At 71.7% G+C, this 57,516-nt stretch carries 45 protein-coding genes (1 of these 45 only partly in view); 17 read left to right on the top strand and 28 right to left on the bottom strand.

Annotation, left to right across the window (positions count from 1 at the left end):
- Positions 1–206, bottom strand: the beginning of a protein-coding gene (locus tag CLV63_RS29975; protein WP_106586607.1) for an ABC transporter permease. Its footprint begins 673 nt before the window's first position; the window shows 206 of its 879 coding nt (coding positions 1–206); its start codon is at positions 204–206; the stop codon falls past the left edge of the window.
- Positions 203–3,139 (bottom strand): alpha/beta fold hydrolase, encoded by a 2,937-nt coding sequence (locus tag CLV63_RS29970; protein ID WP_211301550.1) that lies wholly within the window; start codon positions 3,137–3,139, stop codon positions 203–205. The genes CLV63_RS29975 and CLV63_RS29970 overlap by 4 nt, the downstream gene beginning before the upstream one ends.
- Positions 3,140–3,362: 223 nt before the next feature.
- Here CLV63_RS29970 and CLV63_RS29965 point away from each other — a divergent pair, with 223 nt between their 5' ends.
- Positions 3,363–4,751 (top strand): class II fumarate hydratase, encoded by a 1,389-nt coding sequence (locus tag CLV63_RS29965; protein ID WP_106586606.1) that lies wholly within the window; start codon positions 3,363–3,365, stop codon positions 4,749–4,751.
- Positions 4,752–4,893: 142 nt separating this feature from the next.
- On the opposite strand, the gene CLV63_RS29960 is transcribed toward CLV63_RS29965, so the two are convergent.
- Positions 4,894–5,559, bottom strand: a complete 666-nt coding sequence (locus CLV63_RS29960) for an aggregation-promoting factor C-terminal-like domain-containing protein (protein WP_106586618.1) — start codon at positions 5,557–5,559, stop codon at positions 4,894–4,896.
- 532 nt (positions 5,560–6,091) lie between these two features.
- On the opposite strand from CLV63_RS29960, the gene CLV63_RS29955 reads away from it, so the two are divergent.
- On the top strand, positions 6,092–10,792 hold the full coding sequence (locus tag CLV63_RS29955; RefSeq protein ID WP_106586605.1) for an SCO7613 C-terminal domain-containing membrane protein: 4,701 nt from the start codon (positions 6,092–6,094) through the stop codon (positions 10,790–10,792).
- Positions 10,793–10,832: 40 nt separating this feature from the next.
- Here CLV63_RS29955 and CLV63_RS29950 read toward each other — a convergent pair whose 3' ends face one another.
- From CLV63_RS29950 to CLV63_RS29935, 4 genes are all read right to left on the bottom strand, one after another.
- Entirely contained in the window at positions 10,833–12,377 is a 1,545-nt protein-coding gene (locus CLV63_RS29950) for an alkaline phosphatase D family protein (protein ID WP_106586604.1), read from the bottom strand.
- Between the two features lie 161 nt (positions 12,378–12,538).
- Positions 12,539–13,831 carry a PhoH family protein gene (locus CLV63_RS29945; RefSeq protein WP_106586603.1) on the bottom strand — a complete coding sequence of 431 codons (1,293 nt, stop codon included), beginning with the start codon at positions 13,829–13,831 and terminating at the stop codon, positions 12,539–12,541.
- Positions 13,832–14,171: 340 nt separating this feature from the next.
- Entirely contained in the window at positions 14,172–14,933 is a 762-nt protein-coding gene (locus CLV63_RS29940; RefSeq protein ID WP_106586602.1) for an isoprenyl transferase, read from the bottom strand.
- Between the two features lie 147 nt (positions 14,934–15,080).
- Positions 15,081–15,614, bottom strand: a complete 534-nt coding sequence (locus CLV63_RS29935) for an RNA polymerase sigma factor (protein WP_106586617.1) — start codon at positions 15,612–15,614, stop codon at positions 15,081–15,083.
- Positions 15,615–15,904: 290 nt separating this feature from the next.
- On the opposite strand from CLV63_RS29935, the gene CLV63_RS29930 reads away from it, so the two are divergent.
- Entirely contained in the window at positions 15,905–17,287 is a 1,383-nt protein-coding gene (locus CLV63_RS29930) for a serine/threonine-protein kinase (RefSeq protein ID WP_106586601.1), read from the top strand.
- Here the strand turns inward: CLV63_RS29930 and CLV63_RS29925 are convergent.
- Both CLV63_RS29925 and CLV63_RS29920 read right to left on the bottom strand, forming a co-directional pair.
- Complete coding sequence (locus CLV63_RS29925; RefSeq protein WP_106586600.1) at positions 17,278–17,904, bottom strand: hypothetical protein; 627 nt, start codon at positions 17,902–17,904, stop codon at positions 17,278–17,280. The genes CLV63_RS29930 and CLV63_RS29925 overlap by 10 nt on opposite strands.
- A gap of 341 nt (positions 17,905–18,245) precedes the next feature.
- Positions 18,246–20,303, bottom strand: a complete 2,058-nt coding sequence (locus CLV63_RS29920; RefSeq protein WP_106586599.1) for a thioredoxin domain-containing protein — start codon at positions 20,301–20,303, stop codon at positions 18,246–18,248.
- 204 nt (positions 20,304–20,507) lie between these two features.
- On the opposite strand from CLV63_RS29920, the gene CLV63_RS29915 reads away from it, so the two are divergent.
- A complete protein-coding gene (locus CLV63_RS29915; protein ID WP_170134379.1) occupies positions 20,508–22,241 on the top strand; it encodes an HAL/PAL/TAL family ammonia-lyase in 1,734 nt (577 codons plus the stop codon).
- Between the two features lie 41 nt (positions 22,242–22,282).
- Here CLV63_RS29915 and CLV63_RS29910 read toward each other — a convergent pair whose 3' ends face one another.
- Positions 22,283–22,510 carry a hypothetical protein gene (locus tag CLV63_RS29910; protein ID WP_211301549.1) on the bottom strand — a complete coding sequence of 76 codons (228 nt, stop codon included), beginning with the start codon at positions 22,508–22,510 and terminating at the stop codon, positions 22,283–22,285.
- The gene (gene mca / locus CLV63_RS29905) at positions 22,507–23,394 is read right to left on the bottom strand and encodes a mycothiol conjugate amidase Mca (RefSeq protein ID WP_211301548.1); all 888 of its coding nucleotides are present in this window, start codon (positions 23,392–23,394) and stop codon (positions 22,507–22,509) included. Before mca ends, CLV63_RS29910 begins: the two co-directional genes overlap by 4 nt.
- 174 nt (positions 23,395–23,568) lie before the next feature.
- Here mca and CLV63_RS29900 point away from each other — a divergent pair, with 174 nt between their 5' ends.
- The 4 genes from CLV63_RS29900 (at position 23,569) to CLV63_RS29885 (ending at position 26,256) form a co-directional block, all read left to right on the top strand.
- Positions 23,569–23,988 (top strand): DUF4307 domain-containing protein, encoded by a 420-nt coding sequence (locus CLV63_RS29900; RefSeq protein ID WP_106586595.1) that lies wholly within the window; start codon positions 23,569–23,571, stop codon positions 23,986–23,988.
- 264 nt (positions 23,989–24,252) lie between these two features.
- Positions 24,253–24,753, top strand: a complete 501-nt coding sequence (gene greA, locus CLV63_RS29895; RefSeq protein WP_106586594.1) for a transcription elongation factor GreA — start codon at positions 24,253–24,255, stop codon at positions 24,751–24,753.
- Positions 24,754–24,953: 200 nt separating this feature from the next.
- The gene (locus CLV63_RS29890) at positions 24,954–25,610 is read left to right on the top strand and encodes an RDD family protein (RefSeq protein ID WP_211301547.1); all 657 of its coding nucleotides are present in this window, start codon (positions 24,954–24,956) and stop codon (positions 25,608–25,610) included.
- A gap of 58 nt (positions 25,611–25,668) precedes the next feature.
- Positions 25,669–26,256 carry an RDD family protein gene (locus tag CLV63_RS29885; protein WP_106586592.1) on the top strand — a complete coding sequence of 196 codons (588 nt, stop codon included), beginning with the start codon at positions 25,669–25,671 and terminating at the stop codon, positions 26,254–26,256.
- On the opposite strand, the gene CLV63_RS29880 is transcribed toward CLV63_RS29885, so the two are convergent.
- The gene (locus tag CLV63_RS29880; RefSeq protein ID WP_211301546.1) at positions 26,253–27,617 is read right to left on the bottom strand and encodes a hypothetical protein; all 1,365 of its coding nucleotides are present in this window, start codon (positions 27,615–27,617) and stop codon (positions 26,253–26,255) included. The two genes, CLV63_RS29885 and CLV63_RS29880, sit on opposite strands and share 4 nt — an antisense overlap.
- Positions 27,618–27,837: 220 nt before the next feature.
- Here CLV63_RS29880 and CLV63_RS29875 point away from each other — a divergent pair, with 220 nt between their 5' ends.
- Positions 27,838–28,800: an ABC transporter substrate-binding protein gene (locus CLV63_RS29875; protein ID WP_106586591.1), complete on the top strand. Its 963-nt coding sequence runs from the start codon at positions 27,838–27,840 to the stop codon at positions 28,798–28,800.
- Positions 28,801–28,948: 148 nt separating this feature from the next.
- The gene (locus CLV63_RS29870) at positions 28,949–30,169 is read left to right on the top strand and encodes a GNAT family N-acetyltransferase (protein ID WP_106586590.1); all 1,221 of its coding nucleotides are present in this window, start codon (positions 28,949–28,951) and stop codon (positions 30,167–30,169) included.
- 27 nt (positions 30,170–30,196) lie between these two features.
- Here the strand turns inward: CLV63_RS29870 and CLV63_RS29865 are convergent, their stop codons facing one another.
- The 3 genes from CLV63_RS29865 to CLV63_RS29855 form a co-directional block, all read right to left on the bottom strand.
- A complete protein-coding gene (locus CLV63_RS29865; protein WP_245929194.1) occupies positions 30,197–30,784 on the bottom strand; it encodes a TetR/AcrR family transcriptional regulator in 588 nt (195 codons plus the stop codon).
- On the bottom strand, positions 30,762–32,354 hold the full coding sequence (locus tag CLV63_RS29860) for an MFS transporter (RefSeq protein ID WP_106586588.1): 1,593 nt from the start codon (positions 32,352–32,354) through the stop codon (positions 30,762–30,764). Before CLV63_RS29860 ends, CLV63_RS29865 begins: the two co-directional genes overlap by 23 nt.
- A 529-nt stretch (positions 32,355–32,883) precedes the next feature.
- Entirely contained in the window at positions 32,884–34,101 is a 1,218-nt protein-coding gene (locus CLV63_RS29855; protein ID WP_106586587.1) for an FIST signal transduction protein, read from the bottom strand.
- Between the two features lie 208 nt (positions 34,102–34,309).
- Between CLV63_RS29855 and CLV63_RS29850 the strand changes: the two genes are divergently transcribed.
- The gene (locus CLV63_RS29850; RefSeq protein WP_106586586.1) at positions 34,310–35,734 is read left to right on the top strand and encodes a sigma 54-interacting transcriptional regulator; all 1,425 of its coding nucleotides are present in this window, start codon (positions 34,310–34,312) and stop codon (positions 35,732–35,734) included.
- Here CLV63_RS29850 and CLV63_RS33345 read toward each other — a convergent pair.
- The 7 genes from CLV63_RS33345 to CLV63_RS29820 form a co-directional block, all read right to left on the bottom strand.
- Positions 35,722–36,237, bottom strand: coding sequence for a hypothetical protein (locus CLV63_RS33345; protein ID WP_146165706.1), 516 nt, complete (start codon positions 36,235–36,237; stop codon positions 35,722–35,724). The two genes, CLV63_RS29850 and CLV63_RS33345, sit on opposite strands and share 13 nt — an antisense overlap.
- A 14-nt stretch (positions 36,238–36,251) precedes the next feature.
- Positions 36,252–38,015 (bottom strand): Hint domain-containing protein, encoded by a 1,764-nt coding sequence (locus CLV63_RS29845; protein ID WP_106586585.1) that lies wholly within the window; start codon positions 38,013–38,015, stop codon positions 36,252–36,254.
- A gap of 109 nt (positions 38,016–38,124) precedes the next feature.
- Complete coding sequence (locus CLV63_RS29840; RefSeq protein WP_146165705.1) at positions 38,125–38,496, bottom strand: hypothetical protein; 372 nt, start codon at positions 38,494–38,496, stop codon at positions 38,125–38,127.
- Positions 38,497–38,949: 453 nt separating this feature from the next.
- Positions 38,950–39,357: a barstar family protein gene (locus CLV63_RS29835; RefSeq protein ID WP_170134378.1), complete on the bottom strand. Its 408-nt coding sequence runs from the start codon at positions 39,355–39,357 to the stop codon at positions 38,950–38,952.
- A 51-nt stretch (positions 39,358–39,408) separates the two neighbouring features.
- The gene (locus CLV63_RS29830; RefSeq protein ID WP_146165704.1) at positions 39,409–41,367 is read right to left on the bottom strand and encodes a polymorphic toxin-type HINT domain-containing protein; all 1,959 of its coding nucleotides are present in this window, start codon (positions 41,365–41,367) and stop codon (positions 39,409–39,411) included.
- A gap of 102 nt (positions 41,368–41,469) precedes the next feature.
- Positions 41,470–41,838: a hypothetical protein gene (locus CLV63_RS29825; protein WP_106586581.1), complete on the bottom strand. Its 369-nt coding sequence runs from the start codon at positions 41,836–41,838 to the stop codon at positions 41,470–41,472.
- A 310-nt stretch (positions 41,839–42,148) separates the two neighbouring features.
- Positions 42,149–42,715, bottom strand: a complete 567-nt coding sequence (locus tag CLV63_RS29820) for a GNAT family N-acetyltransferase (protein WP_106586580.1) — start codon at positions 42,713–42,715, stop codon at positions 42,149–42,151.
- Between the two features lie 122 nt (positions 42,716–42,837).
- Between CLV63_RS29820 and CLV63_RS29815 the strand changes: the two genes are divergently transcribed.
- A complete protein-coding gene (locus tag CLV63_RS29815) occupies positions 42,838–44,931 on the top strand; it encodes a VWA domain-containing protein (protein ID WP_106586579.1) in 2,094 nt (697 codons plus the stop codon).
- 362 nt (positions 44,932–45,293) lie between these two features.
- Here the strand turns inward: CLV63_RS29815 and CLV63_RS29810 are convergent, their stop codons facing one another.
- Positions 45,294–46,115: a GntR family transcriptional regulator gene (locus CLV63_RS29810; protein WP_106586616.1), complete on the bottom strand. Its 822-nt coding sequence runs from the start codon at positions 46,113–46,115 to the stop codon at positions 45,294–45,296.
- A 64-nt stretch (positions 46,116–46,179) separates the two neighbouring features.
- Positions 46,180–46,950 (bottom strand): GntR family transcriptional regulator, encoded by a 771-nt coding sequence (locus CLV63_RS29805; RefSeq protein WP_106586578.1) that lies wholly within the window; start codon positions 46,948–46,950, stop codon positions 46,180–46,182.
- Between the two features lie 245 nt (positions 46,951–47,195).
- Between CLV63_RS29805 and CLV63_RS29800 the strand changes: the two genes are divergently transcribed.
- Positions 47,196–47,468, top strand: coding sequence for a hypothetical protein (locus tag CLV63_RS29800; RefSeq protein ID WP_245929192.1), 273 nt, complete (start codon positions 47,196–47,198; stop codon positions 47,466–47,468).
- 366 nt (positions 47,469–47,834) lie between these two features.
- Here the strand turns inward: CLV63_RS29800 and CLV63_RS29795 are convergent, their stop codons facing one another.
- The 3 genes from CLV63_RS29795 to CLV63_RS29785 form a co-directional block, all read right to left on the bottom strand.
- The gene (locus tag CLV63_RS29795; protein WP_106586577.1) at positions 47,835–48,980 is read right to left on the bottom strand and encodes a cystathionine gamma-synthase; all 1,146 of its coding nucleotides are present in this window, start codon (positions 48,978–48,980) and stop codon (positions 47,835–47,837) included.
- Between the two features lie 59 nt (positions 48,981–49,039).
- Positions 49,040–49,726: an acyltransferase gene (locus CLV63_RS29790; protein ID WP_170134377.1), complete on the bottom strand. Its 687-nt coding sequence runs from the start codon at positions 49,724–49,726 to the stop codon at positions 49,040–49,042.
- Between the two features lie 312 nt (positions 49,727–50,038).
- Complete coding sequence (locus tag CLV63_RS29785; RefSeq protein ID WP_106586575.1) at positions 50,039–51,406, bottom strand: cystathionine beta-synthase; 1,368 nt, start codon at positions 51,404–51,406, stop codon at positions 50,039–50,041.
- A 165-nt stretch (positions 51,407–51,571) separates the two neighbouring features.
- On the opposite strand from CLV63_RS29785, the gene CLV63_RS29780 reads away from it, so the two are divergent.
- Entirely contained in the window at positions 51,572–52,624 is a 1,053-nt protein-coding gene (locus CLV63_RS29780) for an SGNH/GDSL hydrolase family protein (protein WP_106586574.1), read from the top strand.
- 174 nt (positions 52,625–52,798) lie between these two features.
- Here the strand turns inward: CLV63_RS29780 and CLV63_RS29775 are convergent, their stop codons facing one another.
- Entirely contained in the window at positions 52,799–53,395 is a 597-nt protein-coding gene (locus CLV63_RS29775) for a TetR/AcrR family transcriptional regulator (protein WP_106586573.1), read from the bottom strand.
- Between the two features lie 107 nt (positions 53,396–53,502).
- Between CLV63_RS29775 and CLV63_RS29770 the strand changes: the two genes are divergently transcribed.
- From CLV63_RS29770 to CLV63_RS29760, 3 genes are all read left to right on the top strand, one after another.
- The gene (locus tag CLV63_RS29770; protein ID WP_106586572.1) at positions 53,503–54,786 is read left to right on the top strand and encodes an erythromycin esterase family protein; all 1,284 of its coding nucleotides are present in this window, start codon (positions 53,503–53,505) and stop codon (positions 54,784–54,786) included.
- A gap of 329 nt (positions 54,787–55,115) precedes the next feature.
- Positions 55,116–56,588: a Hint domain-containing protein gene (locus CLV63_RS29765; RefSeq protein WP_106586571.1), complete on the top strand. Its 1,473-nt coding sequence runs from the start codon at positions 55,116–55,118 to the stop codon at positions 56,586–56,588.
- Positions 56,585–56,923, top strand: coding sequence for a hypothetical protein (locus CLV63_RS29760; RefSeq protein WP_106586570.1), 339 nt, complete (start codon positions 56,585–56,587; stop codon positions 56,921–56,923). The genes CLV63_RS29765 and CLV63_RS29760 overlap by 4 nt, the downstream gene beginning before the upstream one ends.
- Positions 56,924–57,516: the final 593 nt, after the last annotated feature.

Here is a 57,516-nt window from a genome sequence, read left to right as displayed (position 1 = left end):
CCGCCCGGGCCGGGGCCCGAGCCGCCGGTGTCGATGGTGAACGCCAGCACCAGGACCCACGGCATGAGCAGCAGGAACGCGAATGCGAGCAGGGTGCGGCGGCGCTTGAGCTGGCGCGTGAGCTCGACGGTGAACGGCAGGGTGCGCCGGGGGCGGTAGCCCGCCGCGGGCGGGGCCTCGGACGGGCCGGTGCCGGAGGCGCTCATGCTGGATCCCTTTCCGCTCCGCCGCCGATGAGCGACAGGAAGGCGTCCTCAAGGCGGCGCAGCGGCACCGCGCGGTCGACCTGGACGCCGAGGCCGACGAGTTGGGCGACGAGGGCGCCGCTGCCGAGGCCGTCGAGCTGCACCCGCACGCCGTCGGTGTCGGCCACCGCGGCGGCGACGCCGTCGATGCCCGCGGCGAGCTCGGCGGTGGCCTCGGGGTCGGGGGTGCCGATGAGCACGGCCGAACCGTCGCCGACGAGCTCGCCGACCCGCCCCTCGGCGACCTTGCGGCCGCGGTCCATGACAACGACGTGCGTGCAGGTCTGCTCGACCTCGGCGAGCAGGTGGCTGGAGACCACGACGGTGCGCCCCTCGGCGGCGTAGGCCACCAGGACGTCGCGCATGGCGCGGATCTGCGGCGGGTCGAGGCCGTTGGTGGGTTCGTCCAGGACGAGGAGGTCGGGCAGGCCCAGCATCGCCTGGGCGATGGCGAGGCGCTGGCGCATGCCCTGCGAGTAGGTGCGCACCGGGCGGTCGAGCGCCGCGCCGAGGTCGGCGATGCGCACGGCGTCGTCGATGCGGGCCTCGGCCGCGGGGCGGCCGGTGGCCTGCCAGTAGAGGTCGAGGTTCGCGCGGCCCGAGAGGTGCGGCAGCGCGCCGGGGCCCTCGACGAAGGAGCCGAGCCGCGCCAGCGCCGGGGTGCCGGGGACCACGCGGCGGCCGAAGATGCGGATCTGGCCGGAATCGGGCCGGACGAGGCCCATGAGCATGCGCAGCGTGGTGGTCTTCCCGGCGCCGTTGGGGCCGAGCAGGCCGAGGACCTGGCCGTGCCGCACCTCGAACGCGAGGTCGTCGACTGCGAGGTGGCCGTTGGGGTAGCGCTTGGTGAGGCCGTCGATGCGCAGGGGCGGGGGGTCGGACTCCGGGTCGCCGCCCGGCGACGGCGCCGGGTCGCCGCGCCCGGCCCGGGGCCGCCCCACCAGCAGCAGCGCGGCGGCGACGATGACCGAGGCGAGCGGCAGCCCCCACGTCCACTCGGGCACCGCACCGCCGGGAGCGTCCAGTTCGGGCCGCATCGGCAGCGCCACGCCCTGGTCGCCCGCCAGCGCGATGTTGAAGGTGGCGGTTTCGTCGGGGGTGGCGTACGACATGTCGCTGGTGCTGATGGCCAGGCGCAGGGTGTGGCCTTCCTCGACCCGGTAGTCGATCGGCGGCAGGACGACCTTCGCGGTGGTGCCGGCGTCGGTGGCGTCGATGCGCAGGGGGGCGACCAGCTGCTGCGGCAGGGTGGCCTGGCCGCTGCGGTCGACGTCGTAGAGCTTGGCGAACAGCACGGCCTCGCCCTCGCCCACGACGGTGACCTCGGCGGTGGGCGACCCGGTGATCTGGGTGGGCTCGGCGAGCGGGGCCGACTCGTAGGTGGCCAACTGGCCGGGCATGTCGACGGCGAAGCCGCCGCCGTCGAGCTCGGCGAGGCCGGTGAGCCGGCCCAGCCCGGGCAGGGACGACACCGACGCCGGCGAGCCGCCGGGCGGCGCGGTGACGGGTTGCAGGCCGCCGGAGAGCTTGATGTCGCGCTGCGTGGTGCCGGTGAGGCCGGTGTACCGCTCGGCGGTGGCCTTGACGGGCGCCTCGTCGCTGCGCGCGGCGCTGCCGCGCGGGCCGTCGGGCCGGGACACCGTGAACCCGGGTTCGCCGTCGGGCGGTTCGTCCTTGAGCCAGGTGTCGAACCAGGAGGTGAGGCGTTCGCGGATGTAGCCGCTCTCGTACTGGCCGCCGTCGTGCCCGCCCTCGAGCCACAGGACGTCGACGGGGACGTCGTTCTGTTGCAGGCCGCGGATGTTGGCGTCGGCCTGGTCGAGGGTGAACAGGGAGTCGCGCTTGCCGTGGACCAGCATGGTGGGGGCGCTGACGCGGTCGAGGACGGACGCGGGGCTGTTGCGGTGCAGCAGTTCGACGATGTCGTCGGTCGGCGCCTGGTTCTCGGCGACCCGCTCGTACAGCCCGCAGATCTCCTCGCGGTAGAAGCCGCAGCGGATGCGCTTGCCGAGGGCGTCGGGGTCGTCGGCGAGGTCGTCGGGGTCGACGCCGAGCTTGTCGGCGAGCTCGGCGAGCTGCTGCTGCGAGGGGGTGAGCGGCGCGCCCTCGGCGGGGTCCTGGTCGGAGCCCTGTTGCTCGCCGGGGGCGTTCTCGGCGCCCTGCTCACCGCCCGGCTCCGGTGTCTCGCCGGCCTCTTCGTCGGGCGCCTGCGCGCCGGGCTCGGCCAGCCCGCTGAAGTCGCCGAAGCCGCCCCAGGTGAACATGAGGCTGGTCCACATCTGCTTGAACACGCCGTTTGCGGCGCCGGCGCCGGTGGCCTCGGGGAAGAAGGCGTCGCCGAGGTCGTTGTAGGTGTTCTGCGGGGCGATGGCGTCGATGCGGTCGTCGTAGCCGGCCGAGAGCAGGGTGACCGCCCCGCCGTAGGAGGAGCCGGTGACGCCGACGCGGGGGTCGCCCTTGCGGTCCTGGGCGACCTCGGGGCGCTCGGCCAGCCAGTCGATGAGCCGGGAGACGTCGGCGACCTCGCGGTCGGGGTCGTTGAGCGCGATCTGGCCCTTGGACTCGCCGAAGCCGCGCGCCGACCAGGTGAGGACCGCGTAGCCCTCCTGGGCCAGCGCCTCGGCCTGGCGTGCGGTCTTGGCCTTGTTGCCGCCGAACCCGTGCGCGATGAGCACCGCCGGCATGGGGCCGTCGTCGGCGGCGGGCAGGAAGAAGGAGGTGTCGATGCCGATGGTGGTGTCGCTGCCGGGGCTCTCGGGGACGGCCAGCATGGCCTCGCTCACGCGGAACCCGGCGGCCGGGCCCGCGCGCAGCACGGTCACACCGAGCGCGGCGACGAGCACCAGGCACGCGAGGACCGCGGCGGGCGCGGCCCAGCGGGGTCGGGTTCTCAACCAGGACTTCACGGACACGAGCGTACGCAAGCCGGGGCGGTGCTGTCGCAAGCGGCGCGGCGCCCTGTGGACGGCGGGCCGGCGCCCGGCGCCCGGCGCTCCGGGGGTCCGGGGGCGCGGGGGTCTGGGGGCGCGGTCCGCACGGGTGCTCTGGCGGAGCGGCCGGCGGGGGCGTCTGGCAATCTTGGGGCAGAGATCCGACCTGGAGAGGTGTCAGTCAACGATGAGTGGATACCGCATCGAGCACGACTCGATGGGCGAGGTCGAAGTCCCCGCCGATGCCAAGTGGCGGGCGCAGACCCAGCGGGCGGTGCAGAACTTCCCCATTTCGGGCCAGGGCCTGGAGCACTCGCACATCGCGGCGCTCGGCCACATCAAGGCCGCCGCGGCGACCGTCAACGCCGAACTGGGCGTCATCAAGGCCGAGCAGGCCGCGGCGATCCGGGCGGCGGCGCTGGAGGTCGCCGAGGGCGCGTGGAACGACGAGTTCCCGATCGACGTCTTCCAGACCGGTTCGGGCACGTCCAGCAACATGAACACCAATGAGGTCGTCGCCACTCTCGCGAGCGCCGCGCTCGGCGAGCCGGTGCACCCCAACGACCATGTGAACGCGTCGCAGTCGTCCAACGACGTGTTCCCCTCGTCGATCCACATCGCGGCGACCGCAGCCGTCATCGAGGACCTCGTCCCCGCGCTGCGGCACCTGAGCGCGGCGCTCGACGCCAAGGCCGCCGAGTTCGCGACCGTCGTCAAGAGCGGGCGCACGCACCTCATGGACGCCACGCCCGTCACCCTGGGCCAGGAGTTCGCCGGCTTCGCCGCGCAGGTCCGCTACGGGGTGGAGCGCGTGGAGTCGGCACTGCCGCGGGTGGCGGAGCTGCCCTTGGGCGGTACCGCCGTGGGCACCGGCATCAACACCCCCGAGGGGTTCGCCGGCCGGGTCATCGCCGAGATCGCCCGGACCACCGGCCTGCCCCTGACCGAGGCGCGCGACCACTTCGAGGCGCAGGGCGCCCGCGACGGCCTGGTGGAGCTGTCCGGGCAGCTGCGGACCATCGCGGTGGGCTTCGTCAAGATCGCCAACGACATCCGCTGGATGGGGTCGGGGCCGCGTACCGGGCTCACCGAGATCTACCTGCCGGACCTGCAACCCGGGTCGTCGATCATGCCGGGCAAGGTCAACCCGGTGCTGTGCGAGGCGATGCTCCAGGTGTCCTCGCAGGTCGTCGGCAACGACGCAGCGGTGGCGTTCGGCGGGTCGAGCGGCAACTTCGAGTTGAACGTGCAGCTCCCCCTGATCGCCCGCAACGTGCTGGAGTCGATCCGGCTGCTCGCGAACGTGTCGCGGGTGTTCGCCGACCGCTGTGTGGCCGGCATCGAGGCGAACGAGGAGCGCTGCCGCGAGTACGCCGAGTCCTCCCCGTCGATCGTCACGCCGCTGAACCGCCACATCGGCTACGAGGAGGCCGCGAAGGTCGCCAAGCAGGCGCTCGCCGAGCGCAAGACGATCCGCCAGGTGGTCGTCGAGCGCGGGCACCTCGCCAACGGCACCCTCACGGAGGCCCAGTTGGACGAGGCGCTCGACGTGCTGAAGATGACCAACTCGGTCTGAGCGGCCCGCGCCCCGGGCGGGGCGCGGCACGCGAAGGGCCCGCTGCCGGGCAGCGGGCCCTTCGGTTCGTCCTGTTCCGGCCGGTACCGCGGCGCGGTCGGTACCGGCCCGGTACCGCTCGGGACCGGCTCTCAGTACCGGCTCAGTACCAGCCGTTGCTCTGCGAGTGCTCCCACGCCCCGCACGGCGAGCCGTAGCGGTCCTCGATGTAGCCCAGCCCCCACTTGATCTGCGTGGCGGGGTTGGACTCCCAGTCGGAGCCCGCGCTGGCCATCTTGGAACCGGGCAGCGACTGCGGGATCCCGTACGCGCCCGAACTCGGGTTCTTGGCGCTGGGGTTCCAGTTGCTCTCCTTCTCCCACAGCGGTTCGAGGCAGTTGAACTGGTCGCCGCCCCAGCCGTAGTCGCCGAGCATGCCCTTGGCGATGGACTTGGGGCTGCCGCTGGGAACGGAGCCGCCGGAGGAGCCGCCGCCGGAGTCCGAGTCCTCCTTGGGCTTCTCCTTCTTCTTCGCCTCGACCTTGCCGGACGCGTCGGTGGATCCGGCGCCGGCCGCCTCGCTGCGCTTCTTCTTGGACTGCTGCTGCTGGTCCTCGAGCTCCTTCTTGGAGACCTTCTCGGCCTTGGGGAAGAACGGGGTCTCCGAGGTGTCGGCCTGGGGGGCCTGGCCGCCGACGGCCGCCGATGCGGCCTGGTCGCTCTTTGTGTCGCTATCGGCGAACGCGCTCACCGCGAAGGTGCCGCCGGCGACGACCGCCGCCGCTCCCGCCGCAACGGCGAGACGTAGCGAGATCCGATTGAATAGCAAGTACTGCCCTTTCGCCTGCCGCACGCCCAGTGATCCGCGTGCGATCGACCGAGCCCCCCTGCGTCCTCCGGGTGTCGAGCGAAAACGACGGGCGGGATGGGGCGCACGTGAGACCACTGGCCGCCAGAGCCGTCGAAGAACCGCGCAGTTGCGACATACCTCACCAATCAGGCGATGTCACGATGAACCAGCGCGAAGGGGGGCGCTTCTTGAACCGGGCCCCACCCTGCCGCATGATCACAGGCTCGTAACACCAAATCGCGTGTGACCTCCATCACAGTACATAGGGTCACGTGCGGTCATATGCGTCCCATGCGCCCCGACCGCCACGGCCCGTCCAGGGGCCGCGCCCGGGATCACCACCTTGACCTGCGGCGATCCGCGTGCCCGACGCGCCTGCGCCGCGGCACCCGCCCGCCCGGCCCTCGGCCGGCCCTCGGCCGGTACTCGGCCGGGCCTCGGCCGGTACTCACCGCCGAAGTGAGTATCCGACCGCATGCGGCTTTCGTCGGCCCGCTGCGAGTGTGGCCCGATGGACCTCCCGCCGCCCGCACCCCAGTGCCCGGACTGTGCCGCCCCTCTCTCCGCGAGCGCGCCCGCCTGCCCCCGCTGCGGACTGCCGCTCACCGGGCCCGACGCCGACAGCCTCGGCCGGGTCGTCCTCGAACTCCAACGCGTCGACCTGCACCGGCGCACCCTCGCGGCGCAGTACCACGTCCACCTCGGGCGGCTGCGCGCCGTGCGGGACGCCCGCCCGCGGCCCGCCGCCGCGCCGCAGGCGGCGCCCGCGCCCGCCGCCCCCGCGGGCCCGCCGCCGCGCCCCCGCGACCTCCTGCGCCCCCTGCGCCCCCTGCGGGAGCTCACTGCGCACTCGGTGCAGAACATCCTGCTCGGCCTCGGCGGCCTCCTCATGGTCATCGCCGCGACCGTGTTCACCGTCGTCACCTGGGGCAGCGTCGGTATCGGCGGCCGGGCCCTGATCCTCGGCTGCTGCACGGCGCTGACCATGGCGGCCGGCTACCCGCTGCTGCGGCGCGGGATGACCGCCACCGCCGAGACCTTCGGCGCGCTGGGTGCCGCGCTGCTGGTCCTGGACGCCACCGCGCTGTGGTGGGTGGGCGGCCGCGAATTCGGCCCGCTCGCACTGGGCTACGCCGCGGCCGCCGCCGCGGTCATCGCCGCCGTGCTGGCGCTGTATCCGGTCGCGGTGCCGCTGCGCGGCCCCCGCGCGATCGCCGCGGTCCTCGCCCAGCTCGTGCTGCCCTTCGCCGCGGTCGGCGCCCAGGAGGCGGGGGTCCCCGGCGCGGCCCTGCTCGTGGCCCTGCCGGCGACGGCGCTGGCGGACGTCCTCGTCGCCCGCCTGCTGCCGGCCGGCCGCCTCCGCGGACTCGTCGCCGTCCTCGCCGCAGCCACCTGGACGGCGGGGCTCGCGCTGGTGGCGGTCGCGGCCTACGGGAACGCCGCCCTGCTCGACCCCGGACGCGACGGCCTCTGGGCGGCCGCCGCGCTGCTCCTGGCGGGGGCGGCGGCGCTGCTCGCCGCGGCGCACCCCGCCGCCGTCGGGCCGCGCGCCGCGTATTACGGGGCCGCGGCGGCCTGCTGGGTGACCGCCGTCCCCGCCGCGGTGTCCGGCCTCGGCGGCCCGTTCGTCCTCACCCCGCTATCGCTCGCCGCCGCTGCCGCCGCAGCAGCGGGCGCCGTGGCGGCCCTGCCGCCGGCGGTGCGCCCGGGGCCGGGACGGGCGGTCGCCGTCCTGCTGGGGATCGGCACGGCCTGCGGCGCGCCCGCCGCCGTCGCCACGTTCGGGACGTTCGCCACCGCGGCCGGCACGTGGAACGGGTTCGCCACCGGCTCCACCGCCCTCACGGCCCCCTGGGGTGCCGGGCTGACGGCGACGCTCGCCGCAGCGGGCGCCGGGTGGGCCCTCCTCGCCTGGGCGCGCGCCCGCGACTGGACGGCACCCGCCGCGCTCGCCGCGCTGGCGACGACGGGTCTCACGGCGGCAGGCCAGTCGCCGTACCCGGGCTCCGCCATCCTGTTCACGACCGCCACCGCGGCGACCCTCGGCTGCGCGTGGGCGGCCGACCGGCTCGCCGACGCCCTGCCCGACGCCCCGAGCCCCGTCGGTCCTGCGGCGCCCAACGGCGGCGTCGCAGCGCCCGGCGGCGGCGCACGCGAGGCCGACGGCCCCAAGAGCGCGGGCGCGCCCGCCGCGACCGCCCGGGGCGGCTGGCGCGCCCTCGCACCCGGCCGCTCCGCCGAGCGCCTCGTCCGGCTCGGCGCCACCCGCGCAGCGGCGCGGCGCACGGTCCGCGTCGGCATCGTCCTGGCCGGGACCGGGGCGGCCCTCGCGGCGGCGGCCTCGCTGGCCACCGACGCGGCGGCGGTGACCGTGCTCGCCGTGCTGAGCGCCGCGGCCGCCCTCCCCGCGCTCTTCGCCCGCGGCACAGCCCTGCGCGGCTGCGCCGCGGTCGGCACCGTCGCCGCGGGGAGCGGGCTCACTGCGGCGGCGCTGGCCGCCGGGACGGCACCCCCGATGGCGTACACCATGGCGTTCCTCGCCGTCGCGACGGCCGCCGTGGGCGCCGCGACGGTGGCCGTGCGCCGGGCGGGCCGCCCGGCGCAGGCCGCGGCGCTCGACATCGCCGCGGTCCTGCCGCTCGGCCTCGCCGCGGGGGCGGCGCTCTCGTCCGGGGCGGCCACGCAGCCCTGGGCGGTGACGTTCGTCGCCGCCGTCGCGTCCCTGCTCGCCCTCGTCGCGGCGGCCCACGCGGTTCCCGCCGTGCCGGTCCCACTCCAGTGGGAGGCGTCGGCGACGACCGTCGCCGCCCGGGTCCGCCTCGCCATCGCGGGCGCGCGGGCCGAGGGCGGGCAGGGCAGCGGCGGCGATGACCCCGACCTGGGCCTGCGCACGCTGCTCATCGTGGTGGCGGGGTTCCTCGGGGGCGCGGCCCTGCTGCCCGGCGGGGAGCGCATCGCCGCCGTCTTCACGGGGTCGCTGCCGGGCTTCGCCGCGCCGTGGCGCGGCGCGCCCGCTGCGGTCCTCCCCGGCGCCCTTCCATCGGGGGAGCTCCTGCCGCTCGCCGCGCTCGCCGCGCTCGCGGCGGCCGTGCTGAGCCTGGTGCTGTGCGTGGCGGCGGCGCGCGCCCTGCTGCCGGTTCCGCCGGACGTCCACTACCGCACCACGCCGCGGCAGGCCGTCGCCGCCGCGATGTCCGTCGCCGCAGGGCTCCTGGTCCCGGTCGCGGTCACCGCCCTGGCGGTGCCGTGGGGCGCCGCCCTCGCCGCCGTGACAGCGACGGCGGGCGCGCTGCTGCTCCTGTCGGCCGCGAGCACCGGCGGGGCCGCCGTTGCGCGGGCGGGCGCCGGGCTGCTCCTCGCCGTACCGGCGCTCGGCTGGTCCCTGGCCGGACCGGCCCCGACCCTGCTCGTCCTGTCGGCGTTGACGGCGTGCGCCGCGGTCGCCGCCGGAGCCGTCCGGCCCGCGACGATCCGCACGGCCGCCCCGGTGTCCGGTGCGCTGGCGGGGCTCGCCGCGCTCGGCTGCGGCGCGGTGGTGCTCACCGCGCTCGCCGCAGCGGCGGACGGAGGGCACACGCTCGGGCCCGTGCGGGTCACCCCGCAGTGGTACCCGTACGCGGCCCTGGCGGTCGCGGCCGTGCTCTCGCAGGTGGCGGGGGCGCGGATCTGGGACCGCCGGGGCGGGCAGCGGTACGGCCTCGTCGTGGCGGGCGCCGTCCTGGCGGTCGCGGGGCTCTTGATCGCCCCCGGCCCCGGTGTGCCGATCCTGGCGGCGGCGATCGCCGCCGTGGTGCTGCCGCTGCTCGCCGCGGCGGCGGGCGGCGTGTTCGGCCGCGTCCTCGCCGCCGCGTCCGGTGTCCCCGTGCTGATCGCGGTGGCAGAGGTGGCGGCGCGGCTCGCCGCGGTGCTGGTGGGCCCCTACCTGTGGCTCGGCGACGCATGGGGCGGCGCGGGGCCGCTGGGGGCGGGCACGCCCGCCGCAACGGCGCTGCACCCGGTGTTCGGGGCGTCGCCGGATCCGACGGCGCCCGTGGCGGCGGCGCTGGTCGCGACCGGTGCCGCCCTCCTGGTCCGCACCTACGCCCGGTGGCTGCTCCCGATCGCGCTGGCGCAGGCCGCCGTCCCCGTCCTCGCCCCGTGGGCCCTCGCGGTGCCCCTGCCGTACGCGGGCGCACTCTGCTGGCTGCTGCTCGTCGCCGCCGGTCTCGGCACCGTCGCGGCGCTGAGCCGCCGCAGCGGTGCGGCCGCCGCGGCGGGCGCCGCCGCCCTGTGGGCCGCGACGCTCGCAGCGGCGTGGTCGCTGGCGGAACGCCCGGCGACCCTCGTCGTCCTCGCGGCGATCGCGGTCCTCGCGGCGATCGGCGCCGCGCTGGCGCGCACGGTGCCCGCCGCGGCCGGGGCGACCGCCGCCGCGGTCCTGGCGACCGGCGGCTTCGCCGTGGCACTGCCCCTGGCGCTGGGCCAGCCCCCCGAGGTCGCCGGGCTCGCCCCCATCGCGGTGACCGCATCGGTCGCGGCGGTACTGGGGCTGCGCCGGCTCGACCCGGCGGTGCTCATCGCCGCCGAGGCCGCAGCGGGCGTGCTGGGCGCCACTGCGGTGCTGCTCAGCCTGACCGGGTCGGGACGCGGGGAGCTGACAGCGGTCGCGCTCGCCGCACTGGGCGTGATCGCCCTCACGAGCGCGCCGCGTGCGGGGCGCCGGTGGCTCGGCGCGGCGGGCGGGGCGCTGCTCCTCGCCGCGATCTGGGTGTTCCTCAGCGCCCAGCAGGTCACCGCGCCCGAACCGTACGCGGTCGTCCCCGCGCTGGCCGCGCTCGCCGCCGGGTGGGAGTGGCGCCGCAGGCGGCCCGGCACCGGCACCTGGCGCGCCTACGGGCCGGGCCTGGCCCTGCTCCTGGTGCCGAGCCTCGCCATGGCGCAGTTCGTCGACCCCGCCGCGTGGCGGGTGGGTCTGCTGGCGGCCGTGTCACTGGCGGTGGCACTGGCCGGGGCGCGGTGGCGCTTGCAGAGCCCGCTGCTCATCGGCGGCGGGACCCTGCTGCTGGTGGCGGCCAAGAGCTTCGGGCCGCCGATCTGGTACGAGGTCGCCGCCCTGCCCAACTGGATCCCGACCGCGGTGGTCGGCATCGTGCTCATCGCGGTCGGGGCGCGCTACGAGCAGCGCCTGCGCGACGTCAGGCGCCTGACCCGCGCCCTGCGGGCGCTGGCCTGAGCCGCAACCGTGCCGCCGCGCCGCGCCGCGCCGTGCCGCCTCAGCCGCGCGCGGGGCGCAGCGTCGTCGTCCACAGGGAGCGGCCGTCGATGTCGCGCAGGTGGACGGTGAACTCCTTGCTGTCCGGGTCGATCTCGACCTCGCCGAAGTGCTGGAAGCCCTCCATGGGGCCGACGTTGGCGCGGTCGGGGGCGTTCACGAACACCTGCTCCGGCCCGAACGTCGGGTCGAGCGGCACCGCGGGGAACGCCCCGGCGTTCAAGGGGCCGGACACGAACTCCCAGAAGGGGGTGAAGTCCTTGGCCGCGGCCCGCTCCGGCGAGTAGTGGTTCGCGGCCGTGTAGTGGACGTCGGCGGTCAGCCACACGACGTCGTCCACCCCGCGGCGGTGCAGCTGGGACAGCACCCCGCCGATCTCGGACTCGCGGCCCCGCGGCGCGCCCGGCCTGTTGTTGGCGACGCCCTCGATGTTCGCCCCGTCGGCGACCACCATGCCGATGGGCATGTCGGACGCCACGACCTTCCACGTCGCCGTGGACCGCGCCAGGCCGTCGACCAGCCAGCGGGCCTGCGCGTCGCCGAGGATGCGCTCGTGCTCGGCCGTTCCCGGCGAGTTGGCGTCGCGGTAGGTGCGCATGTCGATGACGAACACGTCGAGGTCGGGGCCGTAGCCGATCTTGCGGTACACCCGGCCGTCGACCGCCTCGGTGCGGATGATCGGCTGCCACTCGAAGAACGCCCGGTGCGCGCGCTCGGCCAGCACGTCGACGCGGCGCTCGGTGTAGGGGCCGTCGGCGGGCAGGATCTCGCCCGGGTACCAGTTGTTGACGACCTCGTGGTCGTCCCACTGCACGAGCTGCGGGACGTGCGCGGAGAACGCGCGCAGCGGCTCGTCGAGGAGGTTGTAGGCGAACTGGCCGCGGAACTCCGCGAGGGTCTCGGCGACCTTCGACTTCTCCTCGGTCACCTCGTTGCGCCAGGTCCGCCCGTCGGGCAGCGCCACGCTGCCGACGAGCGGCCCGTCGGCGTACACGGTGTCGCCGCTGTGCAGGAAGAAGTCGGGCCGGCGGGCCGCCATCGCGTCGTAGATGCGCATGCCGCCGAAGTCGGTGTTGATGCCCCAGCCCTGCCCGGCGACGTCGCCGGACCACACGAACCGGACGGGGCCGCCGGCGCCGCCCGGGGTCCGGAACGAGCCTTCGACCGCCTCGCTGCGGTAGCGCCCGTCGACGGCGCGCACCCGCAGGTGGACGTCCTGGCCCGGCCGCAGGCCGCGCAGCCGCAGGCGCCCGGTCCCGTCGGCGCCGGGGTGCAGCCGCGGCCCGGGGATCGTGCGCGACCTGGCGAAGTCGGGCCGGCTGGAGACCTCCACCATCATCCGCGACGGGCGGTCGGCCCTGGTCCACACGACGGCGCCGTTGCGGCGGGGGTCGCCGAGCTGGATGCCGTGCGTGAGGGACGGCCGGTTGCGGCCCTGGGCGTATGCCGGGGCCGCGCCGCCGGCGAGCCCGCCGACCGCGGCGGCGCCGAGCCCCGCTGCGCCGTAGCGCAGCAGTGAGCGGCGGGTGAAGGGGTGGTCGGCCATGCGGACTCCTCGTCGCGGGGGATGCTGCTCGCGACAAGGTTTCTATCGGCTCCGCGCGCCGAAAACCAGAACCCCTGGGACAACCCGGCGTGAACAGCACCGGACGGGCCGTTCCCGGGGGTGCCGCGGCGGCCGGTCCGACCGGCCGCCGCGACGCCGGATCAGCCTTCGAGCATCTCCGTGACCAGGGCGGCGATCGGGGAGCGCTCGGACCGGGTCAGAGTGGTGTGCGAGAACAGCGGGTGGCCCTTGAGCTTCTCGATCACCGCCACCACGCCGTCGTAGCGGCCCACGCGGAGGTTGTCGCGCTGGGCGACGTCGTGGGTGAGCACGACGCGGGAGTTGTCGCCGAGGCGGGACAGCACGGTGAGCAGCACGCCGCGTTCGAGCGACTGCGCCTCGTCGACGATGACGTAGGAGTCGTGCAGCGACCGGCCCCGGATGTGGGTGAGCGGGAGCACCTCCAGCATGCCGCGCTCGACCACTTCGTCGATGACGTCCTGGGTGGTGAGCGCCGAGAGGGTGTCGTGCACGGCCTGCGACCAGGGTGACATCTTCTCGTACTCGCCGCCGGGCAGGTAGCCGAGCTCCTGGCCGCCCACGGCGTAGAGCGGGCGGAACACCACGACCTTGCGGTGCTGGTTGCGTTCGAGGACCGCTTCGAGACCCGCGCACAGCGCGAGCGCGGACTTGCCGGTGCCGGCGCGCCCGCCCAGCGACACGATGCCGATGTCGGGGTCGGTGAGGACGTCGAGCGCGATGCGCTGCTCGGCGCTGCGCCCGTGCAGGCCGAAGACGTCGCGGTCGCCCCTGACCAGCTTCACCGACTTGTCGGGCAGCACCCTGCCGAGCGCCTTGCCGCGCTCCGACACCAGCACCAGCCCGGTGTTGGTGGGCAGGTCGCGCGCAGCCTCGACGTCGGCGGTGCCGCCGCCGCTGAACAGGTCCTGGACCTCGTGCGCCGGCACCTCCAGCTCGACGATGCCGGTCCAGCCGTGCTCGATGGCGAGTTCGGCGCGGTACTCGTCGGCGGCGAGGCCGATGGACGACGCCTTGATGCGCATGGGGAGGTCCTTGCTGACCAGCACGACCTGCCGCGGATGCGCGGGATCGGCCGCCTCGCCCTCGACTTCGAGGTTGCGCGCGACCGTCAGGATCCGGGAGTCGTTGTCGCCCAGCCGGAAACCGGCGGGCAGCACGCTCGGATCGCTGTGGTTGAGTTCCACCCGCAGGGTGCCGCCGAGGTCGTTCACCGGGACCGGGGCGTCCAGGCCTCCGTGTGCCACACGGAGGTCGTCGAGCTTGCGCAGCGCCTCGCGGGCGAAGTAGCCGAGCTCGGGGTGGTGCCGCTTGTGCTCCAGTTCGGTGACGACGACGATCGGCAGAACGACCTCGTGCTCGGCGAACCGGCCTATCGACATCGGGTCGGCCAGCAGGACGCTGGTGTCGAGCACATAGGTACGGCGTTCACCGGTGTCGCTGGAGACGACGGGAGCCGTACGGTCGCGGCGGTGGGCCTGGGAACTAGCCACTCGCTCTCCCCCTGGGCGCGGCAAGGCGCCCTATACTCACGGGATTCCAAGGACCGGGACCAGCCCCATGAGGGCCGGGACCGGCCCTCTTCACCATGAGCTCCTGTGCGACCAGGGCCGTCAATGAATCGGGGCCTCCCGAGTGGACGGATGCACACCATCCACTGGTAACGACGGTACCCGGCCGATGTAAAAGAGCAACACCCCGCAACGGCAAACCGCGAGAACAGCGGGTAAACCGGGCGTGTCGCGGCGGGGGCGGCTAGCGGCCCAAGCGGCGGTTGCGGGCCCCGTAGGAGCGCAGTGCGCGCAGGAACTCCACCTTGCGGAACGCCGGCCAGAACACGTCGCAGAAGTAGAACTCCGAGTGGGCGCTCTGCCAGAGCAGGAAGCCGGAGAGCCGCTGCTCGCCCGAGGTGCGGATGAGCAGGTCGGGGTCTGGCTGGCCGCGGGTGTAGAGGTGCTGGGCGATGTGGTCGAGGTCGAGGCGCTCGGCGAGCTCCTCGATGGTGGTGCCCTTGGCGGACTCCTCGTGGAGCAGCGACCGGACGGCGTCGGCGATCTCGCGCCGCCCCCCGTACCCGACCGCCACGTTGACGATCAGCCCGGGGTTGTCGGAGGTGCTGCTGCCCGCCTCCTTCATGGCGCGGGCCGTGGCGTCGGGCAGCAGGTCGAGCGCTCCCATGGGGTTGACGCGCCAGCCCTCGTCCTTGAGGCGCCGAACGGCGCCCTCGATGATGGCGAGCAGGGGGTCGAGCTCCTCGCGGGGGCGCGACAGGTTCTCGGTCGACAGCAGCCACAGTGTGACGACCTGCACACCGACCTCGTTGCACCAGCCGAGGAGCTCGAAGATCTTCTCGGCGCCGGCCTGGTGCCCGTGCTTGACGTTGGCGAAGCCGGACGTCCGCGCCCAGCGGCGGTTGCCGTCGAGGATGACCCCGACGTGTTTGGGGATGTCGTAGCTGCCGAGTTCCCGTTCGACCCGACGCTCGTACAACCAATAAAGGGGGTCGCGCAGACCCATGAGACGCTCCCTTTCACCGCAGGTGGGAAGAGGTTCGTGGCCCCGCGCACCGTCGCCTGCCGCGCGGTCGTGCGGCGGCGGCGATCCTGGTGGGGGGCAGGAACACCCTGCCACAATAGGTGGCCGACGTCTCCGCCTTCACAGCCGTCAGCTCACCGTGAGTGACTTCCGGACGTGCTTGCGGCCCTCGTGGATGCGCGACTTGACCGTCCCGAGCGCGAGTTCGAGCTCTTCGGCGATCTCGTTGTAGTCCATCTGGCAGAGGTCGCGCAGCACGAGCGGCGCGACGAGGTTGGGGCGCTCCTGCTCCAGCCGGTCGAGCGCCTCCAGCAGGTCGATCCGCGAGCCGGCGATGACGCTGGTGGTACGCGGGTCGCGCTGGTGCGGTATACGGTCGGCCTCGGTGGGCATCTCGGCTGATCGGCGCTTCATCGAGCGGTAGGTCTGCCGGGCGGAGTTGGAGACCACCGTGTAGAGCCAGGTGGTGAACAGCGAGTTGCCTTTGAAGCTGCCGATGTTGCGCGCGACCCGCAGCAGGGCGTCCTGGCACGCCTCCTCGGCGTCCTGGCGGTACGGCAGGAACCGGGCGCACCGGCGCAGGACGTCGGGCTGGATCCTGCGCAGCAGGCCGTCGAGGGCCGCCTGGTCGCCTTCGCGGGCGCGCCGCGCGAGTTCCTCCAGGCTCTCCTCGCCGCTGCCGTCCGGCGAACGCGGTCCGGCGGGCCCGCCGGCCTCGGCATCACTGTTCCGCACGTCTGCCCAACCTCCTACTGACGGTTCGTGGTCCTGCCGTTACACGCGCGACCCCTCCCTGGAGGTTCACATCGATCCCGACGATATGAGATCCGCGACCGCCCGTACGCCTCTATGTACCCGCCCCGGGCCCTCCCGTTACACCCCGCTTACCCTCTTTCGCCCAGGATGGGGGCAAGGTGACGTTTGAGCCGCCGGGGATCGGCAAACCCCAAGCTGTGGGACAGCCGGAGAGGTTCGGACGCTACCGAGTCCTGCGACGACTGGGTTCGGGGTCGTTCGCGACCGTGTGGCTCGCCCACGACGACCTGCTCGACACCCCGGTCGCGGTGAAAGTGCTGGCGGAGAACTGGGCGCACCAGCTCGACGTGCACCACCGCTTCATGGAGGAGGCGCGCATCCTGCGCCAGGCCGACTCCGCGTGGCTGGTCAGGGTGCACGACATCGGCACGTTGGCGGACGACCGCCCCTACTTCGTCATGACCTACGCCGACCAGGGCAGCGTCGCCGACCAGGTGGCCCGGGGGCCCCTTCCGCTCGACCACGCGCTGCGGCTGCTGACCGAAATCGGCCAAGGCGTCACGGTCCTGCACCGGCACGGGACGATCCACCGCGACATCAAGCCGTCGAACGTCCTGCTGCTGTCCAGCCCGGTGGGACAGCGGGTGCTGGTCGCCGACCTCGGCTTCGCCAAGAGCATCGACGAGGCGTCCGGGTTCACGGCCGCAGCGGGGACACCGGGTTACATGTCGCCGGAGCAGAGCGTCCTCGGCGGCGACATCGACGTGCGCGCCGACGTGTACTCGCTGGGCGCGGTCGCCTACGAACTGCTCACCGGGCGCCACCCGCCGGCGCCGCCGGTGTCCGCCCCGCCCAGCAGGAAGCGCCCCGGGCTGCCGCCGGCGCTGGACGAGCTCGTCATGTCGGCGCTCTCGCCGGACCGTTCGCTGCGCCCCGCCGACGCGCAGGCGTTCACCGACCGCATCCGCGCCATCCGCATGGCGCCCGACCTGCCGAGCGGAGTCCCGTGGTGGCTGCGGCACCGCGCCGCGGTCCTGCGCGCGGCCTCGGTCCTGCTGGTGCTGTTCACGGTGCTCGCCGGATCCACGGGGGCGAGCGCGGCCCCGGGTGTGGGCTTCAAGCACCTGCGCGACGCCAGTGGGCGCATCAGGCTGGCCGTGCCGGGACCGTGGGCGGGCCAAGTGCAGACGGCGGGCTGGTCGCCGCGCGAACTCGGCATCGCCAGCGGGGACGAGCCCGGCCTGCTCGCGGCCACCGATGTGGCCGAATGGCGAACGCCGGGCGCCGCGGTGTCGGGGGTGTTCGCGGGGCTGCTCCCCGCGGAGGCGGCACGCGGCGGGCTCGACTCCGTCATCGACTCCGCGCCGTGCTCCGGCGAGCCGACCCGGCGCGCGGTCCGCGACCCGAGGTGGAGCGGTGAGATCTGGCAGTGGGGCGCCTGCGCCGACTCCGGGTCGTTCGCCGCGGCGGCCATCCGCGCCAAGCGCACCGGGACGGTGCTCTACCTGGAGGTACGCCAGCCCGAGGACCGCCGAGACCTGGTCGACCAGATCGTCGCGGGCACGACGGTTCAGTTGTAGCGGGACAGGTCGACCGAGCGGACCACGAGGTCGTAGTCGTCAACGGGGGTCGACAGCTCCAGCCGGGGGACGTCGAACTCCAGGTCGGATTCCGGGATGAACCACACCAGGGTGCGGAACCCGTCGCCCCCGCGGCAGGCCACCGTCCATTCCGCCCAATCGACCTGCTCACCGCTCACCAGCGTGAACTCGCCGCGCCCGGTGACCTCGGACGACGTCACCTTGGGGCGCGTTCCGCCGGAGTCGGCCCGGCACGCGGCGTAGGGGCGCCGGTAGGCGTCGGGGTCGTCGAGGTCGCTGCCGTCGCGGTCGATGAGCCCGTCGAGGACGGGGTCGGGCCGGATCCGCAGCGCGTTCGGCGCGCACCCCTCGCCGGCGGGCCGGGCGGAGCCGCGCGGCGCGACGCAGTTGTCGGCGGCCTCGGCCCGCCAGCCGCGCGGGAGCACCATGTTGATGCCGTTGTAGTTGTGCATGGACCCGCCGTCGGGGATGCGGACGCCGCCTTCGGCGGACGCCGCGGGCTGGGCGTAGCCGGGCACCGGCTCGGTGGGCGCGATCGAGCACGCCGTCAGGGCGGCGCAGAGCAGCACCAGCGCGCCGCCCGCGAAACGCCGCATGGCCGCCACCTCCGTACCCGTCCCTGTCCCCCGGCTTCGATCCCGGCCCCGTCCCCGATCCCGCCTGATCCCGCCCCGTCCCCGATGCACGGCCCGGCGGGACCCGGTACTCCGCAGTTGTTCCCCGAATCCGGCACGGTGCCCATCGGCGGTGCGCCCGGCACGGGCCGCCGCACCGCGATCGCAGAGCCCGCCGGGCCCCGGAGCGGCGCCGCGACGCGGCCACGGCCGGACCGTCCCGCCACCCGCACGGAGCCCAGAGGCTACCGCCCGGCCGCCAGGAAGGCGCTCCCCGACCGCCGGGGCCGGCAGTACCAGGGCCGGCGGAGCCGCACGGCGCGTTACCCCGTTGCCGCGGCCGCGATCTCCGCGCGCAGCGCCTCGGGGGTGGTCACCGGCAGCCGGCAGGTGAAGCCGAGGCAGACGTAGGCGGTCGGCGCGCCGCCGCGCATCGGCCGATCGCGCAGCAGCCCGATCCCGTTGTCGTCGGCCCCGTCGCCCCAGGTGATCACCGTTCCGGGGGGCGCGGCCGCCAGCGCGGCGCGGTGCAGGGCGACGGCATCGGGGTCGTCGGCGGGGCCGACGACGGCGATCTCCACCGGTCCCGCGAGCAGCGCCTCGGCGACCGCCATCCCCCAGCCGGCGAACCGGGGCGCCTTGCGGGCGAGCGCCGCTGCCGGGGCGAGCGCCGCCTCGGCCGCGCCGCGGTAGCGGTCGAGTCCGGTGAGCGCGGCATAGCCGAGCAGCGCTCCGGCCGCCGCCGAGGCGCCCGAGGGCGCGGCGTTGTCCGTGGGGTCCTGCGGCCGGTTGAACAGCCGCTCGCCGTCGTCCGGCGTGTCGTAGAACCCGCCCTCGCCGTCGCCGAAGCGGTCCAGCACGGTGTCGAGCAGAGTGCCCGCGACGCCGACCCACTCGGCCTCGCCCGTGACGGCGTGCAGTGCCAGCAGGCCCTCGGCGACGTCGCCGTAGTCCTCCAGCACGCCCGCGCTGGGCCCCGCCGTCCCGTCCCGCGAGGTCCGCAGCAGGCGGCCGCCGCGCAGGTGCACGCCGACCAGCAGCCGGGCGGCGCCGCGCGCCGCATCGACCAGGTCGGGGCGGTCGAACGCGGCACCGGCCTCGGCGAGGGCCGCGATCGCGAGCCCGTTCCACGCCGCCACCACCTTGTCGTCGCGTTCCGGGCGGACCCGCTCCGCCCGCGCGGCGAGCAGGGCGGCCCGCACCCGGCGGTGGCGCTCAGTGCCACCGGCGTCACCGGCGTCACCCGTGTCACCCGTGTCACCCGTGTCACCCGTGTCACCCGTGTCACCGGGGTCGGCGGGCAGCCGCAGGACGGAGGCGCCCTGCTCGAACGTTCCCGCTTCGGTGACACCGAACAGGTCGGCGGCCCACGCGCCGTCGTCGGCGCCGAGGACCTCGGTGAGCTGGTCGGGGGTCCACACGTAGTAGCGGCCCTCCTCGCCCTCGCTGTCGGCGTCGAGCGCGGAGGCGAACCCCCCTTCGCCGGTGCGCAGGTCGGCGCAGAGCCAGTCGGCGGTGTCGACGGCGACCCGCCCGGCCGCCTCGTCGCCCGTCGCGCGCCACAGCCAGGTGTAGGCGCGCAGCAGCAGCGCGTTGTCGTAGAGCATCTTCTCGAAGTGCGGGACGACCCACCCGGCGTCGACCGAGTAGCGGGCGAACCCGCCCGCGAGCTGGTCGTAGATCCCGCCGCGCGCCATGGCGTCGGCGGTGTCCCGCGCCATGCGCAGCGCCTCGGCCGAGCCGGTGCGCGCGTGCCGGCGCAGCAGGAATCCCAGCAGCATGGACGGCGGGAACTTGGGGGCGCCGCCGAAGCCGCCGTTGGCGCCGTCGTAGTCGCGGCCGAGCAGGGCGACGGCCGCGTCCAGGTCGGCGTCCGCCGGCGCCGGCCCGGATCCGAGGCCGCGGGGCCCGCTCAGCGCCTCCACCACGCGCTCGCCCTGCTCCAGCAGTTCCGCGCGCTGCCCCGACCACGCCTGCGAGACGCCGTTCAGCAGCCGCTGGAAGTGCTCCCGCGGGAAGTAGGTACCGCAGTAGAACGGGGCGCCGTCCGGCGTGCAGAACACCGTCATCGGCCAGCCGCCCTGGCCCGTCATGGCCTGGGTCGCCTCCATGTACACGGCGTCGACGTCGGGCCGCTCCTCCCTGTCGACCTTCACGGCGACGAATCCGGCGTTCACCAGTTCCGCCGTCGGCCCGTCCTCGAACGACTCGTGCGCCATAACGTGGCACCAGTGGCAGGCGGCGTAGCCGACCGACAGGAGGACGGGGACGTCGCGCCGCCGCGCCTCGGCGAACGCCTCCTCGCCCCACGGCCGCCAATCCACCGGATTGCCGGCGTGCTGCAACAGGTACGGGCTGGTGGAATCGGCGAGGCGGTTCATGCCCCCACTCTGCCCGAGCGGCCGGGCGGCATGCTCTCGGGGCGCGGGAACCGGGGTCCCGCGTGCGGGCAGGCGGGTTCCCAGGCGGCGAGAACGGCCTTTTGCCGGCGGCACCGCCGTACCTACGCTGCAATGAAACGGGGCGAACCGAGACCAGAGGGGCGTAGGGGATCCGCCTCGGCGAGCAGTGAGGAGCCTTCGTCGATGCCTGGAGTGCCTGCGGGAAACGGCACGGACCACGCCCGTTGGGCGGCAGTCGCGCGGGACGTCCGCGCCGATTCCGCGCAGCCCCCCGCGGACGGCCCGGCGCCCGAGGACGCCCGCGCCTTCGACGCCGCCCGCGTCGGCACGACCCTCGCACCGCTCAGCGTCCGGCGGATCCTGGTCCTCGACGAGGGGCCGATCAACCTGGACGACGTCATCTCCGTCGCGCGGGACCGCGTCCCCGTCGAGGTGAGCCCCGAGGTGCTGGGGCGGGTCGCCGCTGCGCACGAGGTGGTGCTCGACACGATGCGCGCCGGCATCCCGTCCTACGGCCTCAACACCGGGCTCGGCCCGGCGCGCGACCAGCGCATCCCCGCTGACCTCCTGGAGGCGTTCCAGGAGCAGATCATCTCCTCGCACGCCGCGGGCATCGGCGAGGCGATGGGGGTCGAGGAGGTCCGCGCCATCATGTTCGCCCGCCTCGCCGGGATGTCGAGGGGCGGCGCCGGCACGTCGCCGTCGCTGTTCGAGGCGCTGCGGCAGTTCCTGAACAAGGGGGTGCACCCGGTGGTGCCGCGGCTCGGTTCGGTGGGTTCGGCCGACCTCGCGCAGATGGCGTCCATCGGTACGGCGCTGCTCGGCAAGGGCCGCGTCATCGACGACGACGGCAGCACCCGCCCGGCGGCGGACGCCCTCGCGGAGGCCGGCCTGCGGCCCGTGCAGATGCAGCCCAAGGACTCCCTGGCGCTCATCGGCGCCAACGCCGCCTCCGTCGGCACCGGCACCCTGAACCTGCGCCGGCTGCGGCGGCTGCTGGGCACCGCCGACCATGTGGCTGCGCTCACGGTCGAGGCGCTGACGGCGCACACGTCGGTCTTCGCCGACGTGCTCATGCTGGCCCGCCCCCTGCTCGGCCAGGCGGCGAGCGCCGCCCGCATCCGCGCGGCGCTGCACGGCAGCGCGCTGGTCGACGCGCCGATGCCGAACAGTGTGCAGGACCCGCTGTCGCTGCGCACCGTCCCCCAGGTGCACGGGGCACTGGCCGACCTGCTCCAGCACTGCGCCGGGCTGCTCACCATCGAGATCAACTCCCGTGCCGAGAACCCGCTCGTGGACGTGGAGCAGCGGCAGGTCATCTCCAACGGCAACTTCAGCGTGCTCGGGATCGCCCTGGCGTTCGAGGCGCTGCGGCTGGCGGTGGCCCACATGGGCATGCTGGCCGAGCGGCGCATCGCCCTGCTGGTGCGCAACACGCGGTCGACCACCTCGGTGGCCGAGCAGGTGCGGCAGGGCCGGTGGCGCACCGGCTACCTGGTGCCGGTGCTGCTCCAGAACACGGCGGCGGCGCTGGTGAGCGAACTGAAGCAGATGGCGTCGCCGATCACCATCATGGGCACGCCGGTCGCCGACGGGGTCGAGGACCACAACAGCCTCGCGTTCTCCGCCATCCAGCTCACCGGCCGCGCGGCCGACCACGTGGAGACCTTGCAGGCCATCGAGGTGCTGCTGGCGAGCGACACCCTCGACGGCCGCGGCGAGCAGCCCCTCCTCGGCGAAGGCACCGGGCGGATGTACCGCAAGGTCAAGGACGTCCTCGCGCAGCTCGCACCGGGCATGGCGACCGACGTGGTCATCGACCGCCTGCGCACCGACCTGCTGGCCGAGACCGCGCCGCCCAGCACCAGGATCTCGGAGACCCCCGGCGGGCGGCGCGGCCGGGCCGCGGCGGGCTAGCCCGGACTGGGCCGCACTGGGCCGGTCCGGGCAGGGCCGGGCTACTCCTCGGAGCGGTCGGCGGCGGCGGCCGGCCGCGGGGTGTCGCTTCCTTCGTCGAGACCTTCGTCGAAGTCGATGCTGGCCATGCGCCGGCGCATGCTCTTCATCAGGAAGTAGAGCGCCGTGGCGATCAGCGCGATGGTGATGAAGCCGAGCACCCCGGGGGTGACGCTCTCCTTCAGGGGGGCGTCGTCGGCCGCGAGGGCGACGATCAGCGCGGTGTTCATGCCTGCCATGCTCTCACCGACTCGCGGACGCCCGCGAAGAGGTCGGTCTCCGGGAGTTCGGTGTCGACCAGCGACCGCGCGAGGTGGTAGTCCTCGGTGGGCCAGGCGTCGCGCTGGATGTCCATGGGCACCGCGAACCAGAAGCCGTTGGGGTCGATCTGGGTGGCGTGCGCGATGAGCGCGCGGTCGCGGGTCTCGAAGTGCTCGTCGCAGCGGACCCGCGTGGTGATCTCCCACTGCGGGAAGTCGCGGTCCTTCATCCGCTCGATCCAGTCGGCGAACGGGTTGGTCATGCCGCGCTCCGCCATGACCTCGGCGATGCGCTCGAACCGCTCCCGCGTGAAGGACACGTGGTAGTAGAGCTTGAGCGGCTGCCAGGGGTCGCCGGAGCCGGGGTAGCGCTCGGGGTCGCCCGCGGCGTCGAACGCCTCGACCGACACCTTGTGGGTCATGATGTGGTCGGGGTGCGGGTACCCGCCCTGCTCGTCGTAGGTGAGGATGACGTGCGGGCGGAAGGTGCGCACCGAGCGCACCAGCGGCTCGGCGGCGACCTCGAGGGGCTGGACCGCGAAGCAGCCCTCGGGCAGCGGCGGCAGCGGGTCGCCCTCGGGCAGGCCGGAGTCGACGAACCCGGAGAACTCCTGGTGCACGCCGAGGATCTGGCGGGCCTCCGCCATCTCCTTCCGGCGGACCTCCGCGATGTTCTCGCGGATCTCCGGGCGGTCCATCGCCGGGTTCAGGATGGAACCGGCCTCGCCGCCGGTCAGTGTGACGACCAGCACCTCGGCGCCTTCGTCGACGTAGCGGACCATGGTGGCCGCGCCCTTGCTCGACTCGTCATCTGGGTGTGCATGGACGGCCATTAGCCGCAAGCGCTCGGACAACTGAGTGATCCCCTTGGATGTCTAGTGGCGACGGCTCGGTTTCGACCGCCGCTGGGCCGACCCGTCGCGGCGCGCCGGCGCCGCGGTCGCGCGGGCCAGTGCGGGGGTGGAACGGGGACTTCCCAGGGCGGAGCTATCTTAGAGAACACAGACCCCACGTTCGGAGATTCCCGTATGCCGTCCAACACTACTGAGTCCGCTCCAGCGGCCGGTGACCCGGCTCCGGCGACGCGGCGGCGCCACGGCAACAAGCCGGTGATCTTCATCGTGGGCGTCGTGGTCGCCGCGGTGTTCACCGTCGGGTGGGGGCTCGCTCTGAGCAGCTACAACGGGTCGTTGAACCAGACCTCGTACCAGACCCTGTCCTGGACGATCGATTCCGGCTCCCAGGCGACCGTCCGCTTCCAGGTCAACGGGGGCGCCCCCTCGCAGTGCCTGATCACCGCCACCGACGGCAGGCACGTCGAAGTGGGGCAGAGCACGGTCGACGTCGAAGCCGGCCTGCGCAACGCCACGGCGAAAGTCGAGACGGTTCGCCGCGCCTCGGCGGTACAAGTGACCTCATGCAGGGAACAAGAGTCGGAAAGCGATTGACGACCAGTCCCCACCGGTCGGCGGCCCACTGCGCACCAGCGCCACTGACCGCCGCCGCATGATCCCGCACCCTGCCCGCGGCACCGGGCCCACCGGAGCGGCGACCCTCCTCCCCTCGGCATCCGTGCACTGCTGAAACGCAGGCCGGGCCGGGGATCGAGGGTTTTCCGAGTCCGATCCGCGCCGGCCGCTCGATGCTAATCTTCTAAGTTCATCTGCGCGCGTTCGACTGCGCAGTTCTCAAGACGCACCAAGGGAGTTCCCGTGACCGAGACCCGCGATGACAACGTCACCTGGCTCACCCAGGAGGCGTACGACCGGCTCAGTTCGGAGCTGGAGCACCTGTCGGGGGCCGGGCGTATCGAGATCGCCGACAAGATCGAGGCCGCGAGGGACGAAGGCGACCTGAAGGAGAACGGCGGCTACCACGCGGCCAAGGAGGAGCAGGGCAAGATCGAGGCCCGCATCGTCCAGTTGCAGAGCATCCTGAACAATGCGCGTGTGGGCGAGGCCCCGCGCAGTGCAGGCGTCGTCGGTCCGGGCATGACCGTCACCATCCAGTTCGAGGGCGACGACGAAGAGGTCACCTTCCTGCTCGCCTCCCGCGAGGAGAGCGGCGCCCCGATCGACGTCTACTCGCCGAAGTCGCCGCTCGGCAACGCGATCAACGGCAAGAAGGTCGGCGAGACCGCGTCCTACAACCTGCCGAACGGCCGCAGCATCTCGGTCGAGATCCTCGACGCCGTCCCGTACGGCGCAGGCTGACCGACCGCCACGACCACCCCGACCGCACAGCGGTCGACGGCCCGCGCGACACCGCCGCTCTGCGGCACCGCGCGGGCCTTCTGTCGTGCGCACCGCGCCCCGCCGGAACGGGGTTTTCCGCGCTCTTTTAGACAAACACCCTCGCGAAACGTCACAATCACCTGATCACTCCGTTAATCGACCGCGCCACGAGGATGACTGTGTACGACCCCAACATGCCGAACCAGCCCTACCAGCAGGGTCCCTACCCGCCGCACGGGGGCTACGGACAACCGCAGGGACCGCCCCAGGGCGGCTACGGCCAGCCGCAGGGCCCACCGCAGTACGGCGGATACGGGCAGCCGCAGGGCGGCTACCCGCAGCAGCAGCCCGGCTACGGGTACGGCCCGCAGTACGCGAGTTGGGGCGCCCGGCTCGGCGCCTACCTCCTCGACGGCCTGATCGTGACCCTCATGGTGTTCGCCATCGTCGTGGTGGGCGTCCTCGCATCGGGTGCGATCGTCGCGGCGTCCGCCTCCAGCACCGGCGAGCCGAGCGACGGCTCCGTCGTCGCCGGCGTGGTCATCACCATCACGTTCTACGTCGGCGCGTTCATCGCCAGCCTCTTCTACTACATCTCGCCGGTGGCGAAGACCGGCGCCACTCCCGGCAAGAAGATGGTCGGGATCAAGATCGTGAAGCTCGACACCGGGCAGCCGCCGTCCAAGGGCGCGGCGTTCGGCCGGATCCTGACCGTTGTCGGGATGGGCTTCGTTCCCTTCGGCGGGCTGCTCGACGGCCTCTGGCCGCTCTGGGACGAACCGCACAAGCAGGCGATCCACGACAAGGCCGTGGGAACCATCGTCATCGACGCCTGAGCGGGGGCGCGGCGCCCGTCATTCTCCGAATCTCCGCACTTTTCGTCATAATGCGAGAGTGACTCCTCCTCCATGGCCCCCGGCGGGCCCGCCGCCGCACTATTCGCAACAGGGCGGCTGGTACGGGCCGCCGGGGTCCGGGGTGCCGCAGGGCGCGCCGCAGCCCGCACGGCCGCGCTACGCGGGCTTCGGGATCCGCCTGGGTGCGCGCGCCATCGACACCGTCGTGATCACGATCCTCGCGTTCGCGTTCTTCTTCGGCGTCCTGGTGTTCCTGCTGCTGACCGTCCCCGGCGCCAGCGAAGACGACCACGACTTCTCCGACCAGTTCTACGACGCCTGGGCCTACCTCTTCCTGTTCGGATGGGGCGGGCTGATCTTCCTCTACGACTGGCTGTGCCACGCCGGCTGGGGCCGCACCATCGGCAAGGTCATCGTGGGCATCCGGGTGGTGAAGGTCGACGGCTCCACCCGCCTCAGCCAGGGGACCGCGCTGGTCCGGGCCGCGCTGTTCGGCCTGCCGCAGAGCCTGCTGTGCGTCGGCACGGTGTTCACCGTGATCGACTGCGCCTGGCCCCTGTCGGACGCGCGGCAGCAGAGCCTCCACGACAAGGCCGCGAAGACCGTCGTGGTGCACACCCGCTAAGGCACCGGTCGTGCCGACGGCGTCGGCGAGCCCGACGGTGTGGGGACGGCGGTCGGCGACGCAGTCGGTGCGGGTGGTGCAGTCGGTGCGGGCGCGGCCGAGGGTTCCGCGCCGCAGTCGGGCGCACCCTCCCCGCCCTCGGCGTTGACCGCGGGCACGAAGTCGTGCGCGCCGATCCGGTACCACCGGTCGCCGGTCCCCCCGGGCCCGGTGACCGCGTCCCCGGTCACCGCGCACCGCACGTCCACGGACGCCGTGTGCGCGGCGAGGCCCCGCTCCGCCGCCCCGCTCGACGGCTCCGCCCGCAACGGGACGGTGCCGCGGACCTTCGCGGCCTTGATGCGCGCCTGGTGCGCGTAGCCGCCGGTCCACAGGTAGTCGACCCGGACCCAGGCGTTGGTGGCCAGCTTCAGCGCGTCGTCGAAGGTGCCGTCGGCGAGGTCGATCCCCGCGGGGTTGGCGATCCGCCGGCCGAACCCGTCGCGCCCCTTGTTGTGGCCGTCCTGGTGGCCGGCCTGCGCCTGGGGTGTGCCGCGGGCGAGGTCGGTCCACATCTGGCGGTCCTCGTTCCAGTAGTCGTCCTTGATGTTCCACGGGCCGACGTCCCACACCGGGGCGTAGGCGCACCGCCCGGGGGTCTTCCCGGAGCCCTCGGCGCACACCCGCACCGTGTAGTCGCCCGTGCCCTTGGTGGCCAGGCCGCGCCGCGAGGGCAGCGCCACGAAGTGGTCGGCGGGCCGGATGGTGTCGCCGTTGGCGGTGCGGTCGCCCACCAGGCCGATCCGGGTCGCGAAGACCCGTGCGGAGAACGGCGTGCCCGGTCGCGCGCGGCGGTCCGTCCCTGCCGCCAGCGGGCGGAGGCGGACGCCGGAGAGCCGCGCTCCCGGGTCGGCGGCGAGGACGGCCCGCACCTGCACCCGCCGGACCGGCGCGGGCAGGACGACCCGGGACTCCGCCCCGCTCTGCTGCCACGCGTGCCACTCGGTCCAGACCCCGTCGTGGCGCAGCCCGCGCGCCTCGACGGCGCGCACCGCGGGATCGGCGGTCCCCTCGGCGGCGACCGCGACGGTGTCGGTGGCCCGGTCGATCCGGTGGGCGGCGAAGGTCGCGAGGCCCGGTGCGCCGCCGCCGCCGGCGGCGCGGGCGGACCCGGCCGCCCCGGATCCGTCCGGCGGCACGGCGCCGATCCCGTCGTGGTGCAGCGCGGCGCCGGACAGCTCGGCCCGGCCGAGGTCCATGCCGGTCCAGGCGCCGGGCGGCGGTGCGGGGCCGGCGGCGCGCGCCGCAGCGGGGGTGGACCCGGTCAGGGCCGCTGCCGCCAGCACGGCGGCGGCGCAGCGGATCATCCGGGCACTGCTCATCGTTCCCCCGCACATCGACGTCCCTCACTCCAAGTAGTGGGGCACGCGCGTGTCGCGACAAAGCCGACACGCCGGACATGGGGCGCATCGCAGTGGCCGGAACCCATAGGCTAGGCTCCCCTCAATTAGGACAGCCTGCCCTAACTGGTTGCTGCGGATCCCTGCCGGTCACGGCCTCCGCCGCCCGCGGGCCGCCGCCCCCCGAACAGCTGGAGAACGCATGCGATCGCGCACGATCACCGCCGGCCTCGCCGCCGCACTGCTCGCACTCGCTGGATGCGGCGGCGCCCCGTCCACGGCCGAGGACGCCCCGACCCGCGAGGTCGACAGCGACCACAAGGACGCCCCCGTCAAGGTCCCGAAGGACCCCAAGCGCGTCGTCACCCTCGGCTGGGCCACCGGCCCCCTGCTGGAGATCGAGGGGTCGCCCATCGTCGGCGCGGCCGACTCCGAGACGCGCGACTACACACCCGAGAACCGCAAGCGCTTCGAGAAGCTGCCCAAGGTCGGCGAGCGCACGGAGATCAGCGTCGAGCAGGTCGCCGAACTGAAGCCGGACCTCATCCTGTCCGGCATCCCCGCCGCCGCCCAGATGGACTACGGCCAACTGGAGGAGATCGCCCCCGTCGTCGTGTCGGCCCCCACCGCGCCCGCCGACTGGAAGAAGACCACCGAGCGCGTCTGGGACGCCGCCGGGGTCACCGAGGACGGCGAGCAGCTCGTCACGGCGTACGACAAGCGGGCCGAGGAGGTCGGCGAGGCCGTCGCCGACTCCCCCGCCGCCGACTGGACCTTCGCCGCGGCCAGCGAGGGCAAGGAGGCCCGGCTCCGGAAGGGCGACTGGATGCTGGAGTTCCAGGACTCCTGGTCCACCACCGTGCTCGGCGACGCCGGGCTGGAGTTCCTCCCGCGCGAGCAGGGGCCCGAGGTCGACTTCCAGACCGGGCTGTCCTTCGAGGAGCTGGACCGGCTGGACGAGGTCGACGCCGTGATCATGCCGGCCGGCCCCGACGGCAAGGCCACCCCCGGCAGCCGAAAGCTCATGGACCAGGGCCCCTGGAAGGAGACCGAACCCGCTCAGGCCGACCGCGTGTACCCGCTGGTCTGGTCCCAGGCCGCCAGCTACCGCACCGGCATCCTGCTGTTCGACGAGTTCGACGAGCAGGTCCTCGGCAAGCTGTAGCCGCCGCCCCCGTCCCGGCGCGCCGGGACGGGCCGAACAGGGCCGGAACGGGCCCGGATCCGGCCGGCGGCGCGGCGGCGCGGCGGCACCGCAGCGCCGCCCGGAAAACCCGGTGCGCACCCGACCGGCGCGGACTACTGTCCGAACCATGGACCACCGTTCCGCCTTCGAGGTCCGCGAGGTCCCGGAGTCCCAGATCGACCGCGCGCTCGACCTCGCCTACCTCGCCTTCCACGAGAAGCCGCCGGACGACAGGCGCAAGCAGCACCACGAGCAGCTGCGCGAGAGCGGGCGCATCGGCGCCTACGACGGCGACTCCCTCGTCGGGTTCGCCGAGGCGCTCCCCTTCGACCTCTCCGTTCCGGGCGGCGAGCTGCCCTGCATGGGGCTGAGCTTCGTCGCGGTCGCCCCCACCCACCGCCGCCGCGGCGTGCTGTCCGGGATGATCGCGGACCTCCACCGCCGCTGCGCCGCCGAGGGGCGGCCGATCGCCGCCCTCTGGGCGTCCGAGGACATCATCTACGGCCGGTTCGGCTTCGGGGCCGCGACCGACGGTGTCAACGTCGAGATCGACTCCCGTACGCCGCTCCGGCTGCGCATCGACGCCGACGACCGGCCGCTCCGCCTTGTCGACCCGGCCGACGTCCCGGCGCTCATCGGCCCGTACTACGAGGCCACCCGCACCGCGCGGGCCGGCCGCTTCGAACGCACCGAGACGCGGTGGCGCAACGAGTGGCTGGCCGCGACGGACGAGGACGACGGCGGCCTCGGCCCGCCCCGCGTGGTGGCGCTCGGCGACCCGATCGCCGGGTACGCGGTCTACCGCACCAAGGGCGGCGACCCCCACGGGCTGGTCCGCCTCGACGAACTGGAGGCCGACACCCCGGCGGCGGCCGCCGCACTGTGGCGCTACCTAGCCTCGATCGACCTGACCGCAACGGTGCGCGCGTGGGGGCGGCCGTCCGACGACCCGCTGCTGCTCTTCGCCGCCGACCGCGACCAGGTGCGCGTGGTCGGCGGGGCGCCGCTCCTGCGGGTGCGGCTGGTCGACGTGCGGGCCGCGATGGAGGGCCGTTCCTGGGCGGCAGCCGCCGACCTGGTCCTCGACGTCCGCGACGGCCTCCGCCCCGAGAACGCGGGGCGGCACCGCCTCACGGCGACCCCCGAGGGCTGCACCTACCGTCCCGCCGACGGACCGGCCGACCTCACCGTCGACGTCCGCGACCTCGCGTCGTGCCACATGGGCTGCGTGACGGCCGGCGCCCTGGTCCGCGCCGGTCTCATAGGGGAGCACACCCCCGGTGCGGCGGCGGCACTCGACGCGGCGCTGCGCACCGACCTGCGTCCCCACACTGTGGAGACGTTCTAAGGCTCCGCGGCGACGGTGCCGCCCCGGCTACGGCCGGTGGGAGGCCCCCAGCAGCGCCTTGGTGAGGACGGCCCTGATGTGCCGGGGGTCGGCCTCGCGGTCGTCGAGGAGGATGGCCGTGCACAGGCCGTCGGACAGGGCGACGAACGCCTCGATCGTGTCGGGGTCGCCGGACTGGGTCCGGGCGAGCTCCGCGACATTGTCGCGCCAGCGGCGGACCGCGGGGCGCAGAGCGGGGCGCCGCGCCGCGAGGGTCGACAACTCCCGTTCGGCGAGCGCCCGCTCCCGGCCCGGTCCGGCGGATTCGGCGATGAGGTGCGCCAACCCGGCGATCTTGTCGCCGTCGGCGTCGATGACCTGCCGGATGCGCTGGGTGTAGGCGTCCGTGACGCTGGTCAGGGCCGCGATCAGCAGTTCGTCCAACGTCGCGAAATAGTAGAGGGTCAGGCTGGTGGTGATGCCGGCCTCTTTGGCGACGGTCCGGTGGGTGACCCCGGTGGCGCCGTCGCGGCGGACGATGGTGAGCGTCGCATCGATGATCTGGGCCCTGCGGCGCTGCCCGCGCAGCTTCCGGCCGTCGACCGCGCCCTGTTCACCCGGCATTGCCCGTCCCATGAGCCGAGGCTACCGGTACGGCCTCAGGGGCGGGCTCGCCGAGCGGCCGGATGTGCCGCAGGACGGTGACGCAGGCCAGCGCCGCCGCCGCGACCCCGAGCCCCGCGACGACGGCGCTGATGTTGAGCCCGGTGGTGAACGCGGCCCGCGCGTGGTCGATCGCGCCGTCCGGCAACCGGTCCATGACCGACACCGCGCCGCCGAGGGTGTCGCCGTACGCCTCCGCCGCGGCGGGTGAGAGCCCGGGCGGGACATAGAGCGCGGCCCGGTAGACCGCCGTGGTGAGGCTGCCCAGGACGGCCACACCCGCCGCGATGCCGAGCTCTTGGACGGTCTCCGACAACGCGGCGGCCGACCCGGCCTTCTCCGGCGGCGCCGCGGCGACGACGATGTCGGTGCCGAGCGCGGCGATGACGCCGAGCCCGAGGTAGACGAACGCGAACCCGGCGACCACGCTCACCTTGCCGTCCAAGCTGTCCAAGCCGTCCACGCCGCCCGCGCCGCCCGTCCCGGCCAAGGCCAGCAGGGCGTAGCCGAGGAGCGAGACCGCCAAGGTCGCCGCCATGACGACGCCGGGGGACACGCGGCGCGCCAGCAGCGGCGCACCGAGGGACCCGATGAGCATCGCCCCCGCCGGCGGGCCCATCCACAGGCCGGCCGCCATCGGCGTAAGGCCCTCCACGAGTTGCAGATACTGGGTGACCAGGTACATCACCCCGCCGAAGCCGACCAGTCCGATCAGCAGGACGCCCAGCGCGGCGGAGAACGCCCGGCCGGCGAACAGGTTCATGTCCAGCAGCGGCTCGGCCAACCGCAACTGGCGGCGCACGAAGGCGACCGCCGCGCCACCGCCGACGATGGTGGCGACCAGCGCCGGGACGTCGGCGCCGTGGCCCGCCACCTGCTTGACCGCGTACACGAGCGGCAGCATCGCCACCAGGGAAAGGCCGATGCTCGGCAGGTCGATCCGGCCGACACTGAGGTCCCGGTACTCCGGCAGCAGCACCGGCGCGCCCGCCAGCACCAGCACGGCGACGGGAACGGCGATCAGGAAGACCGCGCCCCACCAGAACCCGGCGACCAGCGCACCGCCGACGACGGGGCCGGCGGCCATCCCCATGGCGAACATCATGGCCCACACGCCGATCGCCAGCGCCCGCTGGCGGGCGTCGGTGAACAGGGTGCTGATCAGGGACAGCGTCGACGGCATCAGCGTCGCCCCGGCCACACCGAGCAGCGCACGCGCCACGATCAGCAGGAAGGCGCTGGGGGCGAACGCCGCGAACACCGACACCACCCCGAACGCCGCCGCGCCGACCATCAGGAGCCGCCGCCGCCCGATCCTGTCGCCCAGCGTGCCCATCGTGATCAGGAACCCGGCGATGAAGAAGCCGTAGGCGTCCATGATCCACAGGGTCTCCGCCGCCGTCGGATCGAGGTCGGCGGCCACGTTCGGGACGACGAGATAGAGCGCCGTCACGTCGAGTCCGAGCAGCATCGTCGGCAGCGCCAGCAGCGCGAGACCACTCCACTCCCGCCACCCGGCACGCCCAGTCGTCCCCGTTCGCATCGCGACCCCCTCACTAGTTGAACCAACGTACTAGTAGTACCATGGTTCAAATAATGGGCGAGAGCGAGCCGCACGCGGTACCGACGAGTGCGCAGAGCCACACCGGGGCTGCGCCGGTGGGCGGGTGCCGAGAACATCCGGCACCCGACCGGTCAGGCCCAAAGGCGCGTCTCTCTGCGGGCGGTGGGGCTATCCGCAATGCCGTTGATCCAAATGGGCGATGGAGTGCTCGTGGGCCCGGCTGAAGACGGAGGCCGCCGCCGCGGGCCTCCGGTGCGCGACACTCCGCGAACCGGGCGCAGCAGGAGGCCGAGCACGACGCCGATGGCCCCCGCCAGGCCCGCACCGAGGCTGCCGTCGCGATTGCGAAGCATCCGCGACGGCAGCCCACCCGCTGCGCCTGAGGTCTTCAAAGGCGTGCCGCACACCCCCTTTGCCCGAGGGCACCAGGGGTGCGCCGCGCCCCCTCGCCCGAGGTCATCAGGGGCGTGAGGAAACCCTCGCACCCGTTAAGTCAACGGCATTGGGGCTATCCGGGGGTGTCCGCCACTCCCGACCCGGCGTCCGGGCTGGCGGACGCCGCCGGTGCGTCGCCGAAGGCGAGCACGCAGGCCGTGAACGCGTGCACGTGGTTGCGGCCGGCGACCGGGCCGATCTCGCCCGCGCCGAAGAACCCGCTCACCGGGCCGATCCCCAGCACCTCCCGCACGCAGCGGACGTCGTGGTCGGCCGAGGCGAACATGGCGCTGCCGCGTCCGTTGCAGGAGAAGAGCAGGGCCGCGGTGACACGCTCCCCGCTGTCCTCTGCGAAGGCGCCGAGCCGGTCGAGCAGGTCGGCATCCGCACTGGCCTGGTCGCGGACCTGGAACCGGACGGTCTGCCCGACCTCCACGGCCTCGCTGAAGGCGAGAGTGCCCGCCTCGGCGTCGGCGCCCGCAACGGCGCGGATGAGGAAGTCGCCGCGGTCGTGCCGATCGGCGTACTCGTCCATCGCCACGCCGATGTGCAGCCCATTGGCGGCGAGGTCCTGCTCCTCGGGCGGCAGGGCGTTGAGGATGTCCTCGAGCTTGCCGTAGGCGGAGGTCCCGGCGAGCTCCAGCACACTGCTCCCGTCGACCTTGGTGACCACCATCGACGGCCCGATGGGGCGGCAGCCCTGGCTGATGACGGTCCCGACGACCGACTCGCCGCCCAGGAGCAGCCCCACAGCCCCGCTGTCGACGGCCTTCCCCTGGGAGAACAGGCGGACGGACTCCCTGCCGTGGGGGCCGTCGGCCAGCCCGCCGACGATGGGCAGTCCGCCCAGCACATCGGTCGAGCGGCGCATGAACGACTGCGCCGGGAACTCGTACGGGTCGGCGAGCAGCAGAGCCACTGTGTCGTCCGGTGCGGGCTCGTCCATGCCGACCACGGTGACGTGGTCGCCTTCGGGGATGGCGTCCAACCGGAACGGGGTCAGCGAGGCGCCGGGCAGCGACGCCGCCCACACGCTCACGGCCCCCTGTTCCTCGACTCCGCGGCCGCCGCCGATGACACCGGTCGAGCTGCACCCCAGGGTGGCCGCGTCCCCGGCGAGCGCCATGACGCGCTCGCCTGCGAGGACGACCTCCTCGGGGTCGTTGCCCGACACGAAGAAGCACACGAGGTCGGCACGGCCGTCGAGCGGTTCGAGGGCACTGAGCACCGCGCGCTCCGCTGCGCTCACCAAGTCGACGCCCGTTGCCAGCGCGTCACCGAACCGTGCCACTCGCCACTCCTCCTCGCGTACTCCGTGATCCCGGTGTTCCAGGATCCCGCTCTTGGCAGTCCATCTTCCCAGCCCCGTCGCGTCGAACCGGTGGACGCGCCGCGGTATTTCCGTTCTCTCCAGGGATTCTTCCGCCGGGATTGCGTTTCGGGACGGCGTGTTCCGCTCCGCCCGCGCCCGCACCGGCCCGCTGCATAGACTCTGCCGCATGTCCGTTGCCCCCCTCACACCCGGATCCGCGCGGCCGACGACGCTGCGCGCGCTGCGCGACACCGGGCACCAGCACCGCGCCGTACGCACCGAGATCAGGGAGAACCTGCTGCACCGGCTGCGGACGGGCGAGGAGCGCTTCCCCGGTGTGGTCGGCTTCGACGCCACCGTCCTGCCGCACCTCGAACGCGCGCTGATCGCGGGGCACGACGTCGTCCTCCTCGGCGAGCGGGGGCAGGGCAAGACCCGGCTCATCCGCACCCTGACCGGGCTGCTGGACGAGTGGACGCCGATCGTGGGCGGCTGCCCGATCAACGACCACCCCTATGCACCGGTGTGCCCCCGCTGCCGGCGCATCGCCGCCGAGCAGGGCGACGCGCTGGCCGTCGAGTGGCTGCACCGCGATGCCCGCTACGGCGAGAAGCTCGCCACCCCCGACACCGGGGTGGGCGACCTGATCGGCGACGTCGACCCGGTGAAACTGGCCGAGGGCCGCACCCTCGACGACCCCGAGACCGTGCACTACGGGCTCGTCCCGCGGTCGAACCGCGGCGTGTTCGGCCTGAACGAACTGCCCGACCTCGCGGCCCGCGTCCAGGTCGCGCTCTTCAACGTGCTCCAGGAACGGGACCTCCAGGTACGCGGGCACACCCTGCGGCTGCCGCTCGACCTGCTGGTCGTCGCCAGCGCCAACCCGGAGGACTACACCAACCGGGGGCGCATCATCACCCCGCTCAAGGACCGCTTCGGCGCGGAGATCCGCACCCACTACCCGCAGGACATCGCGGCCGAGAGCGCGCTGATCCGCCAGGAGGCCGCCCTCGACGGCGCCGCCGAGGTGCCCGACCACGTGGTGCGGATCGTCGCGGGCTTCACCCGGCTGGTGCGCGCCTCCCCGTCGGTGGACGACAGGTCGGGCGTGTCGGCGCGCTTCGCGATCGCCGCCGTGGAGACGGCCGCGGCGTCGGCGTCCCGCCGGGCCGCGGTGACCGGCGAGCGGCACCCGGTCGCCCGCGTCTGCGACCTGCAATCCGTCGCGGAGACCCTGCGCGGCAAGATCGAGTTCGAGGCCGGCGAAGAGGGCCGCGAGACCGACGTCCTGCGCCACCTGCTGCGGCGCGCCACCAGCGAGACCTACCGCGAACTCCTCGGCGGCGCCGACCTCGGCGCCCTCACCGAACTCTTCGCCACCGGCGCCACAGTCGAAACCGGCGACCTCGTCCCCGCCGCCGACATCCTCGACCGCATCGGCCCCTTCACGGGCCTGGCCGACCTCCTCAAACGCACGGGCGCCGAAGACACCCCCGAAGAATCCACCAGGGGCCACGCAGCCGCCGCCGTAGAACTAGCCCTAGAGGGCCTCTACCTGGACCGCCACCTCACCAAAGAGGAAACCAATAGCAATTCCATCTACAGGACGTAATCTGAACCAACAGAATACCCAGGTAGATCCAGGATACTAATAAGCGCCACCGCTTCTATCGAAAACTTCTCCAAGTCCTTGAAATCGGATGGAAATCCATCACGATACAAGAAGAACTTTACGGTTGTTCCATGAATGCGATAATCATCGTCAACCCCGACAGCAATCAGCGCTTGGATCAAATCCGATTTATCCAGAGCACGAGAATGCTCAAGGACTCTTGCTGAAAACGTCAACGCCCTCGACAGCATTTCAACCAAATAATCTTCTCTTGTTTTCTTAATACCTTCATCTTCGACTTTGAAATCATTTACATTGAGCTCAATGTCCATCAAGTCTTCCGAACTGTAATTCACCCCTTCCTCAAGGCTAAAATAGTCACCAGTAAGCACCATCCCCCTGTCATCCCACTTCAACCCTTCAGCAGCAAAGCCCTGCAATTCTTCTTCTATGCTTGCATCCCACAAATGCCGCCCACCAGACAGTTCAATGATGCGCTTCATTCTTGCATTTGAAATCATTCTTCCTCCAAACCCAATTTCCTCAACGCACTATTTATATGCTTCTGTTTGATCATTTTCAAAACCTTCTTCGGCGGCTTTCGACCATCTTCGCTCGTCCACGTTTTTTCTTTTGGATTATAAAAGAACTTATCCTTCTTCTGGTCATTTCCCTTTCCCTTCAATTGAATGTGAATATTCGCCCTCCCCGGGACGCCCGGACCATTGTTTTCCACGTCCAACCTAAAGCTTTTATCGCCTTCATATTTCGTTGTTGTGATAATGGACTTGCTAGTAAATGGTGCGGTACTAGGATCTGCGGTGAGTCCGCACCCCGGCGGAAGCTTCTTGGGTGACGCGTTATGTGTGAGTAGAGTCGCGCCGCCCTTGCCCACATAATAGGTATGGAGTTCGTCGACTGTTATGTTATGGACTCGTTGTGCGAGTCCCACTCGAGTTTCAACCTCGGTGATCTCCGCCCAAGTCCCCTGGCTGGTCCGGATCCGGGCGTCGGACTGTAGGTCGATGGCGTCGACCCACTCGGCACGGTCCGGGACCCAGAAGGGGTGTTCGTCGGTTGCGGTGACGTTCCCCTTGGTGCCGTCGTCGTTGATGACGGTGATGTCGACGAGGGTCTTCTTGCCGGTGCCCTGGATCAGGTCGGTGACCGGGCGAGGCCCCTCTTCGCCGGCGCGGGGGTCGAAGGCGTGGACCTCGTCGCCGACCTCGATGTCCTCGATCGGCTTGGTCGAGCCGTCCGCGAGTAGCACCGGGGTCCCGGGGACGAAACTGTTCTTGGGTCTCGGACAGCTCGGGGCGTCGGGCTCGTCCTCGGTGTCGCGGTCATCGTCGTGCTGTCCCTTGTCGGACGGGTCGGTCGCGCCGGGTTTGCCTCCGTCAGCACGGGGATCGGGTTTCGGGTCCGGTCGACCCGGCTTCACACTGTTCGGGGTACCGAGCAGTTTCAGCCATTTGCCCTTATCCAGCGGGTTGGCGTAGCCGAGCACGTTGTAGGCAAGGACGGCGGCTGGTTCTGCCCCGTTCTCGCTGCGTTCCGTGGCCTCCCAGAACTCCTTGTCGAACAGGTCGGCCGCACCACGGCGGGCGAATCCGCCGGGCGAGGCTTCAGCGGACCACCACTGATCGCGTTGGCCCGCGTACATCGAATACCCGGTGGCCGCCCAGCCCCCGTACTTCTTGTGGACCTCCCGGGTCTCCAGCGCGGACTTTTCACCAAGGTCTTTCGAGTCCTGTAGCCAGGAGTTCCACGTGTTCACCGTGCCATCGCGTACACCGCCGGCTTTGTCCTTGGTGTACTTCCACAAGTCTTTCTTGGCGTCGCCGAACTCGTCTGCCGCGGCTTTGCCGGCACTCTTGCCCGATTCCTCGGCCTGGCCCGCGATGGATTCGTAGAAGTCCGACATCCACCCGGAGAGGTTGGTCGGGTCCCCCGTCCCGGTCTTGATCGTGCGTCCCGGTTCGCCCTTCCCACCGGTATTCGGCGCCTTGGAGGTGCCTCCTCCGGCGCCCTTGCCTCCGGGATCCGCTGGGGGCGGGGTGCCCAGGTCGGGTCCTGGAGATTGTTGGGCGTCCGGGCCGGAAGCCGCGGGCGGCGGACCGGTCCCGAGCAGTGCCTCAAGGGCCGACGTGGCTCCGGTCCTGATCGAGCCGATCAGGCCCGAGCTCAACAGCGAGCCGAGGACGGCCGCGCTGAGGATGAGCACGGCGCAGTACTCCACCATCGTGGCGCCGCGGTCTGGGTCATGGATGCTTCGGAGCATGCGCAGTCGCAATCAGTGCGGGGGATGCTGACCGGGATCGGATCTCGGCCAGGCACAGATCAGGGCATGACGGACGCCGAGGGCGCGAGGGCCCAGGCGTGGAAAGAGGTCAGGCGTTTACCGGGGTCTTCGCCGCGAAGTACTGCCGGGAAGGCCGCTTGAGAACGGCGATCATGGTCACGACCGGCAGGATCATCTGGGTGAACCCCTGGCCGGTGTCGAGTTCGCCGAGCGACATCATGATTCGCAGGACCTCAAGGACCACGATCGACCACATCAGCAGCTTGCCGCCCTTGGGGATGCGCAGCGCGAAGGCGAAGGCGAACACACCGGGCCAGCACGTCCACACCAGGTAGGCGTGGGTGACGCCGTTGAACCCGTAGAGGTAGTTGGCGACGACGATCGTGACGGCGTAGAGGCCCGCGGCGATGAACAGCAGCACACGCGTGGCCTTGACGCTGGAAGGAAGTTGACGACCCATGGTCGCGCCTCTCAGAAACTTGGGGGATGAAGGCGTCCCCCCACCGTAACGTCGCGTCGCGACGCAGTCACATGGGTTATGCGATGGCCCAATCCTTGCCTGTTTCCTGTTTTCCCAGTTCAAAGCAACGAACGAGAGTCATGATTCACATGAATCCCCTTCATTTTTGGCCGAAAGCGGTCACGTGGATCTGACCAGCGCGAGAGCAGTCACGGTGCGGACGCGGTCACGGCAAACGTGCCCGAACTCAACACACCATCGAACAATCCACCAGGGGCCACGCGGCAGCCGCCGTGGAACCAGCCCTGGAGGGCCTCTACCTGGACCGCCACCTCACCAAGGACGAGACGTCGACAGGCGCGCACTACCGCACCTGACCCCAAGTTCAGACACCGATTTAACCCTGAGGGTCAATGCTGCAAACTTTCCAGAGATGTATTCTGAAAACAGATATCATGAATACTCATCCCAATTTCCCCAGTAGAAGAATTCGAGCTGCCATTCTCCTTCGCCCTCATAATTTACAGTGTCCGTGGCATTTAATAGATTCCATGAAATGTTTACAAAAAGTCGCAAATTGCGACTGGCCAGCTTATGTGAATCAAGCAGGCCGACAGCGAGAATTCTCGGGCGATCCTGAAACTCAGTTGTCAGCAAGTCAAATAGCGCATCCCACCCTCCTCCAAAGAAATCCGGGTACCCCAGAGCCCTGGCCACCAAGAAAGAAGCATCTCTTTCCGATTGAATCTCATCGGCATCGATATTGACGACCTGAAATCCGCTATTATTCAGGGCAGAAACATGCTTATCTCTATCTCGATAATCCAGAAAGTATGGGGGATTTTCAATCCCCTCCAGCACCCTAGGAACCGACCGCCAGCGCATACCAATCACCCAACAACTGCCATGATCTTACCGAACCCTAATAAAGCTATTATAATGACTTGAAGTATAATACACCTCTCCTTTCTTTCCAAAGACGATACGTTCAGCGCCACGGTTTCCTGTGCCACGAGCGGACGGCCAGACATCGCTTTCCTTGTAGTAGCCAGGGGGTCGATTCGGCAACTGGCCGTTTGCATTCCCGTATTCTCCCACCGCGCCGCCTCGTCGGCGGCCTTGATGAGTCATCGCAGGTGGCCTGCCGTTCATGTCGTAGAAGTCGACTACCTCACCAATTCTCTGTTCAAGATCTCTCTTGCTCTGCCCGAATATACCTTTTCGTAGGGGTTTTCCGATCAGGCAGTTGCTGTTGTGGACAAGCACCGGAGACGCATTTACAAAAACATAGTAGGTGTGGAGTTCCGCAACGGTCAGGTTGCGGACTCGCTGACGAGCGACAGTTTGGTGTTCGATCGAGCTGACCTGCACCCAGGTGCCGTTGCTGGTTCGGAGCCAGCTTCCTGCCTTGAGGTCGATGGCATCGACCCACTCGGCCTTGTCTGGGACCCAGAACGGGTGTTCGTCGGTTGCGGTGACGGTCCCCTTGGTGCCGTCGTCGTTGGTGACGGTGATGTCTACGAGGGTCTTCTTGCCGGTGCCCTCGATCAGGTCGATGACCGGGCGGGGGCCCTCTTCGCCGGTGCGGGGGTCGAAGGCGTGGACCTCGTCGCCGACCTCGATGTCCTCGATCGGCACCTGGGCACCACTCGCCAGGAGGACGAGAGTGCCCGGGACGAAGCTGTTGCCCGTCTTGCACCCGGGCTTAGGGTCTCCGCCGCCTTCCTTATTCGGGTCCGGCTCACCAGTGGGGCGGCCACCCTTGGGCTTGCCCTGCTGCGGTTGCCCGCCGGCGCGGACCGAGCCGCCCTTGTCCGGCGTGTCTGGGGAACCGCCCTTGTCAGGCGTGTCCGGGGAGGGGCCCTTACCGCCGAGCAGCCTCGCGATCTTTACCCCGGGGAGCAGATCACCGAGTGATCCGGTTACCTCTGCGGCTCCCTTTCCATATTCTCCCTTGCCGAAATACCCCCGCGCCTTTTTGTTGACCAGCCACCCGCCCGGACTGACCGGGGCATCAATGAAATGGTATTTCAGCATTTTCGGCAAACCGGCAGCCGCTGCTAATGGGTCGCCGCCCACTATGCCGCTCTTGGTGTCCTCGATGATCTTCTGATATCCATCGAGCTGCTCGCTTCCGGCCGACACCGCCGAATTGTAGGCGCTCTTGACACCTTCGATGGGGTGCAGGGCGAAGTTTCCCGGGGCGGTTGCCAGATCCCCGATGATGGATCCAAGATGCTTATCGTATTTGTGTATTTCGCCTGCCAGTCCGCCGGGAGTGTCTTCTTTGTATCCGTGGGACTCGGCGACCTTCCTTGGTATATGAGACCCCGGGGCAAGCCATTCGCTGAGTTTCATTCCGGGGTTCGGCAGGTAGACGTCGTGGTCGGGGAGCTTGTCGAGTACCCCGCCCCAGTCCACTTGCTGTAGGGGCGCGCCACCCGGGTGGAAGGCGTTCGCCAATCCGGCGGGCCCGCCGGGACCACCGGACGACGTCCCGCTGTCCGGATTCAGGCCGCCCTTCTGACCAGAGGAATTCGCGGCAGGCTGCGCCTGACCGCTGCCCCCGGGGTCATTGGATCCGGAGCCCCCAGCGTTACCCGGGCTGTCGGGGCTCCCCGGACCGCCCTGACCACCATCCGGGCCACCGCCTGACCCGCCAGACCCACGTCCGCCCTGGCCGCCTGCCGACGGCGGGCCCTCACCGTCAGGGTTGAGCAGGCGTTCGACGGACTTCTCGACCGAGTCGGTGATGACGGTCGTTATCCCGGCGTTGACGAGGGACGCCATGATCGCCGCGCTGAGGACGATGACGGCCGCGTACTCGACAAGGGACGCTCCGCGCTCGGGATCGTGGATTACGCGCAGCATGAGACTCACCGCTTTGCGATCGGGGGAAAATCTGAGCGGGTCAAGACAGCATGGAAAGAACGAGGGGCATCACGATGCCGCCCGGATGGGTTGAATTAAAGGTCAGCGGCGCAACATGAACTCACGCGAGTTCGATGTGAGCGTGAGGATCAGCACCAGCACAGGGATGAGCATCTGGGTTATCCACTGGGGCCCTTCGCCGACAGAGAGCAGCGAAGTGAGGATCCCGCCCACGCCGAAGAGGACCAAGCCGCAGAAGACCACGGTGCCCCCCTTCGGCAGCAGCATCGCCAAGAGGAACGCCGCTGCCCCGGGAATGAAGACGAAGGCGAATACCGCCAGGAGCAGAAGCGGAGAGGGTTCCTCTGCGAGGAACATGCCCGCGGAACTCAGTACGGAGATTCCGGCGAAAATGTAGAGCAGAACGCGCACGGCCTTGAGGCTGCCGGGGATCCGGGTCGTCGTCTCCATATCAGGCGCCCGCTTCGCGATGGCGGTATGGGCAGGCCGTGGACGAGCGGTCCTCGTGGGGGCCGTGCAATTGAACTGGGGGATGGAACACGGTGAACCTCCGCTGTTGGGGGAGACAGCAGAATGACGGTACCCCACATGCTTCGCTCTGTCACCGAATTACGACACGTCGTGAGCTGGGCACACGCTTGCACATCGTGTATTTGTGCAGGTCGGAGCGGGGATCGTCAGCGCGGACCCCATGGCCGGAGCCGGACAGGAGCGTGCCATGTCCGGGGCGGATTCGACCAGGGGTCATGCGGTGAGGGAGTCATGCGGTGAGTGGGCCACTGCCTGTGGGAATGGTCCCCTTCGGGCGGAGGGTGGCCCAGCGTTCGTGGTCGCGCCAGGCTCCGTTGACGAAGAGGAACTCCGGCGAGTACCCCTCCAGGCGGAAACCGTTGCGCTGAACCAGGCGGCGCGACGGGGCGTTGTCCGGTTGGATGTTGGCCTCCAGGCGGTGCAGCCCGAGCATCGCGAACGCGAACCCGACGACGAGCCCGACCCCCTCGCTGATGTACCCGCGCCCCTCGGCCCCCGCGAACGCCGCGTACCCGAGCGCACCGCTCTGTAGGGCGCCGCCGACGATGTTGTTGATGTTGACGAACCCCGCGAGCCGGTCCGTCCGCCGCTCGCACACCACCAGGCCGACATCTGAGGACCCGTCGAACCGCGCCACGTAGTTGTGGAACGCCACCGGTGTCGCGGGCATCGACACCCACGGGTGGTGCAGCGCGGCGCTCGCCCGGATCGCCGCGGTGAACCCGTCCTCGTCCCGCCGCGTCACCCTGCGGACGGCGACACGCGGGCCTTCGGCGAGGTACTCGTTGTGGGGCATCGCAGCAGGGTACTCACCATCGGGCCGCATCCGCCGCACCGGTGCGCGTATCGTCGCGGGGAGATGGCGGGCCGCCGCGGCGCGGCCGCCGCCCGCTGAGCGCGAGAATGGTTGGGGAGCCGATGACCCGGTACCGCTACGGCCCCTACCGCGCCGGACCCGATCCGCTGGCCCCGCCCGCTGATACCCGCGCGGCACTCGACGCCCTCGGCCGGTCCGTCATCGACGGCGACCGCCCCCGCGACGCGCTGCGGCGGCTCCTGCACCGCGGCACCGACGGCCTTCCCGGACTCGACGACCTGCGTGAACGCGCGCGCACGCGCACCGCGGAGCTTCGCTCCCTCGGCCGCCTGGACGGGACGCTGGAGCGTGTGCGCGCACTGCTCGACCGGGCCGTATCGCAGGAGCGCGCGGCCCTCGCCGCCGTCGGCGGTGACGACGCCGCGCTGCGCGAGGCGGAGCTCGGCGCGCTCCCCGCGGACACCGCTGCCGCGGTCCGCCGCCTCGCCGACTACGCGTGGCGCTCCGACGCCGCCCGTTCGAGCTACGCGGCACTGCGCGACCTGCTGCGCCGGGAGGTACTCGACTCCCGGTTCCGGGGCGCCAAGGACGCACTCGCCGGCACCGACCCCGCGGAGATGGCGCGCGTCGCGTCGATGATCGCGGCGCTCAACGCCATGCTCGACGCCGACGCGCGCGGTGCGCACACCCCCGACGACTTCGACCGGTTCATGGCCGAGTTCGGCGACCTGTTCCCCGAACTGCCCGAACTGCCCGACCTCCCCGACTCCGCCGATTCGCCCGGCTCGGCCGACGCCCCCGAACTCCCTGGCTCCGCCGACTCACCCAGCGCGGCCGCCACCCCCGGCTCCCTCGGCGTCCCCGGCTCCCCCACCACCCCCGGTCGCCCCCGCGACCTCGACGAACTGGTCGACGTCCTGGCGCGCCGCTCGGCCGCCGCCCAGCGCCTCCTCGACTCCCTCACGCCGGACCGGCGCGACACACTGCTGTCGCTGTCGGCGCAGGCCATGGCCGAGGCGGGGCTCACGCGGGACGTGCAGCGCCTCGGCGACGCCCTGCGCGCGCGCCGCCCCGATCTCGCCTGGTCGGGTGCCGAGGACATGGCGGGGAGCGCCCCGCTGGGCATGGGCGACGCCACCACGGCGCTGGCCGACCTCGCCGACCTCGCTGAGGTGGAACGCGCGCTGGCGCAGCACTACCCCGGCGCCGACCTCGCCGACGTGGACGAGGACGCCGTGCGCCGCGCGCTGGGCCGCCGGGCGGTCGACGACCTCGCCCGGCTCCGCTCCGTCGAACGGGACCTGCGCGACCAGGGTCTCCTCGGCGGCTCGCGCGGGCGGCCGCGGCTGACCCCGAAGGCCCTGCGGCGGCTCGGGGCGACCGCGCTGCGCGAGGTCCTCGGCGACGTCCGGCCCGTCGCCGCGCAGCGGGCGGGCGCGCACAGCGGGTCGGACCCCGGGCCCTCGGGCGAACCCACCGGTTCGACCCGGCCGTGGTCGTTCGGCGACGAGCGTCCCATCGACGCCGTGCGCACGGTCCGCAACGCCGTCGCGCGCTCGGCGCCCGGCGCGCCGCTGCGCCTCGGCCCGCGGGACTTCGAGGTCGCCGAGGCGGAGCAGCGGCGCGCCGCCGCCGTCAGCCTGCTGGTGGACGTGTCGTACTCGATGCGGCAGGGCGGGCTGGCGGGCGCGGCGAAGCGCACCGCCATGGCGCTGCACGCGCTGGTCGAGACCCGCTACCCGCAGGACGCCGTGCAGGTGGTCGCGTTCAACGACCACGCGCGCGAGGTGCCGCCGAAGGACCTGGTCGACCTGGCGTTCGAGCCGGTGCAGGGCACCAACCTGCACCACGCGCTGCTGATCGCCGGGCGGCACGTCGACCGGCATCCCGGTTTCACGCCGGTGGTCCTGGTGGTGACCGACGGCGAGCCGACGGCGCACCTGGAGCGCGACGGCGCAGCGTCGTTCGCGTGGCCGCCGGTGCCGCGCACGGCCGAGCTCACGTTCGCCGAGGTCGACCGGATGACCCGGCGCGGCGCCGTGATCACCGTCTTCCTGCTGGACGAGGCACCCGGCCCCGCGGGGTTCGCGGCATCGCTCGCGCGCCGCAACGGGGGGCGCGTGGTGCACGCCGCGCCGGAGCGGCTGGGTGCGGCGGTGGTCCTCGACTACCTCGCCCGGCGGCAGCACCCCTGACACCAATGCCGTTGAAGTAACGGGTGCGAGTGTGTTCTCACGGCCCTGGCGCCCTCGGGTGAAGGGGGCGTTGCCGCCGCGGATGCGGAGCACCCGGCGGCACGAAGCACCACGCCGGAGTGTTCCCTCCGGTCATGTGCCCGGGGTCTGGACGTCAAGGCGGGCCGTGGTGCTTCGTGCCCGCTCGCGCTTCGCGCAGAGCGGCAGCCTTCAACGTCGCAGGGATGACGGCGGGGCGTAGAGCGCACCGCCTCCTCAATCACCTCAGGTCAATCTCCCCAAGCCGATGGCAGTGCCCGTAACGCCCAAAGCCCCAAACACCCAAAGCCCCAAACTCTCGAAACCCCTAACGCTGAACGCCCCTAACGCTCGAAGATGCTGACGTCGGACGCCAGGAGGAGCAGCTCGGCCGGTGCGTCGCCGCCGGCGTAGAGCAGCTGGTGGCGGTCCGCGGGCATGGTGGTCTCGGTGAACCGGGTGACGCGGTCGCCGGCGTAGGCGACCCGCTCCTGCACGAGCAGCGGGATGCCGTGCCCGACTCCGAACGACTCCACCTCGCGGGGGCTGGGCATGCGCGCCCCCACGATGTCCCACGACCAGTCCTCGGTGTAGCCGAGGCGGCCCAGTACCTGGTCGATGCCGTCGGTGATGTGCTCGGGCGACATCAGTTCGGTCTCGGCAGCGATGCTGTACGGATAGTGGGTGATCTGGCGCTCCCACAGCCTGCCGTCGACGAACCGGTCGCACTGCCGCAGCACGACGAGTCGGTCCTGCGGCGAGCCGTTGTGCTCCGCCTCGGCGGGGAGCCCGAAACGCTTGGCGACCTTGGGCCGCATGGTTTCGAGCTGGACCTCGATCGACTCGCTGATGCGGTCGTAGCCGGCCTCGCGCAGCTGGGGGGCGTAGCCGTCGGTGAACCGCTCGGCGTCGGTGCCGCCGGGCACCTGGGCGGCGAGGTGCACGATGGGGCGGAAGTCGCGGACGTACACGCCGCGGCCCTGCCGCATGCCGATACGCCCCTCGTTCTCCAGGATCTTCAGTGCCGCCCGCACCGTCCCCCGCGAGACCTGGAACTCCTCTGCGAGTCGGCCCTCGTTGGGCAGCCACTCGTTGGGCGGGTACTCACCCCTCTGGATCGCGCCGCGGAGCGCGTTCGCCAAGGAAGTCCTCGTTGAATTCCTGATCGGGTGCATTGTCGTCCCCTTCGTGCGGACGGGGCGGTCGGGACGGGTGGGTGCGGGAGCGGTGTCACTCCGCGTGGTAGGCGGCGATGTCGCCGATCTCGTACTGGAATCGGATGCCATTGCCGGCGAACACGGTCCAGGACAGCCGGATGGCCCTGTTCTTGGAGAACCCCGTGCGGTACAGCTCCATGACGGGGATCCCGGGCGGGAGTTCGAGCTGCTGGGCCTCCTCGGGCGTTGGCATGCGCGACCGGAGCTCGTCGACGTAGCCGACCTGGGTGTAGCCGAGTTCGTGCAGGACGTGCAGTGCGCCGCGCCCGATGTCCTCGGGCAGCATCAGTTCGGTCCGTTGGGCGATGTCCATCGGGTAGTACGAGGTCTCGACCGAGGCGGAGCGGTCGTCGACGTAGCGGAAGGTGCGCCGGACCACGACCATCGAGCCTTCGTCCACCCGGAGGCGGCTTGCGATCTCGGGTGTGGCGCTCTGGATGAGGAGCTCGGCGAACGCGCGGGTCTGCCCGCCCAGCTCGGCGAACTCGACGTCCTCGATGTCGCCGGAGTCCTCGGGTGCCTCGGGCGTGCGCCGCGTGGCGAGGGACGCGTGGAAGGTCATGGGGATGACCTGCTGCACGAAGGTGCCGCGCCCCGCCCGGCTCTCGACCAGTCCCTGATTGCGCAGGGTGCCGAGCGCGAGGCGGATGGTGTTGCGCGACGCGCCGAACTCGTCCTCTAGCTCCTTCTCGGACGGGAGGCGGTCGCCTGAGGTGAGTTCGCCGTCCTGGATCCGCTTTCGGAGGTCACGAGCGATTTGCCGATATCTGCTCTCTTCCGGCATAACCGTCTCCTGTTTGGGGTATGCAAGCCTGTACCAACAAGTCCATTCAGTTAGCCTGCACTCACTCTATACCCAGTAGACCAGGGAGTGAGAGTGAGAGCAGCACAAACGGTCGAACGTGCGACCGTTCGCGTGGGTTCCGCGGAGATGCCTGGATAGTGAAGACGAGGTCGTCTCACCCGCACCGCCGGCCCACGAACCCCCGACCTCCCGCGACCTGGGAGGACAAAGTGGAGGAGAGGACCATGGCGATCATGGTGGTGATTACCGGACTGATACTCCTCGGTCTGGCTTTCGGATTCCTGACGGCAGTGTCCATCGGGATGAAGCGCGAAGACCGCCGCGGCGGATACCGCGGGCTCCGGCACTCGTCGGAGAGCGGCGCCCTATCGCACTCAGGGCGAATGCTGGTCAACCTGAACTTCCGCAACATCGACAGCCTCGCCGACTCGATCGACCTCGATGAGCTGGAAAAAGAGGCGCCCGGCGGCCGACCGGACCACCGGATCGCGGCCTAGGACTGGGACTAGGACAGGACCAGGACCGCGACCGCACGGCCGCAGCACGAGCAGCACAGCAGTACCGCCGCTCCGGCGGCGCATGACGCACCATGACGCACAACGAGGCCCCCGGCCCTTCCGGTGGAGCACGGGAGCCTCGACCCGACCGGCCTGCTGTCCAGCGCCGGTCGGGGCCGGGAGGCCGGGCACGGCCTCCTCTCTCAATTCAGGCGTCCGGCAAATCCAGGTGTCAGGCAATTCAGGCGTCAGGCAATCCAGGCGCCCGGCAATCCAGGCGCCCGGCAATCCAGGCGCCCAGTACTTCAGGGGCCCGGGCCCGGCTCAACCTGATTCAAGGCGTCCAGGGGCCTGGTGCGACCTGGTTCAGGCGTCGAGGGCCTGGCTCAAGTCGGCGAGCAGGTCGTCGGCCGCCTCGATGCCGACCGAGATCCGCACCAGGTCGGCGGGCACTTCGAGCGGCGAACCCGCCGTCGACGCGTGCGTCATCCGGCCGGGGTGCTCGATGAGCGACTCCACCCCGCCAAGCGACTCCGCCAGGGTGAACACCCGGGCGCGGTCGCAGACCTTGAGCGCGGCCTCCTCGCCGCCGCGCACCCGGAACGACACCATCCCGCCGAACGCGCTCATCTGCTGCTCGGCGATCTTGTGACCGGGGTGTTCGGCCAGCCCCGGGTAGTACACCTGCGCAACGGCCGGGTGGGCGGTCAGCAGCTCCACCACCCGCTCGGCGTTGGCGCAGTGGCGGTCCATGCGCACCCCCAGTGTCTTGATGCCGCGCAGGGTCAGCCAGGCGTCGAAGGGGCCCGCTGTCGCGCCCATGGTGTTCTGGTGGAAGGCCAGCTGCTCCCCCAGTGCGGGGTCGGCGACGACGAGCGCGCCGCCCACCACGTCGGAGTGCCCGCCCAGGTACTTGGTGGTGGAGTGCACGACCACGTCGGCGCCGAGGCCGATGGGGCGCTGGAGGTAGGGCGACGCGAAGGTGTTGTCGACGACGAGGAGCGCACCACTGCCGTGCGCGATCTCGGCGAGCGCGTCGATGTCGGCGATGTTCAACAGCGGGTTGGTCGGGGTCTCGGCCCAGACCGCGACCGTCTCCGGGCGGACGGCCTCGCGCACCGCCGCGAGGTCCGACAGCGGGACGGCGTCGAAGTCGACGCCCCAGCGGGTCAGGACCTTCGCGAACAGCCGGAACGTGCCGCCGTAGGCGTCGCCCGGGATGATCACGTGGTCGCCGGGCTTGGCGATGGTGCGCAGCAGGGTGTCCTCGGCGGCCATGCCCGACGCGAACGCGAGCCCGCGCGCCCCGGCCTCCAGGGCGGCCATGCACTCTTCGAGCGCCGCACGGGTGGGGTTGCCGGTGCGCGAGTACTCGTATCCACCGCGCATCCCGCCCACGCCGTCCTGCCGGTAGGTGCTGGTGGCGTAGATGGGCACGACTACGGCTCCGGTCGCGGCGTCGGCCTCCTGACCTGCGTGGATCGCGAGCGTCTCAAATCCCTGATGCGTCATGTGGGCCAGGGTAGTGCCGCCCCGGGGACGCCGGGGCCCAGCGCCGCCGCGCGGCGCGTTCACACCTCGGGCGGCGCCACGGGCTCGCTCCCGGCGCCGCCGTCGCCCTGGTCGCGCATGCTGCCGCGCAGCGGGGGGACCCAGCCGGCTTCGGGCTCGTAGCGCCGCACGATGCGCCCGGGGACGCCCGCGATGACGCTGTTGTCCGGGTAGGTCCCGGGCCGGACCACCGAGCTCGCGGCGACCACGCAGTTGCGGCCGAGTCGGACACCGGGCAGCACCACGGCGTTCGCGCCGATCCACGTCCCCGAGCCGATGGCGACGGGGTCGTCGGCGGGCCACTGGCGGCCGACGGGCACCGACGTGTCGGCGTACACGTGGTTCTGGTCGGTGATGTAGACGTAAGGGCCGGTGAACACGTCGTCGCCGAGATCGATGCGGGCGTGCGCGACGAGGTGCGAGCCCCTGCCGATGGTGCAGCCGTCGCCGATACGGATCAGCGGTTCCGGGCCGAGGTCGAGGCCGGGGACCATGCCGGCGCAGAGGGTGATGTCGCCGCCGATGAGGGTGTGCGCGCCGATCTCGATCCAGGGCTCGCCGAAGACCGTCGCCGGCGGGAACGCGAGGGACGTCCCGTCGCCGTAGGCGGCGAACCTGCGCGCCGCGCGCGATCCCGCGCGCACATCGGCGTGCCGCCGCGCCCAGCCCCACACCGCGCGGACCATCCATGAGACCAGCCGCGACAACGGTTGCTCCCCCACCTGTTCGTGCCGATTCGCTGCACCCTAGCCGCAGCGGCCGAGAGCGGCCCCGGCGGGCGCCCTTGCGCGGCCGTGCCCGCCGCTGCGGCCCCGCCACTGCGTCCGCTGCCGTGTCCGTCGCTGAGTCCGCTGCCGTGTGCGCCACTGCGCCCGCCGCTGAGTCCGCTGCCGTGTGCGCCACTGCGTCCACCACCGTGTCCGCCGCTGCCGGGGCGGCCGGTCCCGGCGGGTTGCCGTGCCGCCGCCCGGCCCGCGGCGCTGGTGCGTCCGCCGGGGGTCCGGCGGACGCACGGGCGGTCAGCGGCTCAGGTGGGTGAGCAGGTCCTGGCGGGTCAGCAGGCCGGCGGGCTTGCCGTCGCGGAGGACGACCACCGCCCCGCTCTGCTCCAGCAGCTCCACGCAGCGGCTGACGGGCTCGCCGGAACCGACCACGGGCAGCGGGGCGCCCATGTGCCGCTCCAGCTCGTCGCCCATCTGCGCGCGGCCGTTGAACAGCGCGTCGAGCAGGTCGCGTTCCGCGATGGCGCCGACGACCTCGGCCGCCATCACCGGCGGCTCCTCCTTCATCACCGGCAGCTGGGAGACCCCGTACTCGCGCAGGACCGACACCGCGGCGCCGACCGTCTCGTCCGGGTGGACGTGCACGAACTCCGGCAGCGCGCCGCCCTTGGCCGTGAGCACGTCGCCCGCCGTGGCCTCCTCGGTCTCGGTGTTCAGGAAGCCGTAGTCGGCCATCCACTCGTCGTTGAAGATCTTGCCGAGGTAGCCGCGCCCGCCGTCGGGCAGCAGCACCACGATCACGTCGTCCGGCCCGGCCCGCTCGGCGACGCGCAGCGCCGCGGCGACCGCGAGCCCGCAAGAGCCGCCCACCAGGAGCGTCTCGTCCTTGGCGAGCCGGCGGGTCATGAGGAACGACTCCTTGTCGGAGACGGCGATGACCTCGTCGCAGATGTCCGGGTCGAAGGTCTCGGGCCAGATGTCCTCGCCCACGCCCTCGACCAGGTAGGGCCGCCCGGTGCCGCCGGAGTACACGGAGCCCTCGGGGTCCGCCCCGATGATGCGCACCGCGCCGTTGGAGACCTCCTTGAGGTAGCGGCCCGTGCCCGTGATGGTCCCGCCGGTGCCGATGCCCGCGATGAAGTGCGTGACGCGTCCCTCGGTCTGCTCCCAGATCTCAGGGCCGGTGGTGGCGTAGTGGGATTCGGGGTTGTTCTGGTTCGCGTACTGGTCGGGCTTCCACGCGCCGGGGATGGTCGACGCGAGCCGGTCAGACACCGAGTAGTAGGACTCGGGGTGGTCGGGGGCGACCGTGGTCGGGCAGACGACCACCTCGGCGCCGTAGGCGCGCAGGACCGAGAGCTTGTCGGAGCCCACCTTGTCGGGGCAGACGAAGACGCAGCGGTAGCCCTTCTCCGCCGCCACGATCGCCAGGCCGACACCCGTGTTGCCCGATGTGGGTTCGACGATGGTGCCGCCGGGCTTGATCAGCCCCTTCTTCTCGGCGTCCTCGACCATGCGCAGCGCGATGCGGTCCTTCACCGACCCGCCGGGGTTGAAGTACTCGACCTTGGCGACGACGGTGGGCGCGAGCCCGGCGGCGACCTTGTTCAGGCGTACCAGTGGGGTGTCGCCCACCAGGTCGATCAGAGAGTTGTACACACGCACGGGTCGGCCCCTATCGACGGTTGTCTCGATGGCTGTCTCGGTGGCTGCTTCGGTGGCTGCTTCGGTGGTTGTTCAGCAGTTCTTCCTGTTGTACCTCCCCTGTTCCGGCGAAGGTCTGACGTAACCTTACTGGTGGGTAGCGAGCTGCCAGGGGAGGCAGATCACATGGTGCTGCGTGCCGCACGGGCCAGCAGGATCGCCACGGCCACCGCCTTCGGCGGCGGCGGGCTGACCGTCCTCGGAGCGAGCACCGTCGCGCTCCTCTACCTCCAGGCCAAGATCGCGCACAAGGCCGTCGGGTTCACCGAGTGGCAGCCGCCGCGCGTGAACGGCCGGTACGGGTCCGGCGACGGCGACCCCATCCAATTCGTCATGATGGGCGACTCCACCGCCAAGGGGTTCGCCGTCCCCGATCCCCTGCTGACCCCCGGCGCGCTGCTCGCCACCGGCCTCTCCGCCGCGGCCGACCGCCCCGTGCGGCTGCGCGACGTCGCCGTCATCGGCGCCACCTCCAAGGACCTGCACAAGCAGACCGTCAAGGTGCGGCGGCTGCCGCCCGATCTGGTGGTCGTCTTCATCGGCGCCAACGACGTCATCCACCGCATGCGCCCGGCCGACTCGGTGCGGCACCTCCAGCACACGGTCCGCGAACTCGTCCAGATGGGGGCCGAGGTGGTCGTGGCGACCTGCCCGGACCTCGGGAGTGTGCAGCCGGTCTGGCAGCCGCTGCGCTTCCTGGTGCGCCGCTGGTCGCGGCAGCTCGCCGCCGCGCAGACCATCGGCGTGGTCGAGGAGGGCGGCCGCACCGTGTCGCTGACCGACCTCCTCGCCGACGAGTTCGTGGCGCACCCCGATGTGATGTTCGGGCCCGACCGGTTCCACCCGTCGGCGCGCGGCTACGCCGCCGCGGCGTCGGTCGTCCTGCCGTCGGCGTTCTCCGCGCTGGGCCTGCTCCCGGAGCTGGCGGACCTCCCGGAGCCGTCGCGCGGCGGCGCCGTCCTGCCGGTGTCGCATGCGGCGGTCAGAGCCGCGGAGAAGCCGGGCACCGAGGTCACCGGGGTCAGTATCGGCGGCCGCGAGCGGGGCCCGAGGGGACGCTGGGCGGCGCTGCTGCGGCGGCGCCCGGAGTCCGAGGAGCCGGTCGCGCCGGTGGCCGAGGAGGACGCCGGGCCCGAGGGTGGCGACCAGCGCACCGCCGACCTGGGCAGTACGGGCTGAGGCGGAGGCGGCCGACCCGAGGCAGGGCAGCGGATCAGGCGCAGTGGCAGGAGCAGACAGAGGCTGCCACCGCGGCGGCGAAGCACCCTGCGGCAGCCTCCGTCACCTCTTTCGCCTCCTTCGCCTCCTTCGCCATCGAAGGCTCACGAAGTCCGGAAGGCGCTCCCTCGCCCGCTAGGTCAGCGGGCTTGGGGCGAGCAGGCGGCGTACGGCGTCGTGCAGGGCGGCCACCGCGTCGTCGCTGCCCATGCGTCCGGCCTCGGCCTCTTCGCCCGCTGTGTGCGCGAGCCCGATGACGACGGTGGCGAGCCAGCGGGGCTGCCATCGGCGGTCGATCTCGCCGCTCTCCTGTCCCCGTTGCACGACCCGCATGAACCGCTCGGTGATGGGCCGGTGCAGTTCATGCGACTCCGGCGGGGTCGGGACGGTGTCCTCGGGCATGGCCGGGTACCACCCCGCGGCCGTCCACGCGGCGTCCAGCAGCCGCAGCAGTGCGGGCACTGCCGGGCCCCGGTCGGGTTCGACGGCGTCCATGGCGGCGAGGAGCCGGCCGGTGACGTGGGAGGCGACAGCGGTGATCAGGGCGTCGCGCGAGGCGTAGTGCGCGTACACGGTCTGGCGGGTGACCCCGGCCGCCTCGGCGATGTCGCCGAGGCTCGCGTTCGGCCGTTCGCCGAGGAGCCGGGTGGCGGCGTCGAGGACGGCCGTGCGGCTGCGCTCGGCGTCGGACCGGCGGCGCCGGCGGGAATCGGGACCGTTGACCTGGGACATCAGGCGGATCCTACCGTTCCTTGACGTTACTGTCAGAGTTCGTTAATTTTGACAACTTGTAAGAGTTATTTGCTTCCTTGTCTATTCGTACGGATCGACCTGCACCTATGCCCGAACAGAACCTCGCGGCCTGGATCAAAGAGAACGCGACCACCGTCGACACCCTCGACCCCGCGGCCCCACTGGACGACCTCGAACCGCTGCGGGAACTCGTCGGCGACGCCCGGGTGGTCGCCATCGGCGAGAGCGCCCACCACGTCCAGGAGTTCTACCGACTGCGCCACCGCGTGCTCCGGTTCCTGGTCGAACGCTGCGGCTTCACCGACTACGCCTTCGAGGCCGCCTACACCGGGGCGCGGACGGTCGACGCCTGGGTCAGGAGCGCACCCGGCATCCTCCGGGAGTACGTCGGCGCCGCGGACATGGAACTGCTCCAATGCGCCGTGATGGACGACACCCTCGACTGGATGCGCGCCCACAACACGACCGCGGCCCGCCCCCTTCGGTTCCTCGGCGTCGTGGCCGGCTCCGGCGGGGGCTCGCCACTGGAGGAGTTGGCGGAGCTGACCGACTACCTGCGGACGGCCGACCCCGACGCCGTCCCCCTGGCGGAGCGGGCCCTCGACACGGCACGTGCCTTCCACGGCAGCCCGCCCATGGGTGCGTTCATGGCGTACCGCGCACTCGACACCGCGGCCAGGGACGCGCTGACGGCGGACCTGAGCCGCCTCCGTGCCCGGATGGAGAGCATGCCGGCGCACCAGAAGGCGCAGGGCCGCGGGACCGCGCACCGCGCCGCCATGGGCCTCCTCGCCGCCGCCCGGCAGCTCGACCACCTGCACCGCGACATCGCAGGGACCGGGCTCGCGATCGGGACCACCTCGCTCGACGCGTTCATGGCCGAAGCGGTCCTGAACCGGCTCGACGAGGGCGGACCGGGGACCCGCGTCGTCCTCGGCCTGCACAATGTCCACATCCGCACGACCGAGGTCGCCCACGACGGGCCCGCGGGGCTGTTCCCCGCCGGGTACGCGCTGCGCGAGGCGCTCGGCGCGGACTACGTCGCGATCGGCGTCACCGGAGGCGCCGGAACCGTGCTCGGCGGGGAGTTCGACCCGGACTCGCCGACCGGCTACATCCCGCGGCGGCTCGACGCCGAGACGCCCGTCGAAGGCAGCGTCGAGACCGCGTTCGCCGCGTCCCACGCGTCCGGTGCGGCGCTGACGGTCGCCGACCTGCGGGCCGCCCGCCCCCACGTCACCGACGCCGCCACGTTCCAGCAGATGCGGAGCCAGGAGCGGTTCACCGGCGCGCCGGTCTTCGACGCGTTCGACGCCTTCGCCTACGTCCCCCGCTGGCAGCCCACGGAGTACACACCCGACTCCGCCTGACCTCCGCGACCGCCCCGCACCCTGGCTGAAGTCCCAGAAGTCACATTCGGGACCCGCAAATCGTCATACCGGAGTAGTGACTCACGCACCTGTCCGGTCGGATCGTGAAGCGTTACCGTACTTCGATCGCCAATGCCCGACATGCCCTTTCCCCGAACGGAGCGCGGCGACCTGCACCGATGCCCCGCCCCCACCCGCCGACACAACGGAAGCCACTGCGCCCCCTCGCCCCTGGTCGCGCGTCCTCGACACCCCTCCCGAGGCTGCGCCCACCGGATCGCACCCGGCTCCCCCTAATGAAGCCGCCCCCCTCATGAAAGCGAGAGCCGATGCGCTGGGTTCGGCGCGCCGAGTCCGGCGCGAGCATCCTCGAGTACGCCGCCGTCGTCGTCCTGATCAGCACGATTGCCGCCGCGTTGATCGCCGGTGGCCTGCCGAGCGCGGTCACCCCAGCGGTGACCGGCGCGGTGTGCGAGCTCTACGACGCGGGCCACTGCGACGACAAGAAGGGCGGCGGCGAGAACGGAGGCTCCGGCGGATCGGCCGCCGACCCCGGCGGGTCCGGAGCCGACGACCCCACTGAGGCGGCCTCCCCGTCCGGCGGCGGCCCTGCGGCGGACCCCGCGGCGGACAAGAAGCTCAAGGACGCCCAGAAGGAGTACGACAGGCTCAAGCGGGCGCAGAAGAGGGCGCAGGCGGATGCCGACGGGTTCGACGAGGAACTCCTCGCGATCCTCTCGGACATGATCGGTGCCACGGACGCGAAGAAGTGCTTCACCGAGGGCGACATCATCGCCTGCGCGAAGACCGCCGCGGGGTCGCTGGGCGTCTTCAAGGCCGCCCGGGCCCTCACGAAGGTCCCCAAGGCCATCAGCGCCTTCAACAAGATGCGCAAGGCGTCCAAGGCGCTCGACAAGGCCAACGACCGCCTCAACAAGCAGAAGAAGAAGCTCGACGCCCTCAAGAAGAAGCGCAAGCAGCGCTGCACGCGGGCCGGCGGTAAGAAGAACAGCTTCCTGCCGGGCACCCCCGTCTTGATGGCCGACGGCACCCATGTGCCCATCGAGGACGTCGCCGTCGGCGATAAGGTCCTCGCCTTCGACCCGCGCACCGGCGAGGAGGGCTCTCGGCCCGTCACCGACCTGATCGAAGGTTCGGGGAAGAAGGCCCTGGTCGCCCTCACAGTGATCAGCGGCGACGGATCGGTTTCCCGCCTCACCGCCACCGGCGAGCACCCGTTCTGGTCGCCGGACAGCGCCGAGTGGATCGACGCCGACGACCTCCGCCCGGGCGACCGGCTGCGCACCGCCGAGGGCGAATGGGCCGAGGTCCGTGCCGTCGGCACCCGCACCGCCGCCGACCAGGCGGTCCACAACCTCACAATCGCCGACCTGCACACCTACTATGCCGGTGAGAGCGGGCAGGAACTCCTGGTCCACAACGACGATCCGACTCCAGAGGACCCGTGTTCCACTGCGGCGAAGGTCGCGAAGCAGGTCGACGACGCCAAGGACAGCGTGCTGTCGAAGATCCCCGGTGCCGAGGCCAAACTGGCCAAGGGCGGCTGGAACATCAAGGTGCCCTACAAGAAGAACCAACCGATCACCATTCGGATCATGCAAGGCACCGAGGGAAACGCGCGGCACCTGAAGCCCTATTTCCGGATCAGCGCGGGGAACAAGGGCGCCGTGGACAAGAATGGTGTACCCACCAGCGACAGGGCGGCGAGCCACATGGACCTGGTCGACGGTTCACCCGACGAGATCGCCGCCATCGTCACCAAGCTCAAAGGGGGATCATGACGGGTATCGGCATCGGCACCGCCGATTTGTGGGGAGGCCAGCTCGAATCGGTGCAGTTCGACGTGCTGTCGCATCGCGTCACGTTGTCGATCTATGTGATCGATTCCGATTTGCCGGAGGACGAGCAGCTCACGACGCATCAGCTGACATTTCACGAGGTGAGCGAGTTCCGCTTCTTCGACCTGGACGGGAAGCCGTGGTATCGCGCCGAGGTCAGTGAGATACACCTCGAGAAGGCCGACGGGCGCTGTCAGGCCGAGATCTGGCTGCTGACCGATGACAACCAGTTCAGAGTCACCTGCGCTTCGATCACCGTGAACGGAATCGAGCAGTAACGGGAACGTCAGCTCTTGCGTCGCCGGGTCTGCCGGGTCTGCCGGGCCTGCCGGGCCTGCCGGGCCTGCCGGGCGGGGTTGTCCCAGGGCGGAGTGCGGGTGCGCGGTGGGGAAAGGCTGCACCTGAGGTGGCAAGGGGTCGGGCTCCGGTTGCTTCGGTCGGGTGCGCGGGGGCCGGGCGGGAGACGGGGCGGTGGAGGCGGGGGCCTGAGGGCGCGGTAGACCATCGCAGCGCATGGGGTAGGTCGGTTGGACCGCCGCGTTGCGGCGTCCCGCACCGATGCGCGGGTCAGCGTCTTGGACCGGGCAGGTTTGGGCGTGGGTGTGGCCCGCCGGGGTGGGGGTCCCGGCGGGTCATGGTGGTGGGGGGTCAGGGTGCGGCGGGTGGGTGCCCGGGTGGGTCGGTGCCCCCTCCTGGTGATGCGGGGGGTTGGCCGGGTGGGCGCCCGGTGTCCTGACCCGGTGGTGGACGGGTGGTCGTCTGGCGGCGGTGATGGGTGCGGGCCCGGCGGTGTTCCTTTTCCAGGTTGTGCGCCCGGCACAGCGGCTGGGCGTTGGAAAGGTCGGTGGTGCCGCCGTCCCACCAGGCCTGC

Source organism: Murinocardiopsis flavida (assembly GCF_003014485.1).
In the GTDB taxonomy this organism is placed as follows: domain Bacteria; phylum Actinomycetota; class Actinomycetes; order Streptosporangiales; family Streptosporangiaceae; genus Murinocardiopsis; species Murinocardiopsis flavida.
This window is presented reverse-complemented; position numbering and strand designations above follow the sequence as displayed.

What these genes read in the sequence shown, in the direction of transcription:
- CLV63_RS29965 (WP_106586606.1), top strand. Translation starts at nt 3,363, where the DNA reads ATGAGTGGATACCGCATCGAGCACGACTCGATGGGCGAGGTCGAAGTC.
- CLV63_RS29955 (WP_106586605.1), top strand. Translation starts at nt 6,092, where the DNA reads ATGGACCTCCCGCCGCCCGCACCCCAGTGCCCGGACTGTGCCGCCCCT.
- CLV63_RS29950 (WP_106586604.1), bottom strand. Translation starts at nt 12,377, where the DNA reads ATGGCCGACCACCCCTTCACCCGCCGCTCACTGCTGCGCTACGGCGCA.
- CLV63_RS29940 (WP_106586602.1), bottom strand. Translation starts at nt 14,933, where the DNA reads ATGGGTCTGCGCGACCCCCTTTATTGGTTGTACGAGCGTCGGGTCGAA.
- CLV63_RS29925 (WP_106586600.1), bottom strand. Translation starts at nt 17,904, where the DNA reads ATGCGGCGTTTCGCGGGCGGCGCGCTGGTGCTGCTCTGCGCCGCCCTG.
- CLV63_RS29920 (WP_106586599.1), bottom strand. Translation starts at nt 20,303, where the DNA reads ATGAACCGCCTCGCCGATTCCACCAGCCCGTACCTGTTGCAGCACGCC.
- CLV63_RS29915 (WP_170134379.1), top strand. Translation starts at nt 20,508, where the DNA reads ATGCCTGGAGTGCCTGCGGGAAACGGCACGGACCACGCCCGTTGGGCG.
- CLV63_RS29910 (WP_211301549.1), bottom strand. Translation starts at nt 22,510, where the DNA reads ATGAACACCGCGCTGATCGTCGCCCTCGCGGCCGACGACGCCCCCCTG.
- CLV63_RS29900 (WP_106586595.1), top strand. Translation starts at nt 23,569, where the DNA reads ATGCCGTCCAACACTACTGAGTCCGCTCCAGCGGCCGGTGACCCGGCT.
- CLV63_RS29880 (WP_211301546.1), bottom strand. Translation starts at nt 27,617, where the DNA reads ATGAGCAGTGCCCGGATGATCCGCTGCGCCGCCGCCGTGCTGGCGGCA.
- CLV63_RS29875 (WP_106586591.1), top strand. Translation starts at nt 27,838, where the DNA reads ATGCGATCGCGCACGATCACCGCCGGCCTCGCCGCCGCACTGCTCGCA.
- CLV63_RS29870 (WP_106586590.1), top strand. Translation starts at nt 28,949, where the DNA reads ATGGACCACCGTTCCGCCTTCGAGGTCCGCGAGGTCCCGGAGTCCCAG.
- CLV63_RS29865 (WP_245929194.1), bottom strand. Translation starts at nt 30,784, where the DNA reads ATGGGACGGGCAATGCCGGGTGAACAGGGCGCGGTCGACGGCCGGAAG.
- CLV63_RS29860 (WP_106586588.1), bottom strand. Translation starts at nt 32,354, where the DNA reads ATGCGAACGGGGACGACTGGGCGTGCCGGGTGGCGGGAGTGGAGTGGT.
- CLV63_RS29850 (WP_106586586.1), top strand. Translation starts at nt 34,310, where the DNA reads ATGTCCGTTGCCCCCCTCACACCCGGATCCGCGCGGCCGACGACGCTG.
- CLV63_RS33345 (WP_146165706.1), bottom strand. Translation starts at nt 36,237, where the DNA reads ATGAAGCGCATCATTGAACTGTCTGGTGGGCGGCATTTGTGGGATGCA.
- CLV63_RS29845 (WP_106586585.1), bottom strand. Translation starts at nt 38,015, where the DNA reads ATGCTCCGAAGCATCCATGACCCAGACCGCGGCGCCACGATGGTGGAG.
- CLV63_RS29840 (WP_146165705.1), bottom strand. Translation starts at nt 38,496, where the DNA reads ATGGGTCGTCAACTTCCTTCCAGCGTCAAGGCCACGCGTGTGCTGCTG.
- CLV63_RS29830 (WP_146165704.1), bottom strand. Translation starts at nt 41,367, where the DNA reads ATGCTGCGCGTAATCCACGATCCCGAGCGCGGAGCGTCCCTTGTCGAG.
- CLV63_RS29825 (WP_106586581.1), bottom strand. Translation starts at nt 41,838, where the DNA reads ATGGAGACGACGACCCGGATCCCCGGCAGCCTCAAGGCCGTGCGCGTT.
- CLV63_RS29820 (WP_106586580.1), bottom strand. Translation starts at nt 42,715, where the DNA reads ATGCCCCACAACGAGTACCTCGCCGAAGGCCCGCGTGTCGCCGTCCGC.
- CLV63_RS29815 (WP_106586579.1), top strand. Translation starts at nt 42,838, where the DNA reads ATGACCCGGTACCGCTACGGCCCCTACCGCGCCGGACCCGATCCGCTG.
- CLV63_RS29805 (WP_106586578.1), bottom strand. Translation starts at nt 46,950, where the DNA reads ATGCCGGAAGAGAGCAGATATCGGCAAATCGCTCGTGACCTCCGAAAG.
- CLV63_RS29800 (WP_245929192.1), top strand. Translation starts at nt 47,196, where the DNA reads ATGGCGATCATGGTGGTGATTACCGGACTGATACTCCTCGGTCTGGCT.
- CLV63_RS29795 (WP_106586577.1), bottom strand. Translation starts at nt 48,980, where the DNA reads ATGACGCATCAGGGATTTGAGACGCTCGCGATCCACGCAGGTCAGGAG.
- CLV63_RS29780 (WP_106586574.1), top strand. Translation starts at nt 51,572, where the DNA reads ATGGTGCTGCGTGCCGCACGGGCCAGCAGGATCGCCACGGCCACCGCC.
- CLV63_RS29775 (WP_106586573.1), bottom strand. Translation starts at nt 53,395, where the DNA reads ATGTCCCAGGTCAACGGTCCCGATTCCCGCCGGCGCCGCCGGTCCGAC.
- CLV63_RS29770 (WP_106586572.1), top strand. Translation starts at nt 53,503, where the DNA reads ATGCCCGAACAGAACCTCGCGGCCTGGATCAAAGAGAACGCGACCACC.
- CLV63_RS29765 (WP_106586571.1), top strand. Translation starts at nt 55,116, where the DNA reads ATGCGCTGGGTTCGGCGCGCCGAGTCCGGCGCGAGCATCCTCGAGTAC.
- CLV63_RS29760 (WP_106586570.1), top strand. Translation starts at nt 56,585, where the DNA reads ATGACGGGTATCGGCATCGGCACCGCCGATTTGTGGGGAGGCCAGCTC.